Raw genomic sequence first — 57671 nt, forward strand, 5'->3', positions numbered from 1 at the left:
TAAGCCAAACAGATTCGCAAGTATTCAAAAAAAGAATCACTCGTTTTGCCAGTGAAGAAATATTTACACTTTCCAAACCGGAAGAAATTACCAATAAACATGTTCTACTGGTTGATGATATTGTTACCACAGGAGCTACTATTGAAAACTGCGCACAACAATTACTTAAAAACACCCAAGCAAAACTTAGCATCGCTACCATGGCAATTGCCTAACAAAGTTTACTTATTTTTGTCTTCATGAAAAGCACTTTTTGGAAATTTTTAATTGTATTTGTTTGCATTTTGTGCTTTTCACAATGTGCTAAAAAAGGAACTCCAACTGGAGGACCAAAAGATACCATCCCACCTATTATTCTAAAAAGTAATCCTGAAAATTACAACACGCATTTTACAGGAGATGAAATACGAATTTATTTTGATGAAAACATAAAACTGAAAGATCTTCAGCAAAACCTCATCATTTCTCCTCCTTTAAAATATCAACCTGTTATTACTCCTGCTACATCTTCCAAAGTGTTGAAAATTAAAATTTTAGACACCTTAAAGGAAAATACCACCTATGTTTTCAATTTTGGAACCAGTATCACCGATAATAACGAAGGAAACGAGTTTGAATATTATAAATATGTCCTTTCAACTGGAGATTATATCGATAGCCTCACTGTAAAAGGAATCATCCATGATGGATTATTACCTGCACCCGACAAAAAAACAACTGTGATGCTTTATGAAGTTTCTGAAGCTTTTAAGGATTCTATTATTTTTTCAGAAAAGCCCACATACATTACCACTACTAAAGAAAAAGGATCTGATTTTGAATTAACTAATTTAAAAGACGGCACTTATTTACTGGTTGCACTACAAGAAGAAACGAGCAATTATACCTTTCAACCTAAAAAAGATAAAATTGCATTTCTAGAAAATTTTATTTCTGTCCCTGCCGACACGAGTTACAACCTAACCTTATTTAAAGAAGTTCCCGATTACAAAATGACACGACCCAGTCATATAAGTAAAAACAAGATAGACTTTGGTTTTGAAGGAAAAATCGATTCATTAACTATTACTCCTTTAAGTAGTTTGCCCGAAGATTTTACTTCCCAAATACTACGAGACAAACAAAAAGACACCTTGCACTATTGGTTTAAACCCGCTGTAAATATTGAAGAACAAGACACCTTAAGGTTCCTGGCTTCACGGAAGGGTCAATTGGACACATTAGTTGTAAAAATGCGCGATTTGTTTGCAGACTCGCTTCAAATTGGAAAATTATCTGCCAATATTATTACACCAAAAGACAGTATTAAAATAGGCGCAAATACGCCTTTATTATCTGTAAATGTTGAAAAATTTGAAGTTATGGATAAGGATTCTGTGACTTATGAAGTTGCCGTCTTTTTAGACAAAATAAAAAATGAAGCTTCTTTAATTTTTCCAAAGAAAGAAGATAATTCCTACCGAATTACGGTTCTGCCTGAAGCCTTTCAAGATTTCTTTGAAAAAACCAACGATACCTTAAAATTTGCGGTAAAAACGAATCCTCTATCGGACTATGGAACATTAAAATTCTTGCTTCAAAATATCAAGGAATTTCCAGTGCTTGTAGAATTGGTAGATGATAAGTTTAAACTTGTTGCTTCTGAATATTTAGTAGAAAATAAAGAAGTCTATTTTGATTACCTCACACCCAATAAATATTATTTAAGAATTATCTACGATTCTAATCAAAACAAGCAATGGGATACAGGTAACTTTCTCCTAAAGATACAGCCCGAAAAAATAGTGTACTATCCCAAACAAGTTGAAGTACGGAGTAATTGGGATGTTAACGAAATTTTTATTGTAGAGTAAAAGAGTCTCTATCCCTCAAGAATTGTAAATGCTCTCTATTTTGTTGAATATGCTCTTTTGAAAGTACAATAGTTTCCATAAATTCTTTTTCAAATGCTGGGATTGAAACTTGCTCCCCTAATATATCATACACAGCGCTGTGACCAATATATTCGTGACCGTTACCATCTAGACCCGTTCTATTAACGCCAACACAGTACGCCATATTTTCAATAGCTCTTGCTTTTAGCAAAGCATCCCAAGCTGCAATTCTCTTTTTAGGCCAATTAGCAACATACAGCAACACATCATAATCTTCTGTATTTCTTGCCCAGACAGGGAAGCGAAGATCATAGCAAACTAAAGGACAAATCCTCCAGTTTTTATAATCAATTATGAGCTTTGTATTTCCTGCCGTAAACACCTCATTTTCTCCCGCCAAAGTAAAGGTGTGTCTCTTATCGTAATATTGCAATATCTCATTTTTATATACAAACAATAACCGATTAAAAAATTGATTATCCTCCTTAATAATAACACTCCCAGCAATGGCTGCATCCACTTTTATAGACTGTTTTATCATCCATTGAAGCGTTGGTCCCTGCATAGCTTCGGCAAGAGTGGAAGCGTTCATCGTAAAGCCTGTGGTAAACATTTCTGGCAACACAATAAGATCTGTTTGTTCAGAAATGGTATCAATTTTTTCTGAAAACATCGCTCTATTAGCCTCGGGATTTTCCCAATGCAAATATGATTGTATTAGGGTTACTTTTAAATCGTTCATTGTAACAAATCTATGGCTTCTTTCATTCCCTGCATTATAGCATGGTCTAAAGCAGTTTTTCCACTATCATCTTTAATAGTTTTGTCGGCCCCATGTTCTATAAGCAACTTAATGATGTTTATCTTTTTAAACATGGTTGCATAAATCAATGCGGTAGCACCGTTGTAATTCTTTACATTAACATTGGCTCCGTAATTAATAAGTAACTTTGCAATGGCGTCATACCCCTTAAAACAAACACCCATTAATGCCGTATTTCCAGAAGCATCTTGCGTATCTATATCTTGAGGAATTTCTAAAATAGCTTTTGTAACTTGCTCATTCCCGTAATAGGTTGCTAATAATAAGGGCGTAGAGCCTCTTGCATCTTTCTGTTTTACATACTCAGGATTTTGAGAAAGCAAGTTTTTTACAGTCTCCAACTCTCCTTTTCGTATGGCATCAAATATGGATGTACTCATAATCGTAGTTAAAAAAAGCGGAACAGTAAAGTTACCATTCCGCTTTGGGTTTTACAATAGTGTTACATAATTAGTCCAAATCGAAACGATCCAGCATCATCACTTTATTCCAAGCTTTCACGAAGTCTTTAACAAATTTCTCTTTGGAATCTTCACAAGCGTAAACTTCGGCAAGGGCTCTTAATTCTGAATTTGAACCAAAAATTAAATCGGCTCTTGTTCCTGTCCATTTTACCTTTCCAGTGGCACGGTCCCTCCCTTCAAATACATCATCATTTTCAGAAACCGATTTCCAAGTAATATCAAAATCTAACAGATTTACAAAGAAATCATTGGTTAATACGCCTGGCTTATCTGTAAATATTCCGTGGTTGGAATGGTCATAATTTGCATGCAAAGCTCGCATTCCACCTACTAAAACTGTCATTTCAGGAGCTGTTAACGTAAGTAACTGCGCTTTATCTACCAATAACTCTTCAGCAGATACAACCATCCCTTTTTTAAGATAATTTCTAAAACCATCTCCTAGTGGCTCAAGTGCGTCAAAAGCTTCAGCGTCTGTTTGTGCTTCCGAAGCATCCGTACGCCCGGGTGTAAAAGGTACTTTTACATCATACCCAGCATCCTTTGCCGATTTTTCAACGGCTGCGCACCCACCAAGTACAATTAAGTCTGCTAAAGAAACTTTTTTATTTCCTGATTGAGTCTCATTAAATTCTTTCTGAATTCTACTTAACGTATCTAAGACTTTAGACAATTGTTCTGGGTTGTTGACCTCCCAGTTTTTCTGAGGTGCTAAACGTACTCTTGCGCCATTAGCACCACCTCGCATATCGGACCCTCTAAAGGTTGAAGCCGAAGCCCAAGCCGTTGTCACTAATTCTGAAACTGAAAGTCCTGAGGCTAAAATATTCTTTTTTAAGGCTGTAATATCATTGTCATTCACCAGTTCATAATCTACCGCTGGAATTGGGTCTTGCCAGATTAATTCTTCATTAGGTACTTCTGGCCCTAAATATCTTTGAATAGGTCCCATATCACGATGTGTAAGTTTAAACCAAGCGCGAGCATAGGCATCTGCAAATTCATCTGGATTTTCTAAAAAATGTCTAGAAATTTTCTCGTATGCTGGGTCAAATCGTAATGAAAGATCTGTGGTTAACATAAAGGGAGCGTGTTTCACATTTGGGTTGTGAGCATCTGGAATTGTTCCTACCCCTTCATCATTTTTAGGTTTCCATTGGTGAGCTCCAGCTGGACTTTTTGTTAATTCCCAGTCATATTTAAATAAATTTTCAAAGAACTTATGACTCCATTGTGTGGGTGAATCTGTCCAAGCACCTTCAATTCCACTAGTAATTGTATCGGCTCCTTTTCCAGTTCCATAGCTATTCTTCCAACCCATACTTTGCTCTTCAATACCAGCACCTGCAGGCTCAGCCGCTACATATTTTGAAGGATCTGCCGCCCCGTGTGTTTTACCAAAGGTATGCCCTCCAGCTATTAAGGCTACGGTTTCATAATCGTTCATCGCCATTCTTCCAAAGGTTTCACGAATGTCTTTTGCCGCTGCAATGGGGTCCGGATTTCCGTTAGGTCCTTCTGGATTCACATAAATTAATCCCATATGGGTTGCTCCCAATGGATTTTCAAGTTCTCCATTTTCTGAGTATCGTTCTTTATTTCCCATCCATTCGCCTTCAGATCCCCAATACACATCTTCTTCCGGTTGCCAAATATCTTCACGACCTCCTGCAAATCCAAACATTTTTAATCCCATAGATTCGTGCGCACAATTTCCAGCTAGAATTAATAAATCTGCCCAAGAAAGTTTCTTTCCGTATTTCTTTTTAATAGGCCAAAGTAATAATCGAGCCTTATCTAGGTTTGCGTTATCAGGCCAGCTATTTAGGGGTGCGAATCGTTGTGATCCAGAACCAGCGCCACCTCTACCGTCTTGAATTCTATAGGTCCCTGCTGCATGCCAAGCCATTCGAATAAATAATGGCCCGTAATGCCCATAATCTGCCGGCCACCACTCTTGACTGTTAGTCATTAGATCATTTAAATCTTTTTTAACAGCCGCTAAATCTAATTTTTGAAATTCTTCTCTATAATCATATCCTTCATCCATCGGGTCTGTTAAAGATGAATTTTGACGAAGAATATTTAATTTTAATTGGTTAGGCCACCATTCTCTATTAGATGTTCCTCCTCCAGCGGTTTGATTCATTTCACCGTTAAGAAAGGGACATTTTGCCGAAGTGTCATTTACATCCCAAACTTTTCCGTTATTATTACCATTGTTATCCATACTATAATTTTATTTTATGCTTTATTATGCTAAAATTACCACTCTTAAAACCAATTAAAAAGAAATTCTAATTGTATGTTTTAATCCTAGTATTGAAGAAACTTATATTACAAGTCTGTTACTATAATTTTTAGATATTATTTAAAATTGCGGCTGCCTGCTGGAGTGTTTCATTAGTTTTAGCAAAACAGACTCTAAGTTGTTTAAAATCTGCCTGATTTTTGTTAAAAACTGAAGTTGGAATGGAAGCTAACTTAAATTCTTTGGTTAACTTTTCAGCAAAAGCAATATCGCTTTCATCAGTAATTTTTGAATAATCCAATAGCTGAAAGTATGTCCCCTTCGAAGGCATAAATTGAAATTTTGAATCCTTAATTAAATTTAGAAAAAAATCGCGTTTTTCTTCATAAAAATTGGGTATAGATAAAAAACGAGACGGATTTTCTAAATAGTTTGCAAGCCCTTTTTGAACAGGATGATTTACACAGAACACATTGTATTGATGCACTTTTTGAAACTCTTTCATTAAATTCTCTGGTGCCAAACAATACCCCATTTTCCATCCAGTGTTATGAAAGGTTTTTCCAAAAGAAGCCGTGATAAAAGTCCGTTGCGAAAGTGCTTCAAAACGTGCTGCACTTTGATGAATTTCCGTATCAAAAATGATATGCTCGTACACCTCATCACTTAACACTAATAAATTGTGCTTGTCTGCCAATATTTGCAATTGAAGCATATCCTTTTCAGAAAAAACCGTGCCGCTTGGATTATGCGGACTATTAATAATAATCATTTTGGTATTTGCGGAAATAGCTTGAGCGACCTCACCCCAATTAGGTGTATAAAAAGGAGGTTTTAATTGAATAGCTTTTGTAACTCCACCAAAAAGTTTTATTGCAGGTTCATAACAATCATATGCTGGAGCAAAAATAATTACCTCATCTCCTTTATGAATGGTGGCAGCAATGGCCGTAAAAATAGCTTGCGTTGCTCCTGCCGTAATTGTTATTTCACTAGTAGGGTTATATTTTTTACCGTAAAGGGTTTGTACTTTCTCATAAATTCGTTCCCGCAATCCCAAATCTCCTTGCATAGGCGCATACTGATTAAATCCGTCTTTCATTGCCTTTGAAACAGCTTCGATGAGCACTGGGTCACTTTCAAAATTGGGAAACCCCTGGGAAAGATTAAGGGCTCCATATTCCGAAGCCATTTTACTCATGACTGTAAAAATACTTGTAGTGACGTTGGGAAGTTTCGATATCATGTTATAAAAATAGAAAATCCCGAGTGGAAAACTCAGGATTTTATAAAGTATACTTTTAATAATAGTAATTTATCCCTTCAAGCTTGCCGTTAAATATTCACGGTTCATACGAGCAATGTTTTCCAAAGAAATTCCTTTTGGGCATTCTACTTCACATGCTCCCGTATTGGTACAATTTCCGAAGCCTTCTTTGTCCATTTGCTCTACCATATTTAATACACGTTGTGTCGCTTCAACACGCCCTTGAGGTAACAATGCAAACTGACTTACCTTAGCAGAAGTAAAAAGCATAGCACTTGCATTTTTACATGCTGCAACACAAGCACCACAACCTATACAAGTGGCGGCTTCAAAAGATTCGTCTGCGTCGTGTTTGTTGATAGGAATGGCATTGGCATCAATAGTATTTCCTGAAGTATTCACAGAAATAAACCCTCCTGCCTGCTGAATTCTATCAAACGAACTACGATCTACCATTAAATCCTTAATCACTGGAAAGGCTTTAGCACGGAACGGCTCAATCACAATGGTATCTCCGTCAATAAACTTACGCATATGTAATTGACAGGTAGTAACAAGTCGATCTGGTCCGTGTGGCTCGCCATTAATTTGAAGCGAACATGACCCACAAATTCCTTCTCGGCAATCGTGATCAAAAACAACGGGGTCTTCACCTTTATCAATAAGTTGTTCGTTCAAAACATCCAGCATTTCCAAAAAGGACATGTCACCATCTACGCCATCTATAGCGTAGGTTTGCATACTCCCTTTCGCTTGGGCACTTTTTTGTCTCCAAATTTTTAATGTAAGCTTCATAGTCTATTTGTATGAACGGGTTTTTACTTCAATGTTTTCGTATTCTAAGCTTTCCTTATGCAATACCGCATCACTGGGCTCTCCTTTGTACTCCCAAGCAGCAACGTACATAAAGTTTTCGTCATCTCTTAGTGCTTCTCCTTCTTCGGTTTGGTATTCTTCTCTAAAGTGTCCACCACAAGATTCGTTTCTATGCAAGGCATCTTTTGCGAATAGTTCTCCCAATTCAAGGAAATCTGCAACGCGCATTGCTTTTTCAAGTTCAGGATTCATTTCATCCATAGTTCCTGGGACTTTTACTTCGCTCCAAAACTCAGCTCGTAAGGCTTTAATTTCTGAAATGGCTTCCTTAAGTCCTTTTTCGTTACGAGCCATTCCAACTTTATCCCACATGATTTTTCCTAAACGTTTATGGAAGTGATCCACACTTTTAGAACCCTTATTATTGATCAACTTTTCGAGCGTAGTTCTTACATTCTTTTCTGCCTCATCAAATTCTGGTAAGTCTGTTGAAATTTTTCCTGTTCTAATATCTTTTGAAAGATAATCCCCAATAGTATAAGGCAGCACAAAATATCCATCGGCTAAACCTTGCATTAAGGCACTTGCTCCCAACCTGTTGGCTCCGTGGTCACTAAAGTTAGCTTCCCCAGCAGAATAACAACCCGGGATAGTAGTCATTAAATTATAATCTACCCAAACGCCTCCCATGGTGTAATGAACCGCAGGATAAATCATCATAGGAGTTTTATATGGGTTTTGATCTACAATTTTCTCATACATCTGAAACAAGTTTCCATACTTATTCTCCACCACTTTTTCACCTAATTCGCGAATGATATCTACGGAAGGATTTTCAATATGGTTCATCACAGCTTGCTCTTTTCCGTAGCGCATAATAGCCGAAGAAAAATCCAAATACACCGCCTCTCCAGTTTTGTTAACACCAAAACCAGCATCGCAACGCTCTTTTGCAGCACGAGATGCTACATCACGAGGCACTAAGTTTCCGAAAGATGGATAACGTCTTTCTAAATAGTAATCTCTGTCTTCTTCAGCAAGGTCGGTAGGTTTTAATTTCCCTTCACGAATCGCTTTCGCATCTTCTAACTTTTTTGGAACCCAAATTCTACCGTCGTTTCTAAGGGATTCAGACATCAACGTTAACTTCGATTGGTGATCCCCAGAAACTGGAATACAAGTAGGGTGAATTTGCGTATAGCACGGATTTGCAAAATAGGCTCCTTTTTTATGAATTTTCCAAGAAGCAGTTACGTTACTTCCCATGGCATTGGTAGATAAGAAAAACACATTTCCGTATCCTCCTGTGGCAATTACCACGGCGTGAGCCGAATGTCTTTCGAGTTCTCCAGTAACTAAATCACGAGCGATTATTCCACGTGCCTTACCATCTACAATCACCAAATCAAGCATTTCGTGACGATTATAAGGCTTAATCTTTCCACGGTTAATTTGACGATTCATCGCAGAATAGGCTCCCAACAATAACTGCTGACCTGTTTGTCCTTTGGCATAAAATGTTCTTGAAACGAGTACCCCTCCAAACGAACGGTTATCTAGTAATCCTCCATATTCACGGGCAAACGGAACGCCTTGTGCCACACATTGATCTATAATATTTGCAGATACTTCTGCGAGGCGATACACATTTTCTTCGCGAGAGCGATAATCTCCTCCTTTAATAGTATCGTAAAAAAGACGATAGGTAGAATCCCCATCACCTTGGTAATTTTTTGCTGCGTTAATTCCTCCTTGTGCTGCAATGGAGTGCGCACGACGTGGAGAATCTTGGTAACAAAACGTTTTTACATTGTAACCCAATTCTGCAAGGGTTGCGGCGGCACTTCCTCCCGCTAATCCTGTTCCTACAACAATCACATCGATGTTACGTTTGTTGGCAGGGTTAACAAGGTTAATGTCGTTTTTATGTTTTGTCCACTTCTGGGCTAAAGGTCCTTTGGGTAATCGTGATTCTAATGACATATCGGTAGCTATTAGTGGATTAAATGGTTAATATGATGATAAAGAGCTATAAAAATAAAGCCCGCAGGAATTACAATAGCAAAGGCTTTTGTAAACCCTTTTAAACCTCTTGAATATTTATTGTTGAATCCCACACTTTGGAAAGCCGAAGCAAAGCCATGCCATAAATGCACCGCCAATAGAATAAAAGCAATTACATAAATAATGACACGGGAATGGCTTTCAAATTTATGAACGGTCTCTGCGTAATAACGAGTTGGGTCTTCTGGGTGAGACTCAATGTATTTGTGAACAATTTCAGGAATCCAAAAATCGTAAAAATGCAATCCTAAAAAAGCAAGAATCACGAGTCCAGAAATAATCATATTTCTAGAAGCCCAACTTGCATTAGCACTTCCTTTATAACTGGCATATTTTACGGCTCGGGCATTCCTATTTTTAATTTCAAGTACAAATCCCATCACAAAATGAAAAATTACACCAAAAATTAAAATGGGTTGTAAAACCCCCTGTACCAATCCATTGGTTCCCATGAAATGGGACCAACTATTAAAAGTGTCTGGTGCGATTACCGAAGTAAAATTTATAACAAAATGTTGTGCTAGAAAAAAGACCAAAAATAATCCAGAAAGTGCCATAGCCACTTTTCTGGCAATTGAGGAGGAGAGTAATCCCATAGTGTATCTTTTCAAAATTTCATTTACAAAAATACGGCTCAAAAGAATGATTGCCAAACTTTGACATTTCTTTTAAGCCGAATTTAGAACGGTTTTAAACAATAATAAAATCCTACTTGATTTCTAATTTTTGTTTTGCGGTTTTTCCAGAAATAGCCACCTCAACAGTATAACTTCCTTTGGCTAAATAATACTTCCCGTTTTGTGCTTTTGAAATTTTATTCCCAGCTTTTTCAAATGCCTTCACTCCCTTTTCGGAAAGTGTAACATCGTATTTTGAAAGATTAAACCCTTTTACCGCATCTACTTTCCATTGTTGTAATTCTTTTCCGTCTTCTGAAAAAACAGTAATCGTTGCTTTTCCTTCCGAAGGACTATAAAACTGAATATCCATTGAGGGTTCAAAGGCATCCCTCCACTCACTGAAACTACTTCCCCAACGTCGTGAAGCACGAAGTGGTTCTATAGCATTAACGAGTAAATTATCCTTGGTCTCTTCGGAAACTTGTTGTAATAAACTAATATTTGCTATATAAATAGACCTTCCGTGGGTACCTAATACCAAATCTTTTGCTTCAGGTTGCACTCTTATATCGTGAAAAGCTACATTAGGCAATCCTTCGGAAAAAGCTTCCCAACTTGCTCCTTTATTAAAAGAAACATAGGCGCCATTATCGGTCCCCAAATACAAAATATTCATGTTTTCTGAATCTTCGCGAATCACATTTACAGGAGATGCAGGAAGATTGCTACTAATGCTATTCCAAGTGTCTCCAAAATCTTCACTTACATAGACATATGATGTAAAATCATCCCAACGATACCCGTTTAAGGTAACATACACTCTTGCCTTTTTATGTTTTGAAGCTACTACACGACTCACCCATAAATCTTTTGGAAACGAATTTGAAATCTTTTTCCAATCGCCTCCAGCATTTCGTGTAACGTACACCAATCCATCATCACTTCCCGTATAAAGTAAACCAAACTGGAATGGAGATTCACTAATACTTGTAAGTGTTCCATAGGCAACATTTCCGGGTTTTCCCCCATTGGTAAGATCAAAGGAAATAGCCTCCCAATCGTCCCCTTTGTTCATACTTCGCATCAATTTATTTCCACCCAAATACAATATATCTTGGTTATGCGAACTTAATAAAATAGGAGTTTGCCAGTTGAAGCGATACGGACTTTCACCTAATTCATGCTTTGGCTGTATGTATTTATTTTCATTGGTATCTCGATGCAATCGATAGTAATTTCCAAACTGAAAACCCGTATACACAATGTTGTTGTTACGATTGTCTATTTCTACTTGCATACCGTCACCCCCCATAATCATTTCATACGGATATTTTCCAGATTGATGCCAATATACATCCTCTTCAGTTTCATTTGAGCCAACCCAAACCCCATTGTCTTGCAAGCCACCATACACATTATACGGTTTAGCATTGTCTACATTTATGGCATAAAACTGTCCCACTGCTGGCGTATTACATTTTGTCCAATTTTTCCCATCATCATAACTTATATTTACCCCGCCATCGTTCCCATTAATTAAATGACCTGACATTTTAGGGTTAATCCAAAGGGCGTGATGATCGGCATGCACATTATCGGCATCGATGGAAGTAAAAGTTTTTCCGCCGTCTTTCGATTTTAAAATAGGAACTCCATAAATGTAAATTCCGTTGGGATTGTTAGGGTCTACATGAATTTTTCCGAAGTAATACCCATAGGAATAATAAATCCCATCGAGATAGCCTTTATGAGTTTTATTCCACGTTTTTCCAGCATCGGTACTTTTATACACTTCGGCACCAATAACAGGCGTATCGAATAATAAAGTGTTCGCATCTTCAAGATACTTTGCCAAATCCATAGGAACCACACCACCACTACTGACCATTTGCTTCACATTGTCTGCCTTGTATTTATCCTGAAATCCATTGTTACGCAAATAACTCTCTAGCTTAGTATTATCTAAATTCAGGAAAGCCTCTTTACTCATAGATTTGAAATCCTCTTTGGTAAGTCCTTCTACTTTATCTTCCTTTTCTTTATCTCTTAAAAACTGATTGTCGTGAATAGCATACACCGTATTTTCATCAACAACAGCTAGTCCAATTCTACCCACACCATCCCCTGTTGGGAATCCGCTAGCAGCACTAGAAACAATGGTCCATGTATTTCCTGCATCCACACTTTTGTAAATGGCACTTCCTTCTCCATTGCCTTTAAAATTCCAAGCTTTTCGGTCTTTGTCCCAAGAAGAGGCATACATTAAATTGAAATTATTAGGATGTACATCCATTTCAATAATTCCTGTATGGGTATTTATAAAAAGGGTTTTGTTCCAGGTTTTTCCACCATCGAAAGTTTTAAAGACACCACGCTCAGTATTTTCAGAATACAAATGCCCAGTAACTCCCACGACCAATTCCTCTGGATTACTTGGGTTAATTAAAATCTTGGCAATATGATGCGAATCTTTCAATCCCATATTCTGCCAAGTCTTTCCGTTGTTGGTGCTTTTTAAAAGTCCAATGCCAGCATAGCTGGAGCGAGATGCATTAACTTCTCCCGTACCCACCCAAATCGTTCTATTTTTCCAATCTACAGCTAGCGACCCTACATTTTGGGTAGGACTAGTATCCAAAACAGGCTCGAAACTCGTTCCATTATTGACCGTATGCCAAACGCCCCCACTGGCATAACCTACATAAAATTCGGTAGGATTGACAGGGTTCACTGCAATGTCTACCACACGACCACTCATTACTGACGGTCCAATATTTCTAAAAGGCAGATTTTTAACTAAAGAATTTTTTGTGAGTTGCTCCTTTTGCTGAAGCGCTTTATCAACTTCGCTTACGGAAGTTGCAGGTTGTTGTGCAAAAAAATGAATGGAAATTCCTAAAAATAGAAAGGTGATAAAATTTTTCATTTTGGGTTGGTTTAATTATGGAAAAATACAGAACAACTAATTTACGGCAAAATAATTTGTCCAAGTTTAACACCCTTACTAAATTTAGTTATGTAATTTCGGCTCAATCAAATAAGCTTGTGAAACCTTCAAAAGAACTTTTAGAACATAGTATAAAAAGGATTTTAAACACAAAAAATCTTGAAGACTCAATTCCTGAAATCGTATCCTGCTTTGAAGTTTTACATTTAAAAAAAAATGAATTTTTTGTAGCGGAAGGTAACATTTGTCGCTATTTCTGTTTTGTGGAAAGTGGTATTTTACAGCATTCCATTATAGTTTCAGGGGAAGAAAAAACCACTTATTTAGCATTAAAAAACACCTACACTTCGGCCTTAAAAAGCTTTAAAAACCAAATACCATCAAGAAAAAACATCAAAGCCATAAGCCCTTGTTCACTATGGATTTTAACTATTGATACGTTTAATTTTTTACTGCAAAACAACGAAGCTTTCTTTCAGTTTTATTTCCATTTAATTGAAAATCAGATTTTTTTAATCGACGATTATCGCATCAACCTGCTTACCCTTTCTCCAGAAGAGCGTTACCAAAACATGCTCCTTAACGAACCCTATTTATTGCAACAAGTTCCGCTACGCTATTTAGCGTCTTTTTTAGGAATTTCGACACGGCATATGAGTAGGATTCGAAAAAATACGATTTAACGCCATTTGGCTACTTTTTTCTTCAATGCATTCCGTAATTTTGAAGAAATCAAATTTTTGAACAAATGAAATACCTTCCTATAGACCGAAAATTATACATCAAAAATCGCAAAAACTTTATGGCACAAATGAAGCCCAAAAGTATTGCTGTTTTTAATAGTAACGATATTTATCCTGTAAGTGCCGATAGCACCATGCCTTTTAACCAGCATCGTGATATTTTGTATTTAAGCGGTGTTGACCAAGAGGAAAGCATCCTTTTGTTGTTTCCGGAAGCTCATGAAGAAAAGCACAGAGAGGTCCTTTTTTTAAGAGAAACCAATGATCACATTGCTGTGTGGGAAGGGGAAAAGTTGACCAAAGAAAGAGCATTTGAAGTAAGCGGAATTAAAACCGTGTATTGGCTAAGTGAATTTGATAAAATCTTTTTCGAATTGATGACCGAAGCCGAAACGATTTATTTTAACACCAACGAGCATTACCGCCAAAGTGTAGAAACCGAAACGCGTGAAGATCGTTTCATTAAAAAAACTAAAGAACAATTTCCAGCGCATTCTTGGGCAAAAAGCAATCCTATTTTACAACGTCTGCGCTCTATAAAAGATGCTATTGAAATTGATTTATTACAAACCGCTTGTAACATTACCGAAAAAGGTTTTAGAAGAGTCCTCAATTTTGTAAAACCTGGCGTTTGGGAATATGAAATTGAAGCTGAATATATCCACGAATTTGTGCGCAATCGATCCAAAGGATTTTCCTACACCCCCATTATTGCCAGTGGAAATAATGCTAATGTGCTTCATTATATTGAAAACAACCAACCATGTAAAGATGGCGACCTCATCTTAATGGATGTGGGTGCAGAATATGCCAATTACAGTAGCGACATGACCCGTACCATTCCAGTTAATGGGAAATTTACGAAGCGACAAAAAGAGGTGTACAATGCGGTAAACCGTGTAAAAGTTGAAGCCACCAAGATGCTGGTTCCTGGAAATTTTTGGAAAGAATACCACGTAGAAGTGGGTAAATTAATGACTTCAGAATTGTTGGGGTTAGGATTAATTGATAAGGCCGATGTTCAAAATGAAAATCCAGATTGGCCAGCATATAAAAAATACTTTATGCATGGGACGAGTCATCATATGGGATTAGATACTCACGATTACGGAATTTTATGGGAACCCATGAAAGCCAATATGGTCTTTACCGTAGAGCCAGGCATTTATATCCCTGAGGAAGGATTTGGAGTGCGGTTGGAAGACGATGTGGTCATTCAGTCAAAAGGAGAGCCTTTTAACCTTATGAAAAACATCCCCATTGAAGCCGATGAAATTGAAGAGTTAATGAATTAAAAAAAGCCCCGAAAAATGCGGGGCTTTTTTATGATTTTGGGCAAAAAAAGTTAGACGTGCAACACACTGTTTTCTGCACCAGCGTAATCATTCCACGCATACGCATCTGCTTGCTCATCGTTTGTATAGGTTCCGTCAACGATATAACGAAACTCATACGATTGGTCTTTATCTAAATCTAAGGTCCCTTTAAAGGTTCCGTTTTTTAATTTTTTAAGCGGAGTTTTCTTTGCGCTCCATCCATTAAAAGATCCTACAACTTTTACTTCTTTAGCTTCCTCTGCAGGAACCGTAAAAGTTACTTTACAAACTGGCTTGCTCTTTAAATATTGTTTTGTAATTGCCATGATTATTAGTTTTAAAATTCGTCTTCAAATCTAAAACACAAAAGTTCTTCTACAAACCTTTAACTGCTAAAATATCAGCGTTTTACGAATATGATAATATGTCAAAGGCTTTATTAATGAGTTCACAAAAAAAACAGTAATAAAATGATGATTTACTAAGAAAATGTGTCTTTTTAAGGAGCCTTTTTTCAGAAAAAAATGGACGACATCGTTTTCGATTTTTAGAGAAAATGTTAAAAAAGTAAGGAAAACGTCAATTTTCTTCTAAAAGAGTTTCAGAATTGTTGTTTTTTTGAATAATATTAAGCAAAATAAAAGTTACCATAGCTGGTAAAATCCAACCCATATTTTGATGCGCTAACGGAATGAAATTTTTAATCACTCCCCAATTCTCTTCGGGTAAAATCACTCCCAAAAAATCGGGAATACTAAATAAAAATGTCACTAAAACAACCCCTCTAAAAATCAACTTTGAAGTATAGTTTTGGGGCAGTACATTTAACAATATCAAAACTATTGTAATAGGGTAAATAAACATAAGTGCTGGGAAGGCAATCGCTATAATATAATTTACGGGTAATTGTCCCATAACAACACCTAAAATACAGCCAAGAATTGCGGTAATTTGATAGGCTTTTGGGGCTTGATTTGTAATTTCTTTTACAAAATCGGCTGTTCCAGTAACAATTCCAACGGCAGTCGTAAAACATGCTAATGCCACCAAAACTGCTAAAAAAGCGGTGCCGATATTCCCTAAGGATTGGACACTTACAAAGGTTAAAAATTGTGCCCTGTCACCTACTTCTGGCAATAAACTATAATGCGCTCCTAAAGCAATAAGTCCAGCGTACATTAAAAATAAAGCTGTCCCAGCCCAAAGACCAGCTTTACCAATAATTTTCTTTTTTTCAGTAAACGATAATTTTGTTTGAAATGATAATGATATTACAATGACGCCACCCACAACAACACCACCAATTGCGTCAAAAGTTTGATAGCCCTCAAGAATTCCTGAAGTAAAATTGTTTTCAAAAATGCTAGCGCGAAGCATTTCTACTTCTGAAGAAAGCCCAATGACAATTATCAAAAATAAGATGATAAAGATAAGGGGGGTAAGAAATTTACCAACGATATTTAAAATTTTGGATCTATTTAGAACAAAAATGAGTACTAGCATAAAATATAGGGTACTAGTCCAAATCGAGGAAATGGAAAAATAAGGGGCAATAGCCATTTCATAAGTTACAGAAGCCGTTCGTGGAGATGGCAACGTAATAGAAATGATGTATATAATTATCGCAAAAAGTAGTGCAAATTTTGAGGAGACTTTTTTCCCAAAATCAAGTAACGAACCTTGCAATTTTGCATGTCCATAAATGGCCAAAATAGGAATGACCACGGCAGAAACTAAAAACCCCAGCAACACCCAAAACCAATCCTGCCCACTATTATAGCCTAAAAAAGGCGGCAAAATGAGGTTGCCAGCACCAAAAAAAAGTGAAAACAAAGCAAAAGCTACTATAAAGGTTTGTTTGGTGTGTTTCATTGGCAGATATTTGCCCGTGAAGATAGAAAAATGATTTTTCAGTACGACAATACCTCTATTTATTATGAAACTCACGGCAAAGGTCAAGCCATGGTCTTATTGCACGGGTTTTTGGAGAGCTCCTCTATTTGGAAGAATTTTATTAAACCGCTTTCTGAAAAATACACGGTTATCCTTATTGACCTTCCTGGACATGGAAAAAGTGATTCTATTTCCGAAACTCATTCCATGGAATTGATGGCAGAAGTTGTAAATGAACTACTTCATTTTTTAAAAATTGACAAAGCAATTTTTGTAGGGCACTCCATGGGTGGATATGTTGCATTGGCTTTTACAGAACTTTTTGAAGAAAAAGTTTTAAAATTAATTTTATTGAATTCTACAACTGAAGCCGATAACGATGAACGAATAGAAAACAGAAATAGGGCCCTTCAGTTACTAAAAAAACAAAAGAAAACTTTTATTGGGATGGCTATATCGAATCTTTTTTCTGAAAAAACAAGATTACAATTTCCCAAAGAAATTGTAATCTTGAAAGAAGAAGTCTATCAATTTACCACAAAGGGTATATCAGCAAATATAAAAGGGTTGAGAGACAGGAAAGATAGAACAGAAATCCTTAAGAAGTTCCCTCGAACAAAATGGATTGTATGTGGAAATGAAGATCCCATCGTCCCGATTTCAAGTTCAAAAAGAATAGCAAAGGATACGAATTCTGAGATAAAAATTCTTCATAGCACTCATATGAGTTGGTTAGAAAATCAAGAGGAAATTGTTAAATTTTTGCTTTTTATCGATTAATTTTACTTTTTATCGATTTTTATTAAAAAAAATTATATATTTAGTTCATCCAAAAATTGAAAACCATGAACTATAACTCCCCAACCAAATCGTTTTCCTTTTCTGGTATCGTTTGCAGTACATTTGGACATGATTATTTAATTACCCGAAAGGTAACCAACCACATAAAAGAATATAGATGTTCTCATTGTGGAAAAGAAGTAACTAATACTTTTTCAGGAAACTTAGAAATCTTAACCTCCAAAAACAAAAAAATTAATTCATCACTGGCTTTGTTTTTTGAAAAGAAAATGAAGCGTTATTCTGTAGCATCATGAAGAAAAAAATGCTATGTAAGTTATTAGGACATCGATTTGTAAGTATTAAAAAGGAGGATATCCTTATTAAGGAATACAAATGTACTTGTTGTGATAAGAAATTTACTGTAGATGGCTATGGTAGGATTGTAAAACTTTCTAAATACTGGGAAGACAATAATCTAGTGTTCGAAAGAAAGTTCAGAAATAGAGCTGCCGTATAACTATTCTTCTTGTAAAGAATTCCACCCTCTTGCAATTACCGGTATCTTTGTATTTGCTCTCGTAATTAAATGTATTCCTTCTTTTTGGGCAGTGATATGCCCAATAACAGTTAAGTTTGGATTTGCCTTAATCTTTGGAAAATCTTCTGTTTTAATAGTAAATAGTAACTCATAATCTTCTCCGCCACTCATGGCTATGGTTGTGCTATCTAGCTCAAACTCTTCACAGGTTGAAATTACTTGTGGGTCTAACGGAATTTTATCTTCGTAAATATTACAACCTGTTTTTGATGCTTTACAGATGTGAAGTATTTCAGAAGACAACCCATCGCTAATATCAATCATGGATGTTGGAACAACTTCCAACTCTTTCAATAGGGAAACAATATCTTTTCGTGCTTGGGGTTTTAGTTGCCTCTCAACTAAATAGGTATATGGTTCTAAATCGGGTTGCGAATTGGGATTCGCTTTAAAAACTTGTTTTTCACGTTCCAAAACTTGAAGCCCCAAATACGCACCGCCAATATCTCCAGAAATAACCAGTAAATCATTTTCTTTTGCCCCGCTACGGTAAACAATATCTTCTTTTTTGGCCTCTCCAATCGCCGTAATACTAATAATTAAGCCCGATGTAGAAGAAGTAGTATCTCCTCCCACGAGGTCTACATTGTAAATTTTACAAGCCGTTTTTATTCCATCGTAAAGTTCATCCAAAGCTTCAACAGGAAATCTATTAGAAACAGCGATAGAAACAGTAATTTGTTTAGGCTGTGCATTCATAGCATATACATCACTTAAATTTACTATCACAGCTTTGTATCCCAAATGCTTTAAAGGCATATAGCCTAGATCAAAATGAACACCTTCAACTAATAAATCTGTAGTTATTATCTTCTGTAATTCGATATCCCCACTAATTACTGCAGCATCATCCCCAATACCTTTTACTGAAGATTTATGTCTCAATTTAATGCCTCTTGTTAAGTGGTCAATTAATCCAAATTCTCCTAGCTCAGAAATCTTAGTATTGGACTTGTTTTTATCTTCTATCATACTTATAAAATATCAAGGAGCAAAAATACAATTTCAGAAACGAAGTATCCTTAAAAAGAAGCAAGGATTATAAATCTTTCAAAAATGAAGGCCAAATACATTAAAAAACTATAATATTTTCAACAAAATAAGGACTTTAACAATTATATTACTATTAATTTGTTAGCTTTGAAAGCTAAAAATTTCTTGATAAAGAATTCATTACCTATTTATTATATCTTATTTACCATATTTAACCCAACTCCCATGATGAAAAATTTACTATCATTATTGCTTCTTATTCCATTTATTTCCATTTCGCAAACACCTTGTGCAGGAGGAATGGCAGGAACATATCCTTGTGATGGATATGACTTACAATCTCGTCTAAGTTTAACCGATTTAAATGCTGGTTCAGGAAATGATTCTTGGGGTTGGACAGATCCTCTTGACGGAAAAGAATATGCAATTATGGGGCTAAATAATGGCACGGCTTTTATTGATATTTCCGATCCTGTAAATCCAATATATTTAGGAAAATTACCTACTCATAGTGGTAACAGCACTTGGAGAGATATTAAAGTTTACAATAATCACGCTTTTGTTGTAAGTGAAGCTAATAATCATGGAATGCAAGTATTTGACTTAACAAGATTAAGAAGTGTTACTAGCCCTCCTGTTACATTTACTGAAGATGCTCATTTTAATGGTTTTGGGAGTGCTCATAATATTGTTATTAATGAAGACACTGGTTATGCTTATCCCGTGGGAACAAATTCGTTTAACGGAGGACCTTGGTTTATTAACATACAAAACCCAGTAAATCCTGTAAGTGAAGGTGGATATTCTATGGACGATTATAGTCACGATGCACAAGTTGTTACATATAATGGCCCCGATGGAGATTACACTGGTAGAGAAATTTTAATAGGAAGTAACGAAACCGAAGTTGTAATCGTAGATGTTACTGACAAAGCAAACCCTGTAAATATTTCTAGCATAAGCTACACCAATGTAGGGTATACGCACCAAGGGTGGTTTACCGAAGATCAAAGATATTTTATTTTAGGGGATGAGGTAGATGAACTAGACTTTGGTTTTAATACAAGAACTGTAATTTTCGATTTTGATGATTTGGACAACCCACAATTTCATTTTGAATATTACGGAGCGACTGAAGCCATTGACCATAACGGATATGTTGTTGGAGATAAGTATTTTATGGCAAATTATAGAGCTGGAATGCGCGTATTCGATATAAGCGATATTGCAAACCAAAACTTCAGTGAAATAGGATATTTTGATTCGTACCCTAATAATAACAACGCAAATTTTGATGGTGCATGGAGTGTGTTTCCGTATTTTGGCAGTGGAAATATTGTAATTAGCGATATTAACCGTGGATTTTTTGTTGTAAAATCGAATGAAATTGACAACACAAATCCCGTTGCTGTTTGCCAAGACTATACCGCTAAAATTGCTCAGAATGGCCAAGTTATAGTTTCTGGAAGTAATATAGATGGAGGCTCTTCAGATGATAGTGGATTTATTTCATATACGGTTACTCCAAATGTATTTGACTGTTCTGATATAGGGTCTACAATTACAGTTACGCTTACCGTTACAGACCCTTCTGGAAATTCAGACAGTTGTACAGCAGATGTAACCATTGTGGATAACCTAGGACCTCTTTTAGAATGTCTAGACAATCAATCTCAAGAAGTTGATGCCGGCCAAACTTTCTATACTTTACCAGATTATGTTGCCAATGGCGATATTACAGCAGTAGATAATTGTACTGCCAGTGTTACAATATCTCAAGACCCTATCCCTGGCACACAACTTACCGAAGGGCCACATACAATAACTTTTGAAACTATGGATGATGAAGGAAATATAAGTTCTTGCTCCTTTGATTTAACTGTAGTTCCAGAATTAGGGATTGAAGACTCTTTGTTTTCAAAGGGATTATCTCTTTTCCCAAATCCATCTAAGGGAGCATTAACCATTACATCTAAAACTGAAAATATCACTTCAATTACAATAATAGATATTACAGGTAAACGATTACATGAAATAAACAATCTTGATGTAACTCAAACAACAATTGATATCTCAGCATTTTCAAAAGGTATTTATTTTATTAATTTAAATGGAAAAGCGACAAAAAAAATAATAAAACAATAATTCAATATGGAGCCTTTAATGAGGCAACAAAAAAAGCATCAATGAAAAATTTTATATTTCTTACAACCTTATTTATAACAAGCGGATTATTGGCACAAACTCCTTGTGTAGCCGGTATGGCTGGAGCATATCCCTGTGATGGATACGACTTGGTCTCCCATATCCCTCTTGGAGTTTTTGCTACTTCTGGTGCTAATGATAACTGGGGGTGGACAGATCCTTTAAATGGTGATGAGTATGTATTAATGGGACTTGAAGATGGAACTGCATTTATAGATATTTCAGACCCCATTAACCCTGTTTATTTAGGAAAACTCGCAACTCATACAACAAGTACTACTTGGAGAGACGTAAAAGTGTATAACAATTATGCTTTTATTGTTAGTGAAGCAGGTGGCCATGGAATGCAAGTCTTCGATTTAACAAGGCTAAGAAGTGTTGTAAGTCCTCCAGTAACATTTACCGAAGACGCTCATTATGACAGTGTTGGTGCAGCTCACAACTTGGTTATGAATGAAGACACTGGCTATGCTTATATGGTGGGAGGAGATTCGTTTGGAGCTACTTTTATAGATGTATCCAACCCTCTAAGCCCACAAACAGCTGGGGCTTATACTACAAGTTATATCCATGATGCACAAGTTGTAATTTATAATGGTCCTGACACAGATTATACTGGTCATGAAATTATGATTAGTAGTAATGGATGGGAACAAACTGTCAAAATTATTGATGTAACGAATAAAGCTAACCCAATAGAAATTTCAACCATTTTTTACACAAATCCTTCCTACTCTCATCAAGTGTGGTTTACTGAAAATCAACAACGTATATTAATTGGAGATGAAATAGATGAACAAGATTTTGGATTTGATACCAGAACCATTGTTTACGATTTAACTGACTTAGACAACCCGGTTCACGATTTTGACTTTTTTGGTACCACCGCTGCAACAGATCACAATGGTTATGTGCTAGGAGATTCATACTATTTGGCTAATTATTCTGCAGGATTAAGAGTTCTCGATATTTCGGGAATTGCATCAAACACCATTTCAGAATCAGGCTATTTTGACACGTATCCATCTGGAAATAATTCAGGTTATGATGGAGTATGGAACGTGTATCCTTATTTTGGAAGTGGTAATATTGCAATTAATGACAGAAGTGGTGGGTTCTTCTTAGTAAAAGCTTCTGGAGTAGACACTACAGACCCAACAGCAGTCTGCCAAGATTTTACTGCAGCACTAGATGAAAACGGAGAAGTCGTTGTTGCTGGAAGTGATGTAGACGGAGGTTCTAGTGACGATAGTGGTTTTGTATCATTTACAGTAACCCCTAATACGTTCGATTGCTCAGATATTGGAACTCCAGTAACTGTAACACTAACAGTTTCAGATCCTTCAGGAAATACAGATACTTGTACAGCTATTGTTACAATAGTCGACAACTTAGGTCCAGTATTTGACTGTTATAACGACGAAACAGTTCTTTTTGATGCTGGTCAAAACTTCTTTACTTTGCCCGATTATGTGGCAAACGGAAATGTAACTACAACCGATAATTGTAGTACAGGACTCACAATATCACAGTCTCCAGCTGCTGGAATTGAACTTCCAGAGGGGACACACACCATTTCTTTTGAGTCTACAGATGATGAAGGGAATACTAGTAATTGTTCTTTTGAATTAACGGTTGTTCCAGAATTAGGCATTGAAGACACCCCGTTTTCAAAAGGAATTATTTTGTATCCAAACCCTAGTTCAGATAAAATTAATATTGTTTCAAAAAACCAAAATATTACGTCCATTTCTGTGGTAGACATAACTGGAAAAGTACTCATCAATTTGAAGAATATTGACTCATTGCAAACAACCATTGACATATCTTCCTTTTCAAAAGGAATCTATTTTATTAATCTTAACGAAAAAGCATCAAAAAAAATAATCAAACAATAGAATAATATTAAAAGGGCGGTACACTAACCGCCCTTTTAATTCGTTCTAGCTATAAATACTCGAACTATGAAAAAAATTACATTTCTTTTAGGCTTATTAATTACCTCTCCATTCTTTGCTCAAACACCTTGTTCTGGTGGTACAGCAAATGGTTTTCCTTGTGAAGGATATGACCTTCAATCCAAGTTTGTTTTAGCTGAAATGGGTGCTTCAGATGGGAATGATTCTTGGGGTTGGACAGATCCAGATGACGGCACAGAATATGCACTTGTTGGATTGGACAACGGTACCGCTTTTATAAATATCTCAGACCCAATCAACCCTATTTATTTAGGAAAGCTTCCTACACATACAAATCCTAGTATCTGGAGAGATATTAAAGTTTATAATAACCATGCCTTTATTGTAAGTGAAGCTAACGGACATGGATTACAAGTGTTCGATTTAACTCGATTAAGAAATGTTGCTAGTCCACCAGAGACATTTACAGAAGATGCTCATTTAGGAGTTTTTGGAAGCGCACACAATATTGCTATAAACGAGGATAGTGGCTATGCTTATGTAGTTGGAACCGATGAGGCTAATGGTGGCCCTTTATTCATTAATATTCAAAATCCTTTGTCTCCTTTTATGATAGGGGATTACGATGGAAGTGGGTATACTCACGACGCCCAAATAATTATATATGATGGCCCTGACAGTGATTATACAGGAAAAGAAATATTTTTTGGTAGTAATGCAAATGAAGTTGTGATTGTAGATGTTACAGATAAATTGAATCCTCAGTTAATTTCAACCATTACCTACGGGAATACATCATATACTCACCAAGGTTGGTTAACCGAAGATCGTAATTACCTTCTTGTTGGAGACGAAATAGACGAGCAAGACTTCGGGTTTAACACCAGAACTATAGTATTTGATGTTTCGGATCTAGACAATCCATCTTTTCATTTCGATTACTTTTCAAATATTGCTTCTACAGACCACAACGGTTATGTAGTGGGTAATACTTTTTACTTGGCAAGCTATAGTGGAGGAATGAGAGTGATTAATATTTCAGACATTGCAAATCAAAATATGAATGAAATTGGATATTTCGATACCTATCCTGCCAACAATAATGCTAATTACCGTGGTTCATGGAATGTATATCCATTTTTTGTTAGTGGAAATATTGTGATTAGTGGAGAAGGAGGATTTACTTTAGTAAAGGAATCGAACCTTGGAATTAATGATAATGAAAATTTTAATTTTTCTATGGCCCCTAATCCTGCCACAGAGAATATCACAATTACATCAAAAGTTGCTCCTATTCAAAGTATAGAAATATATAGTGTTTTAGGGCAAAAAGTAATGGATAAAGTTGTGCCTCAAAATGTAACCCAAACTATTAATATTTCAACGCTAAAAACAGGGATGTATTTAGTAACCATTAATAAAAATACTACCCTAAGATTAGTTGTGAACTAAGTCTTAAAAAAATGCTATTTAAAAAGAAAAGAAGATTTATTCCCATTGTCCTATTGATATGTGGTGGGCTATTCTTTGTAAGTTGTTCCAAAAAAGATGAAAACACACCTGTAGATGATACTACCACTACAGATGACGATACCGGAACAACAGACGATAATACTCCAGGTCCATTTTTAGGAGAAATTGATTGGATAAAAACCTACGGTGGAAGTGACATTGATCAGGCCGTTGCGATTGTGGAAGCCGATGATGGAAACTACGTTGTTGCTGGAAGTACTCGAAGTACAGATGGTGAATTAGCATCAAAACCCACTAGTGATAGTGATTATTGGGTGTTAAAAATATCATCAGCAGATGGTTCCATTATGTGGAACAAAGTCTATGGAGGAACAGAAGACGAGGTAGCTTCAAGCATCACAAAAACAAGTGACGGAGGTTATGTTCTATCTGGGTATAGCCGAAGTCCTAACGATCAATGTGGCACACAACCCAATGCAGGATTTCACGATTATTGGCTGCTAAAAATTGACGGAAATGGTAATGAAATGTGGTGTCAAAATTTTGGGTATTCGGGAAGTGATCAAGCATTCGATGTGTTTGAAACCAATGAAGGTGGCTATTTTGCAACTGGATTCTTCGATGTTTCAGCAAGTGGTGGCGAAGGAAATAATGATCGTCAAGGCGCTGGAAACGCTCACGGAGTGGGTGAATTCTGGGCTATTAAAATGGATTCAGACGGAGAATTTATTTGGACTCGGTATTTTGGAGGGTACAATAATGACAGAAGTTACGACGCATTACAAACCCCAGACAATGGATTTTTATTAATTGGTTCTTCTGAAAGTATTCCAGAAGAAAACTCAGATATTGAACTGAATCACGGAAGTTATGATTTTTGGGTGGTCAAAGTGAATAGTGCTGGAACTAAAGAATGGACAAAGACTTATGGCGGAATTGAAATTGATGTGGCCTATGCAATAACCCCCACTCCAGATGGAAATTACTTTATTGTGGGAGATTCACGAAGCATAGATCAAGATGTTTCTAATAATTATGGAAATGCAGACGTTTGGCTCATAAAAATTTCACCTACAGGTCAATTATTAATGGAGAAAAATTTTGGTGGTAGTCAATTTGATTCTGCTAAAAGTATCCTACCAATATCAGACGGAAATTATCTTATCTCAGGTGCCACCAGAAGTCAAAGTAACGATGTTTCGGCAAACAATGGGGAAAATGATGCTTGGGTATTTGTAATTGATGCATCTGGAACCCTTCTATTCGAAAAGGCTATTGGTGGTAGTGCCCTTGACTTTGCAGAGGATGCCATACAATCAAATGGAAAATTAATCGTTGTTGGAAATACCGAAAGTAATGATGGGGATATCCCTATAAATAAAGGAATTAAAGACTTATTGATTGTAAAAATTAGATAAAATATTAATTGATAAATAAACTATGAAAAAAATTGCACTAATACTTATGATGGCTGTTGCCTTTGTAAGTTGTAATGATGACGATGGAAATGCTCCTATTGAAAATGTAACAGTAGATGTTAATTTTACTCACAACTGGGATGGTGATGCCATTGAAAATGCAGATTTTGATGTGATCCAATATACCAATGCTCATGGTGAAACCCTTAGTCTTTCAAAGTTAGTATACCTTATTTCTGATGTAACTTTTACAAATGCCAGTGGAGAGGTTTTTGATGCCGGGGACTATACCTTAGTCAATGTGAGAGAAGGAAGCAATTTAACCTTTACTCCACAAATTGAAATCCCAGAAGGAACCTATTCTGTGTCATTTACCTTTGGATTTGATGATGAAGATAATGATCAAAATTATCAAGATTTAAACTCGGCTGATGGTGGATGGAACGTGCCAGTAATCCTTGGTGGTGGATATCATTATATGAGAATGGAGGGTAAATATATAGACGCATCGAGCCCTGATGAAACCAATTATCAATATCACACCATTAGAGCTGTTGATTTAGACGATCAAGGAATCATTTCAACATTAACAGATACTTCATTTGAGGTGAATCTTGGACAAGTTACCATAGGAAACACTACCAATATTGAAGTTAAAATGAACGTTGCAGAATGGTTCAAAAACCCAAATACTTGGGATTTAACACAATTATACACCATGTTAATGCCAAATTATAATGCCCAAATCATGATGAGTGGTAATGGTGCAAATGGTGTATTTAGTTTAGGAAATGTAACTCAGTAAATTTAAATTTATCTAAATGAAATACGGGCTAGCTTTATTCCTACTCCTTTTCACACTAATTTCTTGTAATAAAGATGATGGTGGTGGGGCGTACACAGCTACTCCTTTAAATTTGGAGATACCTTCTTTTTTTGAAGAAAATATTCTACCCCCTATCATTCCTGAAGATAACCCTATGTCTGTAGAAGGAGTTGCATTAGGCAAGAAATTATTTTTCGACCCTATTTTATCGGCAAATAACACCCAGTCTTGTGCAGACTGCCATAGTCCCCAAAATGGGTTTAGTGATGCCAGGCAATTTAGTATTGGAATTACGGGCGAAGCGGGAAATAGAAACTCCATGCCACTTCAAAATTTAGCATGGAATTACAACGGAAAGTTCTTTTGGGATGGTCGAGCTGGTTCCTTGGAGAATCAAATTTTTGAACCAGTCACTAATCCAATTGAAATGGCTAATACTTGGCCCAATGCCGTTGCTTCGCTTCAAAATTCGACAGAATATCCTGTATTATTTGATGATGCCTTTGGAACAACAACCATTGATTCTACAATGGTTTCTAAAGCCATTGCGCAATTTATGAGAACCCTTATTTCTGGAAACTCTCGATTCGATCAGTTTCAAAGAGGAGAAATAGAATTATCTCCTTCCGAAGCAAATGGACTTAATGTGTTTTTAGATGAATCAAGAGGAGATTGTTTTCACTGCCATGGAAATCCTTTAAACCCGCTCTGGACAGATAATATATTTCATAATAATGGGCTTGACGAATTCTTTATAGACAAAGGGTTGAGTAATGTAACTGGTGACCCAAGGGATGACGGTAAGTTTAAAACCCCCTCCTTAAGAAATTTGGCCTTTACAGCACCCTATATGCACGACGGTCGCTTTGAAACACTGGATGAAGTTATTAATCATTATAGTGAAGGCCTGGTCTATTCTGAAACAATAGACCCTCTTATGAAAGCCGTTGGCGAAGGTGGTGTACATCTCTCTGAAGAGGACAAAGCAGATCTAAAAGCCTTTCTTTTATCCCTTTCGGACCCAAGCTTTATAAACAATCCCGATTTTCAGAATTAACAATAATTCTTTTTGTTAATTATTACCTAAATCTATAGTGTTATAGTATTTAATATATAGCTCCTCTATGGTTAAACAAACCAATTGCAGTATATTTGCATACTTAATTTAGAACAAGTCTATATAAATGATTAAGGTAAGTGATACTGCAAAAACCAAAATTGCTCAATTAATGAGTGAAGAGGGCTATAATCCCGAAAAGGATTATGTGCGCGTAGGTGTTAAAAGTGGTGGATGTTCTGGATTGTCCTACGAATTAACTTTCGATAAAGATCAATCTCCAGAGGACAAACTATTTGAGGACAACCTGATTAAAATTGTGGTAAACAAAAAAAGCTTTTTATACTTGGTTGGGACTACCCTTGAATATAGTGGGGGTCTTAATGGAAAGGGGTTTGTTTTTAATAACCCTAATGCCAATAGAACGTGTGGGTGCGGAGAAAGCTTTTCACTTTAAAATGTATTGAAAAAGAATATGGGAAAATTCACTGAAGACGATTTAAAAAAAGAGCTGGAAACAAAGGAATATGAGTACGGCTTTTATACCGATATAGAATCGGATACATTTCCTGTGGGTTTAAATGAAGATATCGTTCGGGCTATCTCACTTAAAAAAGAAGAACCCGAATGGATGACCGAATGGCGATTAGAAGCCTTTAAAGCTTGGAAAGAAATGATAGAGCCAGAGTGGGCCAATGTAACCTACGAAAAGCCCAACTTTCAAAATATCTCATATTACTCTGCTCCTGGGTCAAAGAAAAAATATGAAAGTCTTGAAGATGTAGACCCAGAATTACTGGAAACCTTCAACAAATTAGGTATTTCTCTTGACGAGCAAAAAAAACTAACTGGGGTTGCCGTTGATATTGTGATGGATTCAGTTTCTGTTGCAACCACCTTTAAAAAAACTTTATCTGAAAAGGGAATTATCTTTTGTTCCATTTCTGAAGCCATTCAAAAACATCCAGAACTAGTAAAAAAATATATTGGTAGTGTGGTTCCACAAAAAGACAATTTTTATGCAGCGTTAAATAGTGCTGTTTTTAGTGATGGTTCTTTTTGTTATATCCCAAAAGGAGTGCGTTGCCCTATGGAACTTTCCACCTATTTCCGAATTAACCAAGCAGGTACAGGACAATTTGAACGCACCCTTGTTATTGCAGACGAAGGGAGCTATGTAAGCTATTTGGAAGGCTGTACTGCCCCAAGTCGTGATGAAAACCAATTACACGCAGCGGTGGTAGAATTAATTGCTCTTGACGATGCTGAAATAAAATATTCCACGGTTCAAAACTGGTATCCTGGAGGAAAAGATGGAAAGGGAGGAGTATTCAATTTTGTAACCAAAAGGGGCATTTGCGAAAAGAATGCAAAAATATCTTGGACACAGGTAGAAACCGGAAGTGCAGTTACTTGGAAATATCCAAGCTGTGTGCTTAAAGGTGATAATTCGATTGGGGAATTCTATTCTATTGCAGTGACCAATAACTATCAGCAAGCGGATACGGGAACGAAAATGATTCACTTAGGAAAAAATACCCGAAGTACAATTATTTCAAAAGGAATTTCGGCTGGTAAATCACAAAACAGTTATCGTGGCTTAGTAAAAATAAGTCCACGTGCAGACAATGCTCGTAATTTCTCTCAATGTGATTCATTATTAATGGGTAATAATTGTGGGGCGCATACCTTTCCTTACATTGAAGCTAACAATAAATCGGCGAAGGTAGAACACGAAGCTACTACCAGTAAAATTGGGGAAGACCAAATATTTTATTGCAATCAAAGAGGTATAGATACCGAGAAAGCCATTGCTCTTATTGTAAATGGATTTAGTAAAGAAGTTTTAAATAAGCTACCCATGGAATTTGCCGTGGAAGCACAAAAATTATTAGAAATTAGTTTAGAAGGTTCCGTAGGATAAAAATTAAATACAATGAAAAAAGTACTACTTACAATGACCGTTTTGCTTTCAATAAGCATGGTTTCTTGTAAAAATTCTGAAAAAAATTCTGAAGCAATAGAAAATAATGAGAGTAATTCAACAAAACTCATGCAAAACACACTTCCATCCTACGCCGGAGAATATTTTTATTCTAATGATGGTGCTGTTTTAAAAGGCACTCATTTTATCTACGCTGTGACCATGGATGATATGGCAAAAGAATTAGGAGATAAAATTGCCCCAATAAAGAAAGAAGAATACGACATGGTTCCTGTAGTTGTAAAAGGAGTAGTTGAAGTGAATCCTGCCTATGAAAGAGGAGAAAAGGTTTGGGAACAAATTATTACAATAAAAGAAATAGTTTCTGTAAGCGATGCGCCAGCAGAAATAGATATTAAAATTGAAGAAAAGAAAAGCTAATTATGCTGAAAATTAAAAACTTACACGCAAGTGTAGAAGATAAAGATATTTTAAAGGGAATTAACCTTACGGTTAATCCAGGGGAAGTACATGCTATTATGGGACCTAATGGTTCTGGGAAAAGTACATTAGCCTCAGTAATTGCTGGAAAAGATGAATTTGAAGTAACCAAAGGTGGTATCGAACTCGAAGGAGAAGATATTAAAGAATTAGACCCAGAAGAAAGAGCTCATAAAGGAGTGTTTCTCTCTTTTCAATATCCTGTTGAAATTCCAGGTGTTTCGGTGACCAATTTTATTAAAACAGCCATTAACGAAACCCGAAAAGCCAAAGGGCAAGAAGATATGCCAGCTGCCGAAATGCTTAAAAAAATTAAGGAAAAAGCAGATTTACTGGAAATTGACCGTAAGTTTTTATCACGTTCGTTAAATGAGGGATTCTCTGGAGGAGAAAAGAAGCGAAATGAGATATTCCAACTCGCTATGATGGAGCCGAAATTGGCCATCCTTGACGAAACCGATTCTGGTCTTGATATCGATGCACTTAAAATTGTTGCTAACGGAGTTAACAAGTTGAGAAATGCTGATAATGCAGTAATTGTTATTACACATTACCAACGCCTACTAGACTATATCGTACCCGATTATGTTCACGTATTAATGGACGGAAAAATTGTAAAGTCTGGAAGCAAAGAATTGGCTTATCAATTAGAAGAAAAAGGATACGATTGGATTAAAGAAGAAGTGAAAGCATAACAAATGAGTTTAAAAGAAAAAATACTCTCCTCCTACCTAGCTTTTGAAGATTATTTGGAAGACGATTCGCCTATCCACGATCTTCGAAATAAAGCCATTAAAACGTTTGAAAGTCATGGCTTTCCATCAAAAAAAGAGGAGGCTTGGAAATACACATCCCTGAACGCTCTTTTAAAAGAAGACTATAGTATTTTTCCTAAAAAGGAAACAACTATTGAGTTTAAAGAGGTGAGAAAATATTTTTTACACGAAATCGACACTTTTAAAATTGTATTTGTCGATGGTGTTTACAGTTCATTTTTGTCGTCAACAACACATGATGGGATGGATATTTGCCTATTATCTGCGGCATTAAGCAAAGACAAGTACAAGCCTGTAATAGAAACTTATTTTAACAAAGTTGCCAAAGAAGATAGTCTTACTTCATTAAATACTGCATTTGCCAAAGAAGGAGCCTATATATATATCCCGAAACATAAAGAAGTTCAAAAACCTGTCGAAATAATTAACTTTTACACAGGTTCCGAAACAGCGTTAATGCTTCAGCCACGTAACTTAATTATTGTTGGCGAAAATGCCCATATTCAAATTATTGAGCGTCATCAAAGTCTTTCAGAAAATGCTGTATTAACAAATTCGGTTACTGAAATTTTCACCGAAAAAAGAGCGTTTGTAGATTATTATAAAATACAAAACGACTTGCCTTCGGCTTCGTTAATAGATAACACCTATATAAAGCAAGAACGTGACAGTGTTTGTAGTGTTCATACATTTTCTTTTGGGGGAAAGCTAATTAGAAACAACCTCAACTTTTATCAATATGGAGAGCACTGTAACTCTATTTTAAAAGGAGTAACTATTCTAGAACAAAAACAGCACGTAGACCACAATACATTGGTGCACCATATTGCTCCTAATTGCGAAAGTCACCAAGATTATAAGGGAATTTTTGATGATAATTCCACAGGGGTTTTTAATGGAAAAATCCTAGTTGAAAAAGATGCTCAAAAATTGGATGCTTTTCAGCAAAACAACAACATTCTCATAAGCGATAAAGCTACCATTAACTCAAAACCTCAATTAGAAATATTTGCCGATGATGTGAGATGTTCTCACGGTTGTACGATTGGCCAATTAGACGATGAGGCTATGTTCTACCTTCGTTCTCGAGGTATTGGCGAAAAAGAAGCTCGTGCCTTGTTAATGTATGCTTTTGCAAACAATGTTTTGGAAAGCGTTAAAATCCCCGAACTAAAAAAGCGAATCAATAAGCTCATTGCCAATAAAATTGGTGTGAATTTAGGATTCAATTTATAAAAAACACCTAAAAATTAGTTGTGTGAGTTTCGATGTCCAAAAAATACGCGAAGATTTTCCTATACTTAAACGCAAAGTAAATGGACATTCTTTGGTATACTTGGACAATGCGGCTACTTCACAAAAACCACAAGCAGTTATTGACTGCATGGTAGATTATTATTCAAATTATAATGCAAACATTCATCGTGGGGTACACACACTATCACAAGAAGCTACCGATGCGTATGAGGTTGCGCGAAAAAAAATTCAGAATCACTTTGGCATAACACATCCCGAAGAAGTAATATTCACTTCTGGAACTACTCACGCCATTAATCTAGTGGCAAACGGATTTTCGTCTTTCCTGAAAAAAGGAGATGAAGTACTCGTTTCGGCCATGGAACATCACTCTAATATTGTTCCGTGGCAAATGTTGTGCGAAAGAACAGGTGCCACTTTGAAGGTAATCCCTATGAATGAAACGGGCGAATTGGTCATGGAGGATTTTGAAAAATTACTTTCAGAAAGCACGAAACTCGTTTTTGTAAATCACGTATCCAATGCCTTGGGGACAATCAACCCCATTGAGGAAATTATCATTAAAGCTCATAAAGTTGGGGCAGCCGTGTTAATAGATGGTGCACAGTCCTGTGCTCATATAAAACCCAATTTAAACGCACTGGATGTAGATTTCTATGTGACCTCTGCGCATAAAATGTGTGGTCCAACAGGTGTTGGAATGCTCTATGGAAAAAAAGAATGGCTTGAAAAATTACCTCCCTACCAAGGTGGTGGCGAAATGATTAAAGAAGTGACTTTCGAAAAAACCACCTATGCCGGGCTACCCCATAAATTTGAAGCGGGTACACCCAATATTGCTGGTGGAATTGCCTTTGGAGCAGCCATTGATTACTTAAATGAAATTGGTTTTAAAGAAATTACTGCTTACGAAGATGGGCTTTTAAGCTACGCAACCTTAGAGCTATTGAAAATTGAAGGCTTAAAAATTTATGGTACTTCAAAAAATAAAACCTCGGTTATTTCTTTCAATTTAGATGGAATACACCCTTACGATGTGGGTACTATTGTAGATAAATTAGGCATTGCGGTTAGGACAGGGCACCATTGTGCACAACCTATTATGGATTATTATAAAATTCCTGGAACGGTTCGTGCATCCTTTTCGTTTTATAATACCAAAGAAGAAGTGGATAAACTTGTTGAAGCTGTAAAAAGAGCAAAAATGATGCTTAGTTAACAGATTTTTAAAAGTTTGACGTAGAGAAATATAGTATCTTAGAACAAATGAAACCATCATCGATATGAAAAATATACTCTTAATTTTATTGACGACAATTTTTGTAATGAGTTGTGACGAAACTAAAAGAGTGATAGACACTGCTGGAAATGTGCAACTTTCAGGAAACTACAATGTTACCGAAATTAACGGAAATACGATTACTGAAAAAGCTCCAAATATTCGTTTTTATGCCTTGGACAAAACCATACGAGGTAATACGGGTTGTAACTCCTTTTTTGGAAGCTATGCTTTAGATTTATATGCTCTTTCATTTAGTGACATTGGCTCCACCGAAATGGCGTGCGATCAACCTATTATGGATGTAGAAAATGCATTTCTAAACGCTCTCAACAATACAGGGTCCTATGACATCCAAAACCGAGTGTTAACATTATACTCAAAAAACGACAGAACAGTACTGCTCAAGGCAAATAAGGAAGTAACTGAAGATTAAATGACAATAACAACCATACAAGAAGAATTAATTGATGAGTTTTCACTCTTCGATGACTGGATGGACAAATATGAACACCTCATTGAACTTGGAAAATCATTACCGTTAATTGATGCTTCTTTAAAAACCGAGGAGAGGCTCATAAAGGGATGCCAGAGTAAAGTGTGGCTTCACGCGGAAATGACAGACGGCAAAGTAGTATTTACGGCAGACAGTGATGCAATTATTACCAAAGGAATTATTGCGGTATTGGTTCGGGTTTTTTCAAATCAATTGCCAGAAACTATAATAAACGCAGATACTTCCTTTATCGATGAAATTGGATTAAAAGAACACCTTTCCCCTACTCGTGCTAACGGATTGGTGTCTATGATTAAACAAATGAAATTATACGCGGTGGCCTTTCAAGCCCAGCAAAAAAAATAACCATGAGTACAACAGAAATTGATACAACCGAATTAGGTGAAAAAATAGTAAAAGTGCTTAAAACCATTTTTGACCCGGAAATCCCTGTGGACATTTACGAACTAGGTTTAATTTACGATGTGTTTGTAAATGAAGACAGCGAAGTAAAAATTTTGATGACGCTTACTACACCCAATTGCCCTGTAGCCGAATCTTTACCGCTAGAGGTTGAAGAAAAAGTAAAAAGTATCAAATTGGTGAAAGACGCTGAGGTTGAAATTACTTTCGATCCACCTTGGAGCCAAGATTTAATGAGCGAAGAAGCCAAACTAGAATTGGGAATGCTTTAATGGAAGGAGATATTGTAAATAGAGTGGCCAATAGTGCCTTAGTCACCTTTGATTTGGAAGATTTCTATCCTGAAGGGAAAAGAATCGAACTCGATATATCCCCCTGGTTATTTGAAGGAGTTATCCTTCGTGAAAAAGAATTCCGAAGCCATGTAAAAAACCTACCTCTTTCAGAATTTAAAGATGCTTATGTGGCACTTCATTGTACCACCGATGCTATTATCCCTGGATGGGCGTATATGCTTGTTTCGCTACAACTAGCGGGAACCGCCAAAAAAGTAATCGTTGGGACTTTAAACGATTTAGAAACCCTTCTTTTTTCAGAAATAATTGCGCGCATGGATCTTACTTCATTTAAAGACAAACCCGTTATTATTAAGGGTTGTGCACACAAACCCATTCCTGAAAATGCCTTTGTTTTGTTGGCACAAAAGCTTCAGCCTATTGCCAGAAGTGTGATGTATGGGGAGGCTTGTTCTTCGGTTCCCTTATACAAAAAGTAGTATTTGTTAGGTAAAAAGTTATTTTTCATCGAAAACCATTCTTTCTTTTTCTTATTTAGGATTCTAAAATTGTAGGAAATAGTACTTTTGCGGAAAATTTATAAAAATTAAACAATGAAAAAAATTGCCCTATCCGTATTGTTATTAGGTACTATTCAGTTTTCTTTTGCTCAAGATGATGCAACTACAGAAGAAGGTCCAAAAGATGGATGGACCAAAGAAGGTAATGTGTCATTACTATTTAGCCAATCTGCTTTTAACGCAGAATGGACTGGTGGAGGAACATCAAACTATGCGGCTAACCTTAATCTTTCTTATACTGCAAACTACCGTAGTGGTGACTGGAGCTGGGATAACCGTTTGTTAGTTGATTACGGAATTAGCAAAACAAAAGACCAAGAGTTTACCCGTAAAACGAGTGACCGTTTTGAAATAAATTCCATCCTAGGAAAACAAATAAATGAAAGTAACTGGTACTATTCGTATTTCTTGAATTTTAAAACACAAATGACTTCTGGTTATGTTTATGGTGAAGACACCAATGGTGACGAAATAAGAACAGAAACTACAAAAGCTTTTTCGCCAGCTTACCTTCAAACCGGTCCAGGTATGCTTTGGAAGAAAAATGACAATTTATTTGTGAATATTTCACCAGCTACTGCAAAACTCATTTTTGTAAATGGTGACTTTACTAATGTTGGAAACAATCAAGTTGATATAGATGCCTTTAACGAAGCAGGTGGATATTTTGGTGTGGAAGCAAACGAATCTATGCGTTTTGAGTTTGGAGCATCGATTAATGCTTATGCTAAGTTTAAGCTAATGGATAATATTTCTTTTGAAAATATTTTAAACCTATACAGCAACTACCTTGATAATCCTCAAAATGTTGATATCGATTATACCGCAAATTTGGTAATGTCTATTAACAAATGGATAACTGCTAATGTAGCTTTCCAAGCGATTTATGATGATAATGCGGTACAAGCATTCCAAATTCGTGAAGCCTTAGGAATTGGTGTTACTTACGGTTTCTAAGAAAATAATATTGTTAAATAAAAAAAGGCTGCTAACAAATAGCAGCCTTTTTTATTATCCTTCTTCTGGATAGTATTCGGGATACAAGAAATTGTTATAGGGAAAACGAGTGATGTGGATTTCTCGTACTTTTTCATAAACCGTTTTTCTAAATTCTTCTAGATTGTCTTTATTTAATGCCGAAATAAACAACGCATCACCATTGGTTTTCGCCATCCAAGTATCTTTCCATTCTTCAAGTGTGTAATGGGCTTTTGTTTTTTCAGTTACTAAATCATCTGAGTCGATCTCTTCAGGTTCATAGGCATCAATTTTATTAAACACCATTAAGGTGGGCTTATCGGCACTTTTAATTTCGTCTAAAATGTTATTAACGGAGGCGATATGATCTTCAAACGCATGATGCGAAATATCCACCACGTGCAATAACAAATCTGCTTCCCTAACCTCATCCAGTGTGCTTTTAAATGATTCCACCAATTGTGTGGGCAATTTTCTAATAAATCCAACGGTATCACTCAATAAAAATGGGAGGTTTCCAATCACCACTTTTCGCACAGTAGTATCTAGGGTAGCAAATAATTTATTTTCGGCAAAAACATCGCTTTTGCTTATTACATTCATTAAAGTAGACTTTCCCACATTGGTATATCCTACTAAAGCAACCCGCACCAATGCACCTCGATTTCCACGTTGAACAGCCATTTGCTTATCGATACTTTCCATCTTTTTCTTCAAAAGGGAAATTCTATCTCGAACAATACGACGGTCAGTCTCAATTTCTGTTTCTCCGGGACCCCGCATTCCAATACCCCCTTTTTGACGCTCCAAGTGAGTCCACATTCCTGCAAGACGCGGCAGTAAATATTCGTATTGCGCTAATTCAACTTGCGTTCGCGCATAACTAGTTTGTGCTCTTTGAGCGAAAATGTCCAAAATTAGATTGGTTCTATCGATTATTTTGCACTGAAGTACTTTTTCGATATTCTTTTGCTGCGCAGGAGAAAGCTCGTCGTCGAAAATAACTATACTTACCTCATTTTCTTCTACAAAGATTCTTATTTCTTCAATCTTTCCCGTCCCAATAAATGTTTTGGGATTGGGCATTTCCAATTTTTGAGTATATCGCTTAATAACTTCACCTCCGGCGGTATAGGCCAAAAATGCTAATTCGTCCAGATATTCTTGGGCTTTTTCTTCGTCTTGTAATTTCGTAATAAGCCCTACTAAGACGACCTTTTCATATTCAATTTCCTTGTGTTCTAGCATAAATTTTTAATATTATAGCAAAGGTACAAACTGTTTGGTAGGGTTTTTTGTATTTTTCATTCAAAATAAAAAGAATGCGTCATAATTCTTCCGAAAATACATGCCACTACAACATGGCCTTCTATAATTTAGAAAATTTATTCGACACAAAAAACGATACACGAACACTGGATGATGACTTTACAGCACATTCTTATAAAAAATGGAATGACAAGCGTTTTCGGAAAAAAATTTCAAACCTTGGCAAAGTAATTTCCAAAATAGGAATTGATAAAATTGGATTTCCACCTGTATTATTGGGTGTTGCCGAAGTGGAAAACAGTTTTGTGTTAGATGCATTAATACAATCCAAACACCTTAAGAAAAAAGAGTATGGCTATGTCCATTTTGATTCTCCCGATGAACGCGGAATTGATACCGCTTTACTTTTCAGAAAAAAATATGTTGAAATTCTGTCAAAGGAAACACACACACTATACATAACTAATGAGTTGGGTGAAAGAGATTACACCCGAGATATTTTGCACGTGGAGGTAAAAATAGAAGAACACCCTATTCATATTTTAGTAAATCATTGGCCTTCACGAAGAAGTGGTACAGAAGAAACTTCTCATAAACGGGTGGCAGCTGCCTCCAAAAATTTGGAGATTATAAACTCCGTTCTCCAAGTAAATTCGAATGCGAGAATAGTCATTATGGGAGATTTTAACGACGATCCACATAGCGAAAGTATTAAGAAACTAACTTCAGATTTTTTATATAATCCCATGGAAGTATTATTTTCTAAATATGAAGGGAGTTTAAGCCATAGAGAAACTTGGCATTTGTTTGACCAAATCATTATTTCTCATAATTTTTTACAGGGTGCGCCCAATTTATTTCAGTTTAAAAGCGCTCACATTTATAATCCAAGAGAAATAAAAGAAGCTAAGGAACGATTTAAGCACTTACCCTTAAGGACCTTTCTTGGAAAAAAATATTTAGGAGGATTTAGCGATCATTTCCCCGTATATACTGTTTTTTCAATGATAGCGCGAAAAAGCAGCAACGATTAATCGTAGTTTTTTTGATTTTCGTCTAAAAGTTAATTAATCGTTAAGTTTTATATCTTTTTTAGTTATTTTAGACCCTTATAAAAACTAATCTTAATTTGTAATGAATACACTTTTACCTCTGTGTTTAAAAACAATTTCTTCAGCTCACAAAATTTTTATATTAGGTAGTTGTTTTATATTTTTTTTAAGCTTCAATTCTTTTGCTCAAGGCCCCGGCTCTCTTTTTGTAGACGCTGGACCAGATGTTACAGTTGATTGTAATACTGGTACGGGATGTGCTAATATTACAGCAAACTTTCTTGAAACTTTTGAGACTATTAGCTCTAATTATACGGTAGAATCGATTACATATAACCCCCCTTTTCCATTTAATGGATTGGCAAATTCTATTAATATTACTACCGATGATACTTGGTCTCCCGTAGATACACTACCCTATGATTTTTGTTTTTTTGAAAATATTGAAACCCAATTTCAAGTAGGTTCTAATGGGGTAGTGCGATTTGATGTTGATCCAGGAGACACAACAAATGGTTGGTCTTTTTCTGAAAATTTACCCAATAACAGCAATCCTACCCTTGGGGAAGCTAATGTTTTTACACCAGTGCACGATATACATCCTAGTATAAACCCAACCAATGAGATTGGATATGAAGTCCTAGGAACTTTCCCAAATAGAGTATTAGTGGTATCTTATTACGAAGTTGCTATGTTTTCTGGTGCTTGTAATAATATGTTAGCTACACAAATGGTTGTTTTTTATGAATTTTCTAATGTCATTGAAATTTACATGCAAGACAAGCCAGTTTGTACCACTTGGAATAGTGGAAATGCGGCTTTAGGGATTCAAAATAATGATGGAAATATTGCTTTTGTTCCGCCAGGAAGAAACACATCCGATTCCCCTTGGACCGCCAATAATGAAGCATGGCGTTTTACTCCTGCTGGAGTTGAAACGTATGTTTTTGAATGGCTTGATGCCAATGGAACTGTGATTAGTACAAATCCTACTGTTGAAGTATGCCCTGTTGGAACAGAAATTTTTACAGCAAGAGTTACTTATACAAATTGTAATGGGGATACCGTAATATTAACCGATGATGTTGCGGTTACTGCTGAAGCAACTTTTAGTGTTGAATTAGGAGAAAACCAAGAATTTTGTGATACGCCCAACTACAATATTACTGCAGAAATTATAGATGGTGATCCTAACGATGCTACATTTTTATGGAGTACAGGCGAAACTACACAAACCATTACAGTTTCTACATCAAACACCTATACTGTAGATGTAACCATTGGAGGCTGTACTGTTACTGAAAGTGTAGATGTAACCTTTAACGAAGTGCCTAATTTTGATTTAGGAACTGCAATTTCAACTTGTATTTTAGATAATATAGTTCTAGATGCTACTCCTTCAAATTATAATATTTCAGATGTAACTTTTGAGTGGAGCCTCGACGGAAATGTCCTCACTGGAGAAACATCAAATTCTTTACTAATTACTACAACAGGCACCTATAGTGTAGTTGTCGATTATCAAGGGTGTATTGGCGAAGATTCAATTACCGTTGCTGCTGCAAATGATATTGATGTATCATTAGGTCCAGATTTTTCAACTTGTTTTAATGAAATAGTCGTCCTCGATGCTACTCCTTCAAATTATGATTTAACCCTTGCTTCCTTTCAATGGAGCTTTAACGGTACAATATTAACAGGGGAAAGTAGTGCTACTTTAATTGCTGAAGAACCTGGTAATTATAATGTAATTGTCTCTATTGGAGTATGTAGTGTTTCAGAAAGTATTGAAATCACTCCAAGTAATGACATAGAATTATCCTTAGGCGATGATATTGAAACTTGCTTTGATGAAGAAATTATTCTGGATGCATCACCATCAAATTATGACCCAACATTAGCTAATTACCAATGGAGCTTGAATGGAACCGTAATTGAAGGTGAAACTCTTCCTACATTGGTGGTTTCAGAATCTGGAGCCTATAGTGTTATTGTATCTATTGGTGCATGTACAGGGTCAGATTCCATTGTTATTTCTGGAAGGGATGATTTAATTGTTACTATAAACGAAGATTTTAAAACCTGTCCAGACGAAATACAAACCTTAACGGCAAATACTTCCGAAACCGATGTTACCTACCAATGGTACCTTAACGGAGATATTATTGTGGGTGCAACTGATAGTGTTTTAGAAATCTCCGTTCCTTCAAATACAGTAGGAGAACAAATCTATTCTGTAACCATTTCAGTGGGAGATTGTTCGGGATCAGACGATGTAAGTGTGGTGTTATACGATGTTGGAAAATGTACTATTTCGCAAGGATTATCCCCTAACGGAGATGGCATGAACGATTGCCTCGATTTAGAATTTATAAGTGACCGCACTGGAGCTTTCTCTGTTGAAATATTTAATCGTTACGGCATGAGTGTTTTTTCACAAGATAACTATGTAAATGAATTTTGTGGTATTGACCAAGATGGTAATGAATTAACAACAGGAACTTACTTCTATGTTATGAAATTTGCTACCCCAGACCCTGTCTATGGAGACTTAAAAACAGGCTGGGTATATATCAACAAAGAAGTAAAATAATAAAAAGCTAACAATCAAAATAAACAACTCATTATAATGAAAAAATTCGCACTATTCGGACTCTTAGTTTGTATTATGTGTGTTGAAATTGCACAAGCGCAACAAGATCCACAATACACCCAATATATGTACAATATGAATGTGGTAAACCCTGCCTATGCAGGCTCCAAAGAAACCCTTTCCCTAACAGCATTGTATAGAAAGCAATGGTCTGGTCTGGACGGAGCACCAGAAACCATTACCTTTTCTGGGCATAGTCCTGTAACAGATGAAGTGGGATTAGGACTTTCTGTGATAAAGGATGAACTAGGACCCGTAAAAGAAACCAATGCCTATGTAGATTTTTCATATACACTTCAAGTGGGTGAAAATCTAAAATTAGCCTTAGGTTTAAAAGCAGGAGCTACCTTTCACGATGTGGGTTTAGCAGATTTAGAATTACAAGACCCTAACGATCCTTTTTTCTCTCAAGATATTAGCAATACCTATCCTAATGTGGGTGCAGGGGCTTTCTTTTATGGAGATAATTTTTATGTAGGACTTTCGGTACCTAACTTCTTAAATTCGGTTCATTTAGATGAAAACGGATTAAAATACGGAAGCGAAACCAATCATTATTTTGCTACTGCAGGATATGTATTCCAAGTATCAGAAAATATGAAGTTAAAACCATCTGTGATGGTAAAATCGGCCTTTGATGCGCCCCTTTCTTTCGACGGAAACATCAATGCCCTTTTCTACGAGAAATTTGAACTAGGGGTTTCGTATCGCTTAGAAGATTCATTTAGTGGTCTTGTTGGATTTCAAGCCACAGATTATTTAAGAATTGGATATGCATACGACCACGTCATAAGTGAACTAGATGCTGTTGCAAGTGCTTCACACGAAGTTATATTAACCTTCGATCTATTCTTTAAGAAAAAATCACTTCGTTCCCCTAGATACTTCTAATACCTAAAATAATTTCATACCCATGAAAAAAATATATACACTCTTTCTAATTTTCACTGTAACCTTTACAGTAGCACAAAATAAAGACACTAAAAAGGCAGATCAACTCTACCATAGAATGGCGTATGTGGATGCCGCAGAGGCGTATCAAAAACTGCTGAAAAAAGGGAAAGCAGATCGCTACGTTTTTGAACAATTGGCCAATAGTTACTACTTTATTAACGATACCAAAAAAGCCGAAACCTATTACAAGCGTGTTGTAAAAGGAAAAAAGGTAAATCCAGAAACCGTTTACAACTATGCGCAATCGCTTAAGGCAAATGGCAAGTACAGCGATTATAACGAAGCCATGAAAACCTTTGCCGAATTAGCGCCAACCGACTCCCGTGCCGTGGAGTTTATGAAGAACCCTAATTACGTGCCACAAATCATGGAAGATTTTGCGCGTTTTGAAGCTAAGAATCTAGAAGATATCAATACCGAATATTCCGAATTTGGAGGGATTACCGTAGGCAAAGATTTCTACTTTTCTTCAGCAAGAAATACCACGCGTAAAAAATACCAATGGAACGAACAACCGTTCTTAGACATCTATAAAGCCGAACATGTGGGCAACACCGTAAAAAATGCAACCCTGCTAGAAGGCGATGTAAACACCAAATACCACGAAGGAAATGTAGCCATCACCCCCGATGGAAAACGCATCTACTTCGACCGTAACGACTATTTTAACGGAAAATACGATAAAGACGACGAAGGCATTAACCAGATTAACTTGTATTACAGCGAGTGGGTAGACGGTGGCTGGAAAGGTGTATTCGAAGTACCTTTTAATAGCAGCGAGTACTCTACAGGGCATCCCGCCTTAAACCCTAATGGCAATTGGTTGTATTTTGTAAGCGATATGCCAGGCGGCAAAGGAGGCTCAGACATTTACAGAGTAAATATAGATGCCAATGGTAATTTTAGCAAGCCCGAAAGGCTTCCAGACAACATCAATACCGAAGGAAAAGAAAACTTCCCTTACCTAGACAGCGTAGGCAATCTATACTTCTCTAGCGATGGCCATCAAGGTCTTGGCGGACTCGATATTTTCTATGCCGAAGCCAATGGAGCACGATTCGAAAATCCTGTTAACCTAGGAAAAGGTGCCAATACCGAGGACGATGACTTTGCTTTTATCTGGAATAGTGAAACCAAAACTGGCTATTTATCTTCTAACAGAAAAGGCGGAAAAGGAAGCGATGATATCTATATGGTAAAAGCCGTTGAGCCACCTTGCGATGTAGATATGGACATCTTGGTAATTAACGAATACACCAAAGAACCTATTTTTGGTGCTAGACTCGATTTATACGATGGTCAAGAAAACAAACTAAGCACCAAAACAACCGCCGAAAACGGAAAAGGAAACATCCTTGCCGCTTGTAATCAAGACCACGTAGTACAAGCGTTTATGACAGGTTTCGAACCTAATTCTGTAAGTGTAGGAGCACAAGGCAAAGGAAAACTTTCCAAAACTATTGCCTTACGTCCTATCGAAATGATTATTGTAGACGATAAAGTAGTGCTTAACCCTATTCTATTCGATTATAACAAATGGAACATTAAGCCCAAGGCGGCCTTTGAGCTAGATAAGTTGGTAGAAATCATGAAAAAATACCCTAATATGAAAATTAAGGTAGAAGCCCATACCGATAACCGTGGGAAAGATGATTACAACCGCGAACTCTCCGAAAAACGTGCCCAAAGCACCGTACAATATGTCATCTCGCAAGGAATTGACGCCTCACGCATAAGCGGACAAGGCTTTGGAGAAGACAAACCCGTAGTGGCCTGTGGCACTAACTGTAGCGATGCAGACCACCAAAAGAACCGTAGATCCGAATTTATTATTATTGAACGCTAATAACAGCGCACTAACTAACCATAAAAAACCCTTACCGTAAAAAGTGAGGGTTTTTGTTTTACGTAAGAATTTTTCCAGGGTTTTATAAAGGAATTTATGAGTTATATATGGTTGTTAACTCACGTTAATGTTCTTATGAAGCAACTATCAACAAAATCAACATAAAGGGAAGTAAAATCCCTACCATAAAATACACAATGTTAAATAACCTATCCCAAAATAATCCACTTCGCCAATCCATCGCAGTATCCACCGGAACTCTACCAAATCTCTTAATAAATATTTTAAGACATACTCTGAAAATTAAGTATGCTAAAATTGGATTAATCAAGCAAAGTGCGAAATTGTTTCTGTTATAATCCAAAATAGCAAATACAATTCCGAGGACCGCAATTATAGTTAGGATGCTGGTTATTAAAACAAAATATTTTTGCTGAGTAATAAACTCTCTCGCAAAAAGTAAAAGTACTAATGGCAACAAGAAACTGCTTAAAAATAGAATTCCAACTATGTCCATTTATGTTAGTCCCTTGTTAAATCCTGCCTATTCTCAGGGATGTCTGGAAACCTTCTTTCAAAGATACTAAATTCCCTTTTTGCAATTACTATGCATCATTCTTGTGGTTTTACAAGTAGATTAATTATTAATAATAAAAATGGTTGATTTAAGAAAGGTTTTCCTTAATAGAGCCTTTTTAAATTCAATTCTTAATTAAACAAATTATTTATGATTTACTATCGCTATTTACCTTGTACTATTTCTTCAAAATTTAGTATTTTCGCAACCTCAATAAATGAAAATGCTTTATGGCGAATAAATTCAAGGAATACAAAGGATTAAACCTCCCTCAACTAGGCGAGGAAGTACTCGATTTTTGGAAAAAAGAAAACATTTTCGAAAAGAGTATTTCCATTCGCGAAGGAGCGCAGCCTTTTGTCTTTTTTGAAGGCCCACCATCCGCCAACGGATTGCCGGGAATTCACCACGTCATGGCACGCGCCATAAAAGATATCTTTTGCCGTTACAAAACCCAAAAAGGCTTTAAAGTAGACCGAAAAGCAGGATGGGACACCCACGGATTGCCCATAGAACTAGGGGTTGAAAAAGAACTCGGTATCACCAAAGAAGATATTGGGGTTAAAATTTCGGTGGAAGAATACAACGCTGCCTGCCGTAAAGCCGTGATGCGCTACACCGATGTGTGGAACAAAGTCACCGAAAGTTATGGCTATTGGGTAGATATGGACGACCCATACATTACCTACGATCCCAAGTATATGGAAAGTGTGTGGTGGCTTCTAAAGCAGATTTACAACAAAGACTTACTATACAAAGGCTATACCATTCAGCCATATTCTCCCAAAGCAGGAACAGGCTTAAGCTCTCACGAGCTCAATCAGCCAGGCACCTACCAAGATGTCACAGACACCACAGTAGTAGCACAGTTTAAAGCCAAAACCGAAACCCTCCCCGAAGCATTAAAAGCCTTTGGAGAGATTCATTTTTTAGCCTGGACCACCACCCCTTGGACGCTTCCAAGTAATACCGCCTTAACGGTGGGTCCTAAGATTGACTATGTACTGGTAAAGACATTTAACCAATACACCTTTGAGCCTATCCAAGTAATTTTAGCAAAGAACTTGGTGGGAAAACAATTTACAGGAAAATACGAAGCTGCCGAAAGCGAAGCGGATTTAGAAAACTATTCAAAAGAAGATAAAAAGATACCGTATTGGGTACTTTCAGAATGTAAAGGAGCCGACCTCGTAGACATCCATTACGAACAACTCTTACCCTACACTCTGCCTTTTGAAAACCCTGAAAATGCCTTCCGCGTGATTGCAGGAGATTTCGTAACCACCGAAGACGGTACGGGTATCGTACACACCGCCCCTACCTTTGGAGCCGACGATGCCAAAGTAGCCAAAGAAGCTACCCCAGAGGTGCCGCCCATGTTGGTAAAAGACGAAAACAGCAACTTAGTGCCGCTTGTCGATTTACAAGGACGTTTCCGTCCAGAAATGGGAGAGTTGGCAGGCAAGTACGTAAAGAATGAATATTATAACGATGGCGAAGCCCCAGAGCGCAGTGTGGATGTGGAGATTGCCATCCGTTTAAAAGAAGAAAACAAAGCCTTTAAGGTAGAAAAGTACGTGCACAGTTACCCAAACTGCTGGCGTACCGATAAACCTATTTTATACTATCCGCTGGATTCGTGGTTCATTAAAGTAACTTCGTTCCGCGATAGAATGTTTGAGCTTAACGAAACCATCAACTGGAAGCCTAAAGCTACGGGTGAAGGACGTTTTGGAAATTGGTTGGCCAACGCCAACGATTGGAACTTGTCACGTTCCCGCTATTGGGGAATTCCATTACCCCTTTGGCGCACCGAAGACGGAAAAGAAGAAATCTGTATTGGCTCGATAGAAGAATTGAAAGCCGAAATGCAAAAAGCTGTTCAGGCAGGATTCATGTCGAAAGATATCTTTGAAGGATTTACTGTAGGTGATTTTTCAGATGAAAACTATGCTTCGGTGGACCTTCATAAAAACATTGTAGATGACATTGTGTTAGTTTCCCCAAGTGGAAAACCGATGAAACGCGAAGCTGATTTGATAGATGTGTGGTTCGACAGTGGCAGTATGCCCTATGCACAATGGCACTACCCTTTTGAAAATAAGGAAAAGGTAGAAGATACGTGGCGTAAAGCCGATTTCATCGCAGAAGGCGTAGACCAAACCCGTGGCTGGTTTTATACCCTGCACGCAATCGCCACCATGATTTTTGATGATGTGGCCTATAAAAATGTAGTGTCCAATGGATTGGTACTCGACAAAAACGGACAGAAAATGTCCAAGCGTTTAGGCAATGCGGTGGACCCTTTCGATGTTTTAGATCAATACGGTCCGGATGCAACGCGTTGGTATATGATAAGCAATGCTAACCCTTGGGACAACTTAAAATTTGATATTGACGGCATTGGCGAAGTGCGTAACAAGTTCTTCGGAACGCTTTACAATACCTATAGTTTCTTCAGTTTGTATGCCAATTTGGATAACTTCAGTTATTCCGAGGCAGACATTCCTTTAGAAAAACGTCCTGAAATTGACCGCTGGATCCTTTCCGAATTGAATACCTTAATTCAGAAAGTGGATGATGCCTATGCAGACTATGAGCCTACCAAGGCCACCAGAGCTATTTCAGAATTTGTTCAGGAAAACCTAAGTAACTGGTTTGTACGTTTAAGCAGAAGACGTTACTGGAAAGGTAGCTACGCCGAAGATAAAATATCGGCTTATCAAACCTTATACACCTGTTTGGTGACTGTAGCTCAATTAGGAGCGCCTGTAGCACCTTTCTTTATGGACCGCTTGTACAAAGATTTAACGGCTGGAACGGTCCAAGGAGGTAAAGAGTCTGTACATCTAAGTAACTTTCCAAAGACAAATGCGTCTTACATAGACAAAGTCTTGGAGCGTAAAATGCAGAAGGCACAAACAATATCTTCGTTGGTTTTATCGTTACGACAACGCGAGAAGATTAAAGTGCGTCAGCCGCTTCAAAAAATTATGATTCCTGTGTTGGATGCTTCGGAAAGAGAAGAAATATTAGCAGTTTCAGACTTAATTAAACACGAAGTAAACGTAAAGGAAATTGAGTTAATAAATGAAGATTCTGGTATTTTAGTAAAGCAAATAAAGCCCGATTTTAAAAAGTTGGGGCCTCGTTTTGGTCAGGAAATGAAAGGGATTGCACAGGTTATTAATGGATTTGACCAAAAAGAAATTGCAACCTTAGAAAAAGATGGGGAAATATCAGTTTTTCATAACGGAAAAAATAGTACATTGACCCTCGATGACGTAATCATAAGTTCTCAAGATATTGAAGGTTGGTTGGTGGCAAATGCCGATGGCGTAACTGTTGCGCTAGACGTAACCATATCGCAGGAGCTTAAAAATGAAGGGATTGCTAGAGAGTTGGTAAATAGAATCCAGAACCTTAGAAAAGACTCTGGTTTTGAAGTAACAGACCGAGTAGATGTAACCCTACAAGAAGAAGCAGTATTAAAAACCGCAATTGAGCAAAATATTGAGTATATTAAACAAGAAACGTTAACCGAAGTTTTAGAATTTCAACAAGCAGTGGGAGATGGAACAGAAATTGCTTTTGATGGAATAGAAACTAGGTTACGCATTAAAAAACACTAAAACGATGGCTGAAGATTTAAAAACACGCTATAGCGATAAGGAACTTGAAGAGTTTAAATCCCTAATTGTAGAAAAAATTGCCAAAGCAAAAGAGCAATTAGCGCTTATTGAAAGTGCCTATAAAAATGATAGTAATAATGGAACAGACGATACTTCCCCAACGTTTAAAGCATTTGACGAAGGAAGCGAAGTAATGAGCAAAGAAACCTCATCGCAATTAGCCATTAGACAAGAAAAATTTATTCGGGATTTAAAAAATGCCCTTATCCGTATTGAAAATAAAACCTACGGAATTTGCCGTGTGACAGGAAAATTAATTAATCCAGAGCGATTAAAATTAGTGCCACACGCTACCTTAAGCATTGAAGCTAAGAATATGCAAAAATAACAACGCCCTCTTTTGAATAAAAACGGCATACATAATAAGAATATAAACCCCATCGTTTTAACGTGGGGTTTTTTTCTATTACTAAACTTAGGATTCGTTGTTCATGGGTATTCCCAAAAAGTGATTGAAAAGACTTGGGATGCCAATGCCTTTGACAAACTTGAGATTAATAGCGATGATGTTTTTAAGATTAAAATAGTAACGGAGCAAACTTCAGAAATAAAGCTTATTTCTCAAATTGAAGGAGAGAACTATGAGAATTTAAATATTGGCGCTTCAGAAAAAGGAAAAACCCTTACGTTAAAGACTACGTACAGACCCTATTTTAAACCCAAAAACGATAAACTAGCTGCACATAAAGTCATTTCAATTGAAATGATTTTGACCATTCCCGAATCTATGGAAGTAGCTATTACTGCAAAAATAGCCTCCTTAGAAATACAAGGAAGCCTACAAAAATTGGATGTTAACTTAAGAGATGGCCACTGTTTTTTAAAAGATTTCGTTGGAAATGCTAGATTAAACACAAGGGATGGTGATATTACTGTTAATGCACAACCTTGGATTGAAGGGAAGGCCATTTCAAAATATGGGATTATTAAAAATGAATTAGTAAGCAAAGGGAAATACCTAATTAAAGCCGAAAGTGTTAACGGGAATATAAGCTTATTAAAAACTCGAGAATAAATACTTACTTTTGCTACCGAATTTAAACCACTATGTCCTTAAAAAAAGCAATTGTCCTTATAATTTTGGTTTTACTCCTAGACCAGATTTCAAAAATTTATATTAAAACAAATTTCACACTTTATGAAGGTGTCGATGTTTTTAGTTGGTTTAAAATTTATTTTATCGAAAATGAAGGTATGGCTTGGGGCGCAAAAATTCCGGGGCAGTATGGCAAGCTAATTCTAACCTTATTTCGTCTTGTAGCTATTGTTGGAATTGGCTATTGGTTGTGGGACTCAGTACGGAAGAACGCTTCCAAAGTATTAATTGTTTCTATTGCACTTATATTTGCTGGTGCCTTTGGTAACATTATCGACTCTGTTTTTTACGGAATCATTTTTAATGATAGTGCTGGGCAAGTAGCGTCTTTTATGCCTGCCGAGGGAGGGTATGGAACCTTATTCCACGGAAAAGTAGTGGACATGTTTTCGTTTTCGTTTTTCGATCCGGTTTTTAACGTTGCCGACTCCTCCATAAGTGTGGGTGTGGCGTTACTTATTTTATTTAATAAACGAGCTTTTCCTAAGAAGAAAGAAGATGAAAAAGTAGAAGAAGAAACCGTAGAGATTGCTTCCTAAAAACGAATTATAAAGGTAGTTCCAAGGTCAACGGTACTTTCTACTTCAATAGTTCCTTGTAACATTTCTACTTGATTTTTTACAATAAACAAACCTATACCCACAGCATCTTCTCTATCGTGGAAAGTTTGATACATATTAAAGATTTTATTTCCGTATTTTTTAAGATCAATCCCTAAACCATTATCCTTAACCATAAGACAGGGTTTGCCATCTTCCATATAGGTATATAAATCTATAACAGGTTTTCTATCTATATGACGATATTTTATAGCATTGGAAATTAAGTTCATTAAAATGCTTTCCATGTAAAAAGGGATGTATTCTATGGAAGGAACTTCAGAAAATTCTGAAAAAACCTCTCCTTCATTTTCACGAATATGAAGAGATAATGAATTAAGAACCGATTTTAAGGTTTCAGAAAAATAAACTGTCTCCTTTTCTTTAAGTGATTTATTTTGAGCAGAAACAATCTCATTTAAATGTTCCACAGTTGTATTTAAACTTTCAGAAATTTTGAAAAGATTGTTTTTCAAGTCTTCTTCATCCTCTTGAGAAGAATCTTTTAACAACTCCATTGTTAAATTAAGATTACTCGCGTGAGAGCGTAAATTATGTGAGACGATATAGGCAAAGTTGAACATTCTTGAGTTCTGAGACTCAATAGTGCGTAATGATTTTTCGAGATTTAATTCTTTTAATTTTTCTTCGTTTATATCTTGAAAAACTCCCTGGATTCCAATAATTTCATTCGATGGGGAATAAATTGGAGTTCCAATCGCTTTTGCCCAAAAGGATTGTTTATCAAACGTCATCATCTTAATAACAACCGAGAAAGATTTTCCATTCCCGCAATCATAAAAAGTTTTGGCAGCCAAATCTTGATGCTCTGGAGCAAAAAAATCCTTGGCGTTTCGCAATGATGGTATATAATCTTTAGGAGTATTTAGGATTCTTCTTGCTTCAGTATCTAAAAAACTCGTCTTTTCTTCAAAGTCAATTCGCCAACCACCAGAAGCAGTTAACTTAGCTAACTCTTTATAATAAAAACTGTTGAAAGGTTCTGTTTTAGAAGAACTTGGTAGAGTTTGGTCTAAAAAAATATTTTTCCTCTTATGCGCTAAGAAGTTCATAATCGTAAATTTGGGGGGTGGAAAGATAGTAAATTTTACAAAATGTACAATATTTCCTACAAAAAATTAAAAATGATATAATTTATCAGGAGTTACACAAAAATGAAGCGGAATATCTTGCACCTCATTTTTCAATGTGTTTTCAGGCTCAAAAAAAGAAAGTCCTACAAAGACACAACTGTCATTACACTCTTGTAAAAAACGATCATAAAACCCTTTCCCATACCCTATTCTATTCCCTTTTTTGTCGTAAGCCAACAGTGGGACAAACACCACCTCCATTTTGTTGGCTGGTATTTCAATTCCGTCAACTGGTTCGGGAATACCATAAGAAGATTTCTTTAAAACGGTATTTTCTTGTAAAAGGATATGCTTCATTTTACCTGAATCAAATTCAGCTTTAGGAACTACAATGCTCTTGTCACGTCCTTGAAGAATATGCAATAGATATTCGGTATTAACTTCTTTTTTGCTTGAAATAGGTAAAAAAATGTGGAAATATGTTCTATGCCAAATGGGAAGATTAAGTGATTGGTTTGCAATGTCTAAACTAAGAGCCTCTATATCCTCTTGAGTAAGTTTATCACGTTTGCCCTTATAAAGAATTCGTAAGGCTGCTTTATTCATTACAACACGTTTGTAGAAATATGAAACAATGCATCACCCTGATACACCAAAGGTGCTTCATTTACATTAAAAACATAGCCTTCATTACTTGCTTTAATCCAAAAATGTATCTTCCCAAAAGGATCTGTAATATGCCCCATTACCTCTCCACGTTTTACAAACTGTCCCACTTTTATGGAAGACTTAAACATTCCTGAAGCCTGTGCTCTAATCCATTTACTACTATCAATGGTAATTGTCGGTTTTGTGGGGGATGACACTTTAAACTTGTTTTGAAGCATTCCCAAATGATGCAGCACTCTTTTTGATCCATTTACACCTGTGTTACTAACAATACTATCAATGGAGTTTGATTTCCCACCTTCAAACAAAAGCATAGGAACACCTTGTTTTTTACAAGCATTCCTAAAAGACTTCTGTAAATTCTTAGAATATAAAATAAAAGGAGCATTAAAGACTTTTGCCATAGAAGCAAGATGTTTGTCATTCCTTTCAATTCTTATGTGTGGAGCGTTAAATCGGCTCGAACCTCCCGTATGAAAATCGAAACAATAATCTACATGAGGCACAATTTCATTCATTAATTTATAGGCAACTTGCGCTGCCAAAGACCCTTTTTTACTGCCAGGAAAAGACCGATTTAAATCTCGTCCATCTGGAAAATCTCTTACCTTTTGTAAAAAGCCAAAAACATTCACAATAGGAATGCTAATGGTCGTTCCAATTTTAGGCTTATTAATCCCTTTAGAAACCAATTGCCTCACAATCTCTACCCCATTTACCTCATCACCATGTATCCCCGCCGTAAATAGAACTACTGGACCTTCATAAAGTGAATGTTCTACAATAATAGGCACATCTATAGGGGTATTGGTATGTAGTTTGGCGAAGCTAAAATTGAGCTCTCTAGAAGTTCCCGGAAGAATTTCTTCTCCAAAAATATGAATAGGTGATGCCTTTTTCTTCGCCATTATTTATTGTTTCGTTCTATATAAGTAATAATACTTTGAGCAATATCAATACCTGTTGTGGTTTCAATACCCTCTAGCCCAGGGGTCGAATTTATTTCCAACACCAATGGGCCTTCTTTACCTTGTAAAATATCGACTCCACAAACTCCTAACCCAAGAGCCTTTGCTGCTTTTAGTGCAATTGTTTCCTCCTCATGAGTTAGTTTTATTTGTTCTGAAGAACCTCCTCTATGGAGATTACTCCTAAAGTCACCTTCTTTACTTTGCCTTTTCATAGAAGCGACAACTTTACCATCTACCACAATAGCTCTTAAATCGCACCCCTTAGATTCGGCAATAAACTCTTGAACAATAAACCGAACATTAGCTGTTTTTAAGGTTTCAATGGTAGATAATGCCGAGGCTTGGGTTTCAGCTAAAATAACGCCTTGCCCATGGGTCCCTTGCAGAATTTTTATAATAAGTGGCGCTTTTCCAAATAATGCGAGTAACACTTCAGCATCATAGGTGTTCCCTAAAAATGTCTTTGGTGTAGCAATTCCATACTGTGCTAAAATCTGAAAACATGTCCATTTATTTCGGGATTGCAATATGGCCTCGGCTCCAACTACCGAAAAAACATTCATACACTCCAAATGCCGCACCAATGAAGACCCCATATAGGTGTTGGAGGCTCCAATCCTTGGAATAATGGCGTCTAAATCGTCCACTCGTTCATCTGTATAATACAATACAGGTTGGTTATTTTCTATAGCCACGGTACATAAATTAGGATCTAAAACCTCCATGGTGTGGTTTCTAGCCAATCCAGCTTTTAGTAAGCTTTTGGTAGAGTATAAATTTTCTCCTCGAGAAAGTACAGCGATGTTCATATAGTACAGATGTGGTATGCAATTTACTAAAAAAGAACATTGAAGATGTTTTAACAATTTTTAAAATTGAATTCCTTATTAGAAATAGGAACATCTCTTATCTTTGAAGTATGTCTGCAACTTCGGTAAAGCTTCAAATCTCAACACTTCCTAACGCCCCAGGGGTATATCAATACTATGATAAAGATGGGAAGTTGTTGTATGTAGGTAAGGCAAAGGATTTGAAAAAGCGAGTGACCTCCTACTTTACCAAACAACATGACAACGGTAAAACGCGCATACTTGTAAAGAAAATTGCTAACATTAAACACATTGTAGTTGCAACCGAAACCGATGCCTTACTTCTTGAAAACAACCTCATCAAAAAATATCAGCCTCGGTATAATGTCATGCTTAAGGACGATAAGTCCTATCCGTGGTTATGTATTAAAAAAGAACGTTTCCCTAGAGTGTTTTCTACCAGAAAAATTATAAAAGATGGCAGTGAGTACTATGGCCCTTATACGAGCGGCAAAACAGTGTATACACTTTTAGATTTAATAAAAGGATTATACCCACTCCGTACGTGTAATTATGATTTAGCGGAAGAAAAAATCCAAGCAGGAAAATATAAGGTTTGTCTTGAATATCATTTAGGAAATTGTTTAGGGCCTTGTGAAGGCAAATATTCTGAAGCGGCTTATAACGAAAATATAAATGCTATTCGGAATATCTTAAAAGGGAATTTTAAAGAATCTCTCAACGGATTTAAAAAGCAAATGAAATCCTTAGCCCAAGATTTACAATTTGAAGAAGCACAACGCGTTAAAGAAAAAATAGACATCCTAGAAAACTACCAAGCAAAATCAACGGTGGTGAATCCTAAAATTAATAATGTAGATGTTTTCTCTATTGTTTCAGATGAGAGTTATGCCTATGTTAATTTTCTTCAGATTTCTTTTGGGAATATAGTGCGCTCCCATACTTTGGAAATAAAGAAAAAGCTGGAAGAAACCGATGCAGAACTACTAGAACTTTCCATCGTAGAAATTAGACAACGTTTCCATTCGCAATCCAAAGAAATTTTCGTTCCTTTTGAAATTGAAGTGGAAGAAGGTGTGCATGTTTATATTCCGAAGGTGGGCGATAAGAAAAAGATTTTAGACCTTTCCGAAAGAAATGCAAAATACTATCGTTTAGAAAAACTGAAACAAGCAAGAATCGTAGATCCAGATCGTCATGAAAAACGCATCATGGCACAAATGAAAAAGGATTTACGTTTAACCGAAGAACCTAGACATATTGAATGTTTCGACAATAGTAATATTCAAGGAACGCATCCAGTAGCGGCCTGTGTGGTTTTCAAAAATGGAAAACCGAGTAAAAAAGACTATCGTAAATTCAATATAAAAACGGTAGAAGGTCCAGATGATTTTGCTTCGATGGAGGAGGTTGTCTATAGAAGGTATAAAAGATTGTTGGATGAGGGGCAACCTTTACCACAACTTATCATCATAGATGGGGGAAAGGGTCAACTTTCTTCAGCATTAAAAAGTTTGGATGCCTTAAACCTACGTGGAAAAATTGCGATTATAGGTATTGCCAAACGATTGGAAGAATTGTTTTACCCTAACGATCCTATCCCGTTATATTTAGATAAAAAATCTGAAACATTAAAGATTATTCAGCAACTAAGAAATGAAGCACATCGTTTTGGAATAACATTCCATAGAGATAAACGAAGTAAAGACGCCCTAAATACCACCTTGGAAACTATTCCAGGGATTGGAGAAAAAACTGTGGCAGAATTATTAAAACAATTTAAAAGTACAAAACGTATAGGTAAAGCTTCTTTTGACGAATTAGAAGCCGTCGTAGGCGCAAGTAGAGCAAAAAAAATAATAACCCATTTTCAAAATATTACTTGAAACAACTCATCCACATATTCGTTTTTCTTTTTTCGGCAATTATTTTTGCTCAAAATGATACGCTTTCAAAAAAAGACTTGAAAGTGGGCTTGGTGTTAAGTGGTGGTGGCGCAAAAGGTCTAGCCCATATTGGCGTTTTAAAGGAAATTGAAAAGGCTGGAGTGAGAGTTGATTATATTGGCGGAACCAGCATGGGAGCCATTATAGGTGCTTTGTACGCTTCAGGATATACGGCACACCAATTGGATTCTATTTTTAATGAATTGGATTTTGAAACTTTAATTCGGGATGATGTCCCTCGAAGGGCAAAAACCTTTTACGAAAAGGAGGATGATGAAAAATATGCGTTGACGTTCCCATTTGACGATTTCCAACTTCGTTTTCCTTCGGCGATATCCAAGGGGCAAAATGTTTACAATTTACTTTCACGTCTATTATTACACGTAAAAGATGTTGAAGATTTTAATGACTTACCCATCCCCTTTCTATGTATTGCAACGGATGTGGAAAAAGGAAAACAAGTGGTGCTTAATAAGGGTTATCTTCCTAGAATGATTGCCGCAAGTGGAGCGCTACCTTCACTGTTTAGTCCGGTTAACATTGATGATACCATTTATGTTGATGGAGGTGTCGTTAATAATTATCCTATTGACGAAGTAAAAGCCTTGGGGGCAGATATTATTATTGGTGTGGATGTACAAGACACGCTCCGTTCCCGAGACAAATTGAAGTCTGCCCTAGATGTTTTATTACAAATAAATAACTACCGGACCATAGAAGGGATGGCGAAAAAGAGAAAAAAGACGGATGTGTATATTAATCCAAAAATTGATGAATTTTCGGTGGTTTCTTTTGATCAAGGCAGGAAAATAATTGAAGCGGGTGAAAATGCTGCCAATGATATTTCAAGTCAATTAAACAACATAGCACTTCAGCAAAAACCAAAACAAAAAGTACCCATAACATTTGCAGATAATACCTCCATTTTTATTGACAATGTATTAGTGACTGGTAATGAAAACTATACGAGCTCCTATATACTAGGAAAGCTAAAATTAAAAACCCCTTCACTGGTAAGTTATCAGGATTTTAGCGATGGTGTAAATAACCTCTCAACCACCGGTAATTTTAACGGAATCGATTACACTTTTGTAAACAATCCTGAAAAAGAGGACCACTATGTACTACATTTTGATGTTAAAGAAAGTAATTTTAAGACGAGCATTCGGCTAGGTGCTCACTACGATAATTTATACAAATCTGCAGCGCTTATAAATATTACGAGAAAGCGGTTAATTACCAATAACGATATCGTTTCATTAGATTTTATAGTGGGTGATAACATTCGGTATAATTTTAATTATTACATAGACAAAGGGTATTATTGGAGTATTGGATTAAACTCTAAGTTCAGTTTTTTTGAAAAGAACATTGGGCTAGATTTTATTGAAGGGGAAATCGAAATTCCAGAAGATTTTCAGCTAAACAAAATAGGATTAACCTACGAAGATTTAACCAATCAACTTTTTTTACAAACCGTCTTTAGGAGGGTATTTCAACTTGGATTGGGAGCGGAACATAAATGGTTAAAATACCTTTCGGAAACCATTGGACTTGATGAAGACAACAACCCAAGAACCCTT

The 57671-nt window shown here is 36.4% G+C and carries 51 protein-coding genes (2 of these 51 cut by a window edge); 34 read left to right on the top strand and 17 right to left on the bottom strand.

Features of this window, described 5'->3' with window-relative positions:
• Both KXJ69_RS03065 and KXJ69_RS03070 read left to right on the top strand, forming a co-directional pair.
• Positions 1-215: the end of a ComF family protein gene (locus tag KXJ69_RS03065; protein WP_308701022.1), read on the top strand. Its footprint begins 316 nt before the window's first position; 215 of the gene's 531 nt are visible here — the last part of the coding sequence; the start codon falls outside the window, past its left edge; its stop codon occupies positions 213-215.
• A 24-nt stretch (positions 216-239) separates the two neighbouring features.
• Positions 240-1853, top strand: coding sequence for an Ig-like domain-containing domain (locus KXJ69_RS03070; RefSeq protein WP_219051146.1), 1614 nt, complete (start codon positions 240-242; stop codon positions 1851-1853).
• On the opposite strand, the gene KXJ69_RS03075 is transcribed toward KXJ69_RS03070, so the two are convergent.
• The 8 genes from KXJ69_RS03075 to KXJ69_RS03110 form a co-directional block, all read right to left on the bottom strand.
• The gene (locus tag KXJ69_RS03075) at positions 1840-2616 is read right to left on the bottom strand and encodes an amidohydrolase (RefSeq protein WP_219051148.1); all 777 of its coding nucleotides are present in this window, start codon (positions 2614-2616) and stop codon (positions 1840-1842) included. The genes KXJ69_RS03070 and KXJ69_RS03075 overlap by 14 nt on opposite strands.
• Positions 2613-3077, bottom strand: coding sequence for an ankyrin repeat domain-containing protein (locus KXJ69_RS03080; RefSeq protein WP_219051150.1), 465 nt, complete (start codon positions 3075-3077; stop codon positions 2613-2615). Before KXJ69_RS03080 ends, KXJ69_RS03075 begins: the two co-directional genes overlap by 4 nt.
• A gap of 70 nt (positions 3078-3147) precedes the next feature.
• The gene (katG, locus tag KXJ69_RS03085) at positions 3148-5391 is read right to left on the bottom strand and encodes a catalase/peroxidase HPI (RefSeq protein WP_219051152.1); all 2244 of its coding nucleotides are present in this window, start codon (positions 5389-5391) and stop codon (positions 3148-3150) included.
• Between the two features lie 130 nt (positions 5392-5521).
• Positions 5522-6658 carry a methionine aminotransferase gene (locus tag KXJ69_RS03090; RefSeq protein ID WP_219051154.1) on the bottom strand — a complete coding sequence of 379 codons (1137 nt, stop codon included), beginning with the start codon at positions 6656-6658 and terminating at the stop codon, positions 5522-5524.
• A 69-nt stretch (positions 6659-6727) separates the two neighbouring features.
• Positions 6728-7474, bottom strand: a complete 747-nt coding sequence (locus KXJ69_RS03095; protein ID WP_219051156.1) for a succinate dehydrogenase/fumarate reductase iron-sulfur subunit — start codon at positions 7472-7474, stop codon at positions 6728-6730.
• 3 nt (positions 7475-7477) lie between these two features.
• The gene (locus KXJ69_RS03100; RefSeq protein WP_219051158.1) at positions 7478-9478 is read right to left on the bottom strand and encodes a fumarate reductase/succinate dehydrogenase flavoprotein subunit; all 2001 of its coding nucleotides are present in this window, start codon (positions 9476-9478) and stop codon (positions 7478-7480) included.
• Positions 9479-9489: 11 nt separating this feature from the next.
• Positions 9490-10155, bottom strand: a complete 666-nt coding sequence (locus KXJ69_RS03105) for a succinate dehydrogenase cytochrome b subunit (protein WP_219051160.1) — start codon at positions 10153-10155, stop codon at positions 9490-9492.
• A 112-nt stretch (positions 10156-10267) separates the two neighbouring features.
• Positions 10268-13105, bottom strand: coding sequence for a WD40/YVTN/BNR-like repeat-containing protein (locus tag KXJ69_RS03110; protein ID WP_219051162.1), 2838 nt, complete (start codon positions 13103-13105; stop codon positions 10268-10270).
• Positions 13106-13224: 119 nt separating this feature from the next.
• Here KXJ69_RS03110 and KXJ69_RS03115 point away from each other — a divergent pair, with 119 nt between their 5' ends.
• Both KXJ69_RS03115 and KXJ69_RS03120 read left to right on the top strand, forming a co-directional pair.
• Complete coding sequence (locus KXJ69_RS03115; protein WP_308701023.1) at positions 13225-13809, top strand: Crp/Fnr family transcriptional regulator; 585 nt, start codon at positions 13225-13227, stop codon at positions 13807-13809.
• 65 nt (positions 13810-13874) lie between these two features.
• On the top strand, positions 13875-15164 hold the full coding sequence (locus tag KXJ69_RS03120; RefSeq protein ID WP_219051166.1) for an aminopeptidase P family protein: 1290 nt from the start codon (positions 13875-13877) through the stop codon (positions 15162-15164).
• 50 nt (positions 15165-15214) lie between these two features.
• Here the strand turns inward: KXJ69_RS03120 and KXJ69_RS03125 are convergent, their stop codons facing one another.
• On the bottom strand, positions 15215-15511 hold the full coding sequence (locus KXJ69_RS03125; RefSeq protein WP_219051168.1) for an isoamylase early set domain-containing protein: 297 nt from the start codon (positions 15509-15511) through the stop codon (positions 15215-15217).
• A gap of 253 nt (positions 15512-15764) precedes the next feature.
• Entirely contained in the window at positions 15765-17057 is a 1293-nt protein-coding gene (brnQ, locus tag KXJ69_RS03130) for a branched-chain amino acid transport system II carrier protein (protein WP_219051170.1), read from the bottom strand.
• A 30-nt stretch (positions 17058-17087) separates the two neighbouring features.
• Here brnQ and KXJ69_RS03135 point away from each other — a divergent pair, with 30 nt between their 5' ends.
• The 3 genes from KXJ69_RS03135 to KXJ69_RS03145 all read left to right on the top strand — a co-directional run bounded on the left by KXJ69_RS03135 (position 17088) and on the right by KXJ69_RS03145 (position 18378).
• Positions 17088-17858, top strand: coding sequence for an alpha/beta fold hydrolase (locus tag KXJ69_RS03135; protein ID WP_219051172.1), 771 nt, complete (start codon positions 17088-17090; stop codon positions 17856-17858).
• 65 nt (positions 17859-17923) lie between these two features.
• The gene (locus KXJ69_RS03140; RefSeq protein WP_219051174.1) at positions 17924-18175 is read left to right on the top strand and encodes a DUF1660 family phage protein; all 252 of its coding nucleotides are present in this window, start codon (positions 17924-17926) and stop codon (positions 18173-18175) included.
• Positions 18172-18378, top strand: a complete 207-nt coding sequence (locus KXJ69_RS03145; protein ID WP_219051176.1) for a DUF1660 family phage protein — start codon at positions 18172-18174, stop codon at positions 18376-18378. The genes KXJ69_RS03140 and KXJ69_RS03145 overlap by 4 nt, the downstream gene beginning before the upstream one ends.
• On the opposite strand, the gene thiL is transcribed toward KXJ69_RS03145, so the two are convergent.
• The gene (thiL, locus tag KXJ69_RS03150) at positions 18379-19431 is read right to left on the bottom strand and encodes a thiamine-phosphate kinase (RefSeq protein ID WP_219051178.1); all 1053 of its coding nucleotides are present in this window, start codon (positions 19429-19431) and stop codon (positions 18379-18381) included.
• Between the two features lie 246 nt (positions 19432-19677).
• On the opposite strand from thiL, the gene KXJ69_RS13770 reads away from it, so the two are divergent.
• From KXJ69_RS13770 to KXJ69_RS03235, 17 genes are all read left to right on the top strand, one after another.
• Positions 19678-21597, top strand: coding sequence for a choice-of-anchor B family protein (locus tag KXJ69_RS13770; RefSeq protein ID WP_219051180.1), 1920 nt, complete (start codon positions 19678-19680; stop codon positions 21595-21597).
• Positions 21598-21638: 41 nt separating this feature from the next.
• Positions 21639-23555: a choice-of-anchor B family protein gene (locus KXJ69_RS03160; RefSeq protein ID WP_219051182.1), complete on the top strand. Its 1917-nt coding sequence runs from the start codon at positions 21639-21641 to the stop codon at positions 23553-23555.
• Between the two features lie 66 nt (positions 23556-23621).
• The gene (locus KXJ69_RS03165) at positions 23622-25028 is read left to right on the top strand and encodes a choice-of-anchor B family protein (RefSeq protein ID WP_219051184.1); all 1407 of its coding nucleotides are present in this window, start codon (positions 23622-23624) and stop codon (positions 25026-25028) included.
• A gap of 11 nt (positions 25029-25039) precedes the next feature.
• Positions 25040-26467, top strand: coding sequence for a hypothetical protein (locus tag KXJ69_RS03170; protein WP_219051186.1), 1428 nt, complete (start codon positions 25040-25042; stop codon positions 26465-26467).
• A 22-nt stretch (positions 26468-26489) separates the two neighbouring features.
• The gene (locus KXJ69_RS03175; protein ID WP_219051188.1) at positions 26490-27272 is read left to right on the top strand and encodes an MbnP family protein; all 783 of its coding nucleotides are present in this window, start codon (positions 26490-26492) and stop codon (positions 27270-27272) included.
• A 16-nt stretch (positions 27273-27288) separates the two neighbouring features.
• A complete protein-coding gene (locus tag KXJ69_RS03180) occupies positions 27289-28350 on the top strand; it encodes a cytochrome-c peroxidase (protein ID WP_219051190.1) in 1062 nt (353 codons plus the stop codon).
• Between the two features lie 127 nt (positions 28351-28477).
• Entirely contained in the window at positions 28478-28807 is a 330-nt protein-coding gene (locus KXJ69_RS03185) for a HesB/IscA family protein (protein WP_219051192.1), read from the top strand.
• Positions 28808-28825: 18 nt separating this feature from the next.
• Positions 28826-30274: a Fe-S cluster assembly protein SufB gene (gene sufB / locus KXJ69_RS03190; RefSeq protein WP_219051194.1), complete on the top strand. Its 1449-nt coding sequence runs from the start codon at positions 28826-28828 to the stop codon at positions 30272-30274.
• Between the two features lie 12 nt (positions 30275-30286).
• Positions 30287-30715, top strand: a complete 429-nt coding sequence (locus KXJ69_RS03195; RefSeq protein WP_219051196.1) for a hypothetical protein — start codon at positions 30287-30289, stop codon at positions 30713-30715.
• Positions 30716-30717: 2 nt separating this feature from the next.
• Positions 30718-31470 carry a Fe-S cluster assembly ATPase SufC gene (sufC, locus tag KXJ69_RS03200; protein ID WP_219051200.1) on the top strand — a complete coding sequence of 251 codons (753 nt, stop codon included), beginning with the start codon at positions 30718-30720 and terminating at the stop codon, positions 31468-31470.
• Between the two features lie 3 nt (positions 31471-31473).
• Positions 31474-32787 carry a Fe-S cluster assembly protein SufD gene (sufD, locus tag KXJ69_RS03205; protein WP_219051202.1) on the top strand — a complete coding sequence of 438 codons (1314 nt, stop codon included), beginning with the start codon at positions 31474-31476 and terminating at the stop codon, positions 32785-32787.
• A 22-nt stretch (positions 32788-32809) separates the two neighbouring features.
• Positions 32810-34027 (top strand): aminotransferase class V-fold PLP-dependent enzyme, encoded by a 1218-nt coding sequence (locus KXJ69_RS03210; RefSeq protein ID WP_373422832.1) that lies wholly within the window; start codon positions 32810-32812, stop codon positions 34025-34027.
• Between the two features lie 64 nt (positions 34028-34091).
• Entirely contained in the window at positions 34092-34523 is a 432-nt protein-coding gene (locus KXJ69_RS03215) for an META domain-containing protein (protein WP_219051204.1), read from the top strand.
• The gene (locus tag KXJ69_RS03220) at positions 34524-34949 is read left to right on the top strand and encodes a SufE family protein (RefSeq protein ID WP_219051206.1); all 426 of its coding nucleotides are present in this window, start codon (positions 34524-34526) and stop codon (positions 34947-34949) included. It abuts the gene before it with no gap.
• A 2-nt stretch (positions 34950-34951) separates the two neighbouring features.
• Positions 34952-35278, top strand: a complete 327-nt coding sequence (locus KXJ69_RS03225) for a DUF59 domain-containing protein (RefSeq protein ID WP_219051208.1) — start codon at positions 34952-34954, stop codon at positions 35276-35278.
• Entirely contained in the window at positions 35224-35781 is a 558-nt protein-coding gene (locus KXJ69_RS03230; RefSeq protein WP_308701024.1) for a DUF2480 family protein, read from the top strand. The genes KXJ69_RS03225 and KXJ69_RS03230 overlap by 55 nt, the downstream gene beginning before the upstream one ends.
• A gap of 114 nt (positions 35782-35895) precedes the next feature.
• Positions 35896-36819, top strand: a complete 924-nt coding sequence (locus KXJ69_RS03235) for a DUF3078 domain-containing protein (protein WP_219051210.1) — start codon at positions 35896-35898, stop codon at positions 36817-36819.
• Positions 36820-36873: 54 nt separating this feature from the next.
• Here KXJ69_RS03235 and hflX read toward each other — a convergent pair whose 3' ends face one another.
• On the bottom strand, positions 36874-38088 hold the full coding sequence (hflX, locus tag KXJ69_RS03240; RefSeq protein WP_219051212.1) for a GTPase HflX: 1215 nt from the start codon (positions 38086-38088) through the stop codon (positions 36874-36876).
• Positions 38089-38162: 74 nt separating this feature from the next.
• On the opposite strand from hflX, the gene KXJ69_RS03245 reads away from it, so the two are divergent.
• The 4 genes from KXJ69_RS03245 to KXJ69_RS03260 all read left to right on the top strand — a co-directional run bounded on the left by KXJ69_RS03245 (position 38163) and on the right by KXJ69_RS03260 (position 44614).
• On the top strand, positions 38163-39143 hold the full coding sequence (locus KXJ69_RS03245) for an endonuclease/exonuclease/phosphatase family protein (RefSeq protein ID WP_219051214.1): 981 nt from the start codon (positions 38163-38165) through the stop codon (positions 39141-39143).
• A gap of 100 nt (positions 39144-39243) precedes the next feature.
• Positions 39244-41754 carry a T9SS type B sorting domain-containing protein gene (locus KXJ69_RS03250; protein WP_219051216.1) on the top strand — a complete coding sequence of 837 codons (2511 nt, stop codon included), beginning with the start codon at positions 39244-39246 and terminating at the stop codon, positions 41752-41754.
• 36 nt (positions 41755-41790) lie between these two features.
• A complete protein-coding gene (locus KXJ69_RS03255; protein WP_219051218.1) occupies positions 41791-42705 on the top strand; it encodes a PorP/SprF family type IX secretion system membrane protein in 915 nt (304 codons plus the stop codon).
• A gap of 22 nt (positions 42706-42727) precedes the next feature.
• Positions 42728-44614 (top strand): OmpA family protein, encoded by a 1887-nt coding sequence (locus tag KXJ69_RS03260; protein ID WP_219051220.1) that lies wholly within the window; start codon positions 42728-42730, stop codon positions 44612-44614.
• Between the two features lie 133 nt (positions 44615-44747).
• Here KXJ69_RS03260 and KXJ69_RS03265 read toward each other — a convergent pair whose 3' ends face one another.
• A complete protein-coding gene (locus tag KXJ69_RS03265) occupies positions 44748-45131 on the bottom strand; it encodes a hypothetical protein (RefSeq protein WP_219051223.1) in 384 nt (127 codons plus the stop codon).
• Between the two features lie 290 nt (positions 45132-45421).
• Between KXJ69_RS03265 and ileS the strand changes: the two genes are divergently transcribed.
• From ileS to KXJ69_RS03285, 4 genes are read left to right on the top strand one after another with little or no spacing between them, the layout of a single operon-like run.
• Positions 45422-48823 carry an isoleucine--tRNA ligase gene (gene ileS / locus KXJ69_RS03270; protein WP_219051224.1) on the top strand — a complete coding sequence of 1134 codons (3402 nt, stop codon included), beginning with the start codon at positions 45422-45424 and terminating at the stop codon, positions 48821-48823.
• Between the two features lie 4 nt (positions 48824-48827).
• A complete protein-coding gene (locus KXJ69_RS03275) occupies positions 48828-49211 on the top strand; it encodes a TraR/DksA family transcriptional regulator (protein ID WP_219051227.1) in 384 nt (127 codons plus the stop codon).
• A 12-nt stretch (positions 49212-49223) separates the two neighbouring features.
• Positions 49224-49898, top strand: coding sequence for a DUF4097 family beta strand repeat-containing protein (locus KXJ69_RS03280; protein ID WP_219051229.1), 675 nt, complete (start codon positions 49224-49226; stop codon positions 49896-49898).
• 32 nt (positions 49899-49930) lie between these two features.
• Positions 49931-50518 (top strand): lipoprotein signal peptidase, encoded by a 588-nt coding sequence (locus KXJ69_RS03285; RefSeq protein WP_219051231.1) that lies wholly within the window; start codon positions 49931-49933, stop codon positions 50516-50518.
• Here the strand turns inward: KXJ69_RS03285 and KXJ69_RS03290 are convergent.
• From KXJ69_RS03290 to KXJ69_RS03305, 4 genes are all read right to left on the bottom strand, one after another.
• Positions 50515-51651 carry a PAS domain-containing sensor histidine kinase gene (locus KXJ69_RS03290; RefSeq protein WP_219051233.1) on the bottom strand — a complete coding sequence of 379 codons (1137 nt, stop codon included), beginning with the start codon at positions 51649-51651 and terminating at the stop codon, positions 50515-50517. The genes KXJ69_RS03285 and KXJ69_RS03290 overlap by 4 nt on opposite strands.
• Before the next feature lie 66 nt (positions 51652-51717).
• On the bottom strand, positions 51718-52278 hold the full coding sequence (locus tag KXJ69_RS03295) for a 5-formyltetrahydrofolate cyclo-ligase (RefSeq protein WP_219051235.1): 561 nt from the start codon (positions 52276-52278) through the stop codon (positions 51718-51720).
• Positions 52278-53249: a succinylglutamate desuccinylase/aspartoacylase family protein gene (locus tag KXJ69_RS03300; RefSeq protein ID WP_219051237.1), complete on the bottom strand. Its 972-nt coding sequence runs from the start codon at positions 53247-53249 to the stop codon at positions 52278-52280. The genes KXJ69_RS03295 and KXJ69_RS03300 overlap by 1 nt, the downstream gene beginning before the upstream one ends.
• Positions 53249-54121, bottom strand: coding sequence for a RimK family alpha-L-glutamate ligase (locus KXJ69_RS03305; RefSeq protein WP_219051239.1), 873 nt, complete (start codon positions 54119-54121; stop codon positions 53249-53251). The genes KXJ69_RS03300 and KXJ69_RS03305 overlap by 1 nt, the downstream gene beginning before the upstream one ends.
• Positions 54122-54231: 110 nt before the next feature.
• Here KXJ69_RS03305 and uvrC point away from each other — a divergent pair, with 110 nt between their 5' ends.
• Positions 54232-56028 (top strand): excinuclease ABC subunit UvrC, encoded by a 1797-nt coding sequence (gene uvrC, locus KXJ69_RS03310; protein WP_219051241.1) that lies wholly within the window; start codon positions 54232-54234, stop codon positions 56026-56028.
• Positions 56025-57671, top strand: partial view of a patatin-like phospholipase family protein gene (locus KXJ69_RS03315; protein WP_219051243.1) — the 5' portion only. 600 nt of this gene lie beyond the right edge of the window; the window shows 1647 of its 2247 coding nt (coding positions 1-1647); it begins with the start codon at positions 56025-56027; its stop codon lies beyond the right edge, outside the window. The genes uvrC and KXJ69_RS03315 overlap by 4 nt, the downstream gene beginning before the upstream one ends.

Source organism: Halomarinibacterium sedimenti (assembly GCF_019312585.1).
In the GTDB taxonomy this organism is placed as follows: Bacteria; Bacteroidota; Bacteroidia; order Flavobacteriales; family Flavobacteriaceae; genus Halomarinibacterium; species Halomarinibacterium sedimenti.

Coding starts and splice junctions, on each gene's coding strand:
- KXJ69_RS03175 (WP_219051188.1), top strand. CDS start 26,490: ATGAAAAAAATTGCACTAATACTTATGATGGCTGTTGCCTTTGTAAGT.
- KXJ69_RS03170 (WP_219051186.1), top strand. CDS start 25,040: ATGCTATTTAAAAAGAAAAGAAGATTTATTCCCATTGTCCTATTGATA.
- KXJ69_RS03080 (WP_219051150.1), bottom strand. CDS start 3,077: ATGAGTACATCCATATTTGATGCCATACGAAAAGGAGAGTTGGAGACT.
- KXJ69_RS03140 (WP_219051174.1), top strand. CDS start 17,924: ATGAACTATAACTCCCCAACCAAATCGTTTTCCTTTTCTGGTATCGTT.
- KXJ69_RS03095 (WP_219051156.1), bottom strand. CDS start 7,474: ATGAAGCTTACATTAAAAATTTGGAGACAAAAAAGTGCCCAAGCGAAA.
- KXJ69_RS03295 (WP_219051235.1), bottom strand. CDS start 52,278: ATGAATAAAGCAGCCTTACGAATTCTTTATAAGGGCAAACGTGATAAA.
- KXJ69_RS03195 (WP_219051196.1), top strand. CDS start 30,287: ATGAAAAAAGTACTACTTACAATGACCGTTTTGCTTTCAATAAGCATG.
- KXJ69_RS03305 (WP_219051239.1), bottom strand. CDS start 54,121: ATGAACATCGCTGTACTTTCTCGAGGAGAAAATTTATACTCTACCAAA.
- KXJ69_RS03090 (WP_219051154.1), bottom strand. CDS start 6,658: ATGATATCGAAACTTCCCAACGTCACTACAAGTATTTTTACAGTCATG.
- KXJ69_RS03070 (WP_219051146.1), top strand. CDS start 240: ATGAAAAGCACTTTTTGGAAATTTTTAATTGTATTTGTTTGCATTTTG.
- KXJ69_RS03110 (WP_219051162.1), bottom strand. CDS start 13,105: ATGAAAAATTTTATCACCTTTCTATTTTTAGGAATTTCCATTCATTTT.
- KXJ69_RS03100 (WP_219051158.1), bottom strand. CDS start 9,478: ATGTCATTAGAATCACGATTACCCAAAGGACCTTTAGCCCAGAAGTGG.
- KXJ69_RS03260 (WP_219051220.1), top strand. CDS start 42,728: ATGAAAAAAATATATACACTCTTTCTAATTTTCACTGTAACCTTTACA.
- thiL (WP_219051178.1), bottom strand. CDS start 19,431: ATGATAGAAGATAAAAACAAGTCCAATACTAAGATTTCTGAGCTAGGA.
- KXJ69_RS03135 (WP_219051172.1), top strand. CDS start 17,088: ATGATTTTTCAGTACGACAATACCTCTATTTATTATGAAACTCACGGC.
- KXJ69_RS03180 (WP_219051190.1), top strand. CDS start 27,289: ATGAAATACGGGCTAGCTTTATTCCTACTCCTTTTCACACTAATTTCT.
- KXJ69_RS03250 (WP_219051216.1), top strand. CDS start 39,244: ATGAATACACTTTTACCTCTGTGTTTAAAAACAATTTCTTCAGCTCAC.
- KXJ69_RS03265 (WP_219051223.1), bottom strand. CDS start 45,131: ATGGACATAGTTGGAATTCTATTTTTAAGCAGTTTCTTGTTGCCATTA.
- sufB (WP_219051194.1), top strand. CDS start 28,826: ATGGGAAAATTCACTGAAGACGATTTAAAAAAAGAGCTGGAAACAAAG.
- KXJ69_RS03105 (WP_219051160.1), bottom strand. CDS start 10,155: ATGGGATTACTCTCCTCCTCAATTGCCAGAAAAGTGGCTATGGCACTT.
- KXJ69_RS13770 (WP_219051180.1), top strand. CDS start 19,678: ATGATGAAAAATTTACTATCATTATTGCTTCTTATTCCATTTATTTCC.
- KXJ69_RS03165 (WP_219051184.1), top strand. CDS start 23,622: ATGAAAAAAATTACATTTCTTTTAGGCTTATTAATTACCTCTCCATTC.
- hflX (WP_219051212.1), bottom strand. CDS start 38,088: ATGCTAGAACACAAGGAAATTGAATATGAAAAGGTCGTCTTAGTAGGG.
- uvrC (WP_219051241.1), top strand. CDS start 54,232: ATGTCTGCAACTTCGGTAAAGCTTCAAATCTCAACACTTCCTAACGCC.
- KXJ69_RS03215 (WP_219051204.1), top strand. CDS start 34,092: ATGAAAAATATACTCTTAATTTTATTGACGACAATTTTTGTAATGAGT.
- KXJ69_RS03275 (WP_219051227.1), top strand. CDS start 48,828: ATGGCTGAAGATTTAAAAACACGCTATAGCGATAAGGAACTTGAAGAG.
- KXJ69_RS03220 (WP_219051206.1), top strand. CDS start 34,524: ATGACAATAACAACCATACAAGAAGAATTAATTGATGAGTTTTCACTC.
- KXJ69_RS03300 (WP_219051237.1), bottom strand. CDS start 53,249: ATGGCGAAGAAAAAGGCATCACCTATTCATATTTTTGGAGAAGAAATT.
- KXJ69_RS03185 (WP_219051192.1), top strand. CDS start 28,478: ATGATTAAGGTAAGTGATACTGCAAAAACCAAAATTGCTCAATTAATG.
- KXJ69_RS03145 (WP_219051176.1), top strand. CDS start 18,172: ATGAAGAAAAAAATGCTATGTAAGTTATTAGGACATCGATTTGTAAGT.
- brnQ (WP_219051170.1), bottom strand. CDS start 17,057: ATGAAACACACCAAACAAACCTTTATAGTAGCTTTTGCTTTGTTTTCA.
- KXJ69_RS03160 (WP_219051182.1), top strand. CDS start 21,639: ATGAAAAATTTTATATTTCTTACAACCTTATTTATAACAAGCGGATTA.
- KXJ69_RS03245 (WP_219051214.1), top strand. CDS start 38,163: ATGCGTCATAATTCTTCCGAAAATACATGCCACTACAACATGGCCTTC.
- KXJ69_RS03120 (WP_219051166.1), top strand. CDS start 13,875: ATGAAATACCTTCCTATAGACCGAAAATTATACATCAAAAATCGCAAA.
- KXJ69_RS03075 (WP_219051148.1), bottom strand. CDS start 2,616: ATGAACGATTTAAAAGTAACCCTAATACAATCATATTTGCATTGGGAA.
- KXJ69_RS03235 (WP_219051210.1), top strand. CDS start 35,896: ATGAAAAAAATTGCCCTATCCGTATTGTTATTAGGTACTATTCAGTTT.
- katG (WP_219051152.1), bottom strand. CDS start 5,391: ATGGATAACAATGGTAATAATAACGGAAAAGTTTGGGATGTAAATGAC.
- KXJ69_RS03290 (WP_219051233.1), bottom strand. CDS start 51,651: ATGAACTTCTTAGCGCATAAGAGGAAAAATATTTTTTTAGACCAAACT.
- KXJ69_RS03255 (WP_219051218.1), top strand. CDS start 41,791: ATGAAAAAATTCGCACTATTCGGACTCTTAGTTTGTATTATGTGTGTT.
- ileS (WP_219051224.1), top strand. CDS start 45,422: ATGGCGAATAAATTCAAGGAATACAAAGGATTAAACCTCCCTCAACTA.
- KXJ69_RS03225 (WP_219051208.1), top strand. CDS start 34,952: ATGAGTACAACAGAAATTGATACAACCGAATTAGGTGAAAAAATAGTA.
- sufD (WP_219051202.1), top strand. CDS start 31,474: ATGAGTTTAAAAGAAAAAATACTCTCCTCCTACCTAGCTTTTGAAGAT.
- KXJ69_RS03285 (WP_219051231.1), top strand. CDS start 49,931: ATGTCCTTAAAAAAAGCAATTGTCCTTATAATTTTGGTTTTACTCCTA.
- KXJ69_RS03125 (WP_219051168.1), bottom strand. CDS start 15,511: ATGGCAATTACAAAACAATATTTAAAGAGCAAGCCAGTTTGTAAAGTA.
- sufC (WP_219051200.1), top strand. CDS start 30,718: ATGCTGAAAATTAAAAACTTACACGCAAGTGTAGAAGATAAAGATATT.